Raw genomic sequence first — 56,644 nt, 5'->3', positions numbered from 1 at the left:
TCCAGACGGTTCCATCCGCAAGACGCATGCGAGACACAACGGATAGATAATCTTCCTCATTCAAGAATCCCTGAAGTGGTGAGAATGACCCACACCAATCAGATCCAAATCTGATATCGTCCAAGTATTAATACGCATAGAGGATAAATTCATACTGTCTTGCAACAACTGCTCTCGTTCTTCTCCTTGTACGATACGCTGCACCAGCGTACCTCCATGAGGCAGAATCGATGTCATCTTGTAGCTCCTTGTTTATCTATTATTTATGAAGGCCACATTCCGTTTTATCATTACCAGACCAGCGTCCAGCACGTGGGTCCTCGCCAGGCATAACTTGACGTGTGCAATGCTCACAACCAATACTCGGGTAGTTCTGATCATGAAGCGGGTTATATACAACGTTATTGTCACGAATATATTGCCATACATCTTCCGTCGTCCAATGCGCAATTGGATTAAACTTCATCAAGCCGAATTTTGAGTCATATTCAATCTTTTTCGAATTTGCACGGGTTGGCGCTTGATCTCTACGGATACCTGTAATCCATGCATCGTACTGTGAAAGAATACGCGTCAGTGGCTCGACTTTGCGGATATTGCAACATCCGTTGGGGTCAGACTTCCACATTTTTTCACCATGTTGAGCTGCCTGCTCTTCAGGCGTAATCTTAGGTGATACACGTACAAATTCCAGGTTATAATTCTCCTGCATCTTATCACGTGTTTCGTATGTTTCCTTAAAGTGAAAATCCGTATCCAGATAAAAAATATCTGTGGATGGGCTGATCTTTTGCAGCATATCTACAAGTACAACATCTTCTGCACCAAAACTACATGCAAAAGTGATATTTGGAAATGTCTCAATCGCATACCGAATAATATCCTCTGGACTCGCATGTTCCAGTTCCTCTGCCTTGGTCCGTGCCAATTCTTCTTTCTCCAACAAGTTCATCTGTGAATTCCCCCCATTCTGCATTTCAATACATTCTAAAGCCGACTAATCTAATATGAATTATGTTTAGTATAAAACTTTCATTGGGGATGTCAATGCCTGCCATATGGTAAAATAAATCAGTTTTTGCCCACATTTAAACGCCACTCGCAAACATTATTTTGGTACAGTTTACGCATTTCTCTGTTCTTCAGATAAAAACAATCATGTTGTTCAAAGCCAACGGGCAGATCAAAATAGATCACCTAACCTTGGAAACCTTTGCTGCTGTTGGGTTTGCATCATTCTTCTCTTCAAGAGCAGAATCAAAATAGCACCAGTTTATTGATAATGAAGAAAGAGAAGAACAGATTTTAAGGAGACCATGATTTCAACATATAGCAATTGATATGTAAGGGACTTTTATCGTTTCCATAAGAAATACTGATGAGGTTTACCCTAACCGAATGCATTCAGAAAATTCGGCTTGAGCCCTAACAGAGGACCATATAAGGAGCTGATATAGAAAGTGGAGGTGAAAGACAGATAAGAGTACATCAAATGATGTAAACGGATTTAAAGAGGTTATGTAAGATGTAATAACGCACATATTAAATGATTGTATTAAGGAACATTAAGAGAATTCTAAAAAGGTAATGAAGGTACTATCTACAAGTATGTGGAGAGATATCAGAGCTATTACACAAACTGAAGCAGTATAAGGTGAGTTGTCATGAATATATAAAAAAGCCTTTGACCGAGGCCAAAGGCTTTTAATATTAACGTTTGGAGAACTGAGGTGCGCGACGAGCAGCTTTAAGACCGTATTTTTTACGCTCTTTCATACGTGGGTCACGAGTCAGGAATCCTGCTTTTTTCAGGGATGCACGGTATTCCGGATCTGCTTTCAACAGAGCGCGGGAGATACCATGACGGATTGCGCCGGCTTGACCGGAGATTCCGCCACCATGAGCAATAACAAGAACGTCATAGTTGTTAAGCGTTTCTGTCAAGTTCAGTGGTTGTTTTACGATCAGTTTGAGTGTTTCCAAACCGAAGTATTCATTAATATCACGTTTATTGATGACAATGCGTCCTTCACCCGGTACAAGGCGAACACGTGCTACCGAATGTTTACGACGACCTGTCCCATAGTATTGTACTTGTGCCATGAAACTGTCCTCCTTTTAATTAACCGCGAAGTTCGTAAACTTCTGGTTTTTGTGCTGCATGTGGATGCTCAGTGCCTTTGTACGCTTTAAGTCTCAGCTTCATTTTCTCGCCCATGCGAGTTTTAGGAAGCATACCGCGAACAGCCAATTCCAACACACGCTCAGGTTTGTTCTTGATCATTTCTTCAGCCGTAGTTACTTTCAAACCACCTGGGTGCATCGAGTGACGGTAGTATTTTTTACCTTGCAGTTTCTTACCAGTCAATACGATTTTCTCAGCATTGATGATAACAACGAAATCGCCAGTGTCCACGTGTGTAGTGAATTGTGGCTTATGTTTGCCGCGAATCAAAGCAGCTGCTTCGCTCGCCAAACGTCCGAGGGTTTTGCCTTCAGCATCAATGATGTGCCATTGGCGCTCAACTTCGTTAGGCTTCGCCATGTACGTAGTACGCATGAAAAGTTCCTCCTTAAAATGTTCAAAATCATTATTTTCATTTATCTTCGTTCGTTAGGTTATAACTTTAGGTGTTGATGGATTGTTAAATTTCGATGTGAACATCTTAATTGGGGCTGTGGGAAAGCCATTAAGAAAACACAACTTTTATATTACAGGATAATCAATTAAATCGCAAGTGTTATTTAAGTGTAATTACTCACTAAATTTAATCAACTTGGTATTCAAGATCCCAGAGCATTAAACCACAGCTAACTGCAGTAGGTCCTGCAGCAGATCGATTACATGCAGCAATCATATTCGGTACATCAGAGGCTTTCCGTTTGCCCTCTCCGATTACCAGCAGTGTCCCTACAATGATACGAACCATATGCTGCAAAAAGCCGTTACCACTCACATAAATGTGAATGACACCCTGATCACGCGGATGGTCTCTGCACATTGATCGGTCCACTTCCATCCATGCTTCGTATACCGAACGAACATGATTCTCTTTCTGAGACTTGCGTGAAGCAAAGGAGGTGAAATCATACGTGCCTATGAAGTGACGTAAGCCCTCCTGCATTGCCATAATGTCCAGCTTCGCATGATGATGATACTGCAATCTTCTATTGAATACATCCGGAAATTGATTCGCATTGATAGTATAACGATATGTTTTCTTTTTCGCTGCGTAGCGAGAATGAAAATTAGTCGGCATCTCAGTTGCATCAATAACGACAATATCGGATGGTAATCTAGAGTTGAGTGCACCACACCAACGTTCAATCGGGATCTGGGACTCCGTAGGAAAATTGAAGATCTGTCTGCGGGCGTGAACACCTGCATCCGTTCTACCTGATCCTGTAATTTTAATAGTCTCACCGGTCAGTGCACGAATTGCATCTTCAAGATAGTCCTGAATGGTATTCCCTCCCGGCTGTACTTGAAAGCCGTAATAGGCAGTGCCATCATAAGTTAACGTCATACATAAGTTCCGCATTATTACCACACCTTTGTTCCATACTATACATATCCCTATCCCGAACAGCAAAAGAAGCTCCTTACGGAGCTTCTATTACAGCACGAAATCCGAAATGAAGAGAAAAAAAGGGTTAATCCAGAATCGTTGATTCTGCCCCTTTCCTCATCTCATCTGTTTTACGCGCGGTCTACCAGTTCCAAGTAAACCATTGGCGCAGCGTCACCACGACGAGGTCCCAGTTTCAGGATACGAGTGTATCCACCTGGACGCTCAGCGTAACGAGTAGACAATTCGCTAAACAGTTTTTGGATTGCATCTTGCTCACCATCGATAGTTTCGCGACGAACATAAGCTGCCACTTGGCGACGGGCATGAAGATCTCCCTTTTTCGCTTTAGTGATAATTTTTTCAGCAATAGAACGAACCTCTTTTGCTTTCGCTTCAGTTGTCTGAATACGTTCGTATAAGAACAGGTCGGTTACCAAGTCACGGAACAAAGCTTTACGTGCGCTGGAATTACGGCCCAACTTTTGATATGCCATTGTTTTCCCTCCTTCACTTCAAGTACTCGGCTGTCTATTCTTCTGTACGGAGTCCCAAACCAAGTTCCTCAAGCTTCTCTTGAACTTCTTCCAAAGACTTACGTCCGAGGTTACGGACTTTCATCATGTCTTCTTCCGTTTTCGTAGTCAGCTCTTGCACAGTATTAATACCGGCACGTTTGAGGCAGTTGTAGGAACGAACAGAGAGATCCAGCTCTTCGATCGTCATTTCGAGTACTTTTTCTTTTTTGTCTTCTTCTTTTTCGACCATGATCTCTGCATCTTTCGCTTCGTCTGTAAGACCCACGAAGAGCATCAAATGCTCAGTCAAAATTTTAGCGCCAAGGCTTACAGCCTCTTCAGGACGAATACTTCCATCAGTCCAAACTTCCAACGTGAGCTTGTCATAGTTGGTCACTTGACCGACACGCGTATTTTCCACAGCGTAGTTAACGCGACTGATCGGGGTGAAGATGGAATCGACTGGGATGACGCCGATCGGCTGGTCATCGCGTTTATTCCGATCTGCCTGGACGTAGCCGCGACCGCGATTGGCAAAAATACGCATGTGAAGTCTCGAACCTGGTCCGAGCGTAGCAATGTGTAAATCCGGGTTAAGGATTTCCACATCGGAGTCAGCACGGATATCTCCAGCCGTAATTGCTCCTTCGCCTTCAGCATCAATCTCGAGCACTTTCTCCTCATCCGAATGAATCTTAAGCGACAAAGCTTTCAGGTTAAGAATAACCTCAGTAACATCTTCCATTACGCCAGGAACTGTAGCAAATTCATGCAGAACGCCATCGATTTGAACCGAAGACACTGCCGCACCCGGCAGTGACGAGAGCAAGATTCGGCGAAGCGAGTTTCCAAGCGTCGTACCGTATCCGCGCTCAAGCGGTTCTACTACGAATTTCCCATAGGTGCCATCATCGTTGACGTCTACCGTCTCAATTTTCGGCTTTTCGATTTCAATCACTGCAATACCCCTCCTTCAAAACGTCGGTCCTCTATGAAACATTTACCTTCTCTTGCGAAAACATGTAGTAGTATGCCTAAACAACCATTATTAGCAGATTGTGCCGGAAATATACCACACGCAGGGGCAAATCTCATTAGACACGACGACGTTTTGGAGGACGGCATCCGTTATGCGGGACTGGAGTTACGTCTTTGATCAGGTTAACTTCAAGACCAGCAGCTTGCAAAGAGCGGATCGCTGCTTCACGGCCTGCGCCTGGTCCTTTAACCATAACCTCAACGGCTTTCATCCCATGTTCCATTGCAGCTTTGGCAGCAGTCTCAGCAGCCATTTGTGCAGCAAACGGAGTCGATTTACGGGAACCTCTGAATCCGAGGCCGCCTGAGCTTGCCCACGAAATTGCATTTCCGTGAGGATCCGTAATAGTAACGATAGTGTTATTGAAAGTGGAACGGATATGCGCCACGCCAGATTCAATATTCTTACGGTCACGACGTTTAGTACGTACGACTTTTTTCGGTTTAGCCATTTTCTCTTATCCCCCCTTATTATTTCTTCTTGTTCGCTACTGTACGACGAGGACCTTTACGAGTACGAGCATTCGTTTTCGTACGTTGTCCACGAACAGGCAGACCACGACGATGACGAACTCCACGGTAACAACCGATCTCCGTCAAACGTTTAATATTCAAAGAGATTTCTCGACGCAGGTCACCTTCTACTTTGACCTCTTTATCGATACTTTCACGCAATTTGCTGACTTCATCTTCCGTCAAATCACGAACACGAGTGTCCGGATTGATGCCTGTTGTGCTCAGAATTTTCTGGGAAGTCGTTTTACCGATTCCGAAAATATAAGTCAAGGCGATCTCAACGCGCTTATCACGTGGCAAATCCACACCAGCTATACGTGCCATTTTACGCTACACCCCCTTCTTTAACCTTGTTTTTGTTTGTGTTTCGGATTTTCACAGATAACCATAACATTCCCTTTGCGGCGAATGACTTTGCACTTTTCGCAAATCGGCTTGACCGAAGGTCTTACCTTCATGTGAATTACCTCCTCAAAGTTTTGCTAAGCAAAACCCTCTTCGTAAGCATTGACCTTGTTCTACTATTGTAAAACCGGCTTCGAAGCTTTCGCAAGTTTTGCCGGGCAAAACCCGCTTCATAAGCTTCACAGTTCATTGCAACTGTCTACTACTATTTACGGTAAGTTATACGCCCTTTTGTTAAATCATAAGGCGACAACTGAACAACTACTTTGTCTCCAGTCAGGATACGGATAAAGTGCATCCGTAGTTTTCCGGAAACGTGAGCGAGAATTTGATGACCGTTCTCAAGCTCAACCTTGAATGTTGCATTCGGTAGCGGTTCGAGAACCGTACCTTCCACTTCAATGACATCTTCCTTGGCCATTAGTCAGTCTCCTTTCTCTTCAGCTTGAATGTTGGTGGATTCCAGAAATGAATGAACCGCATAGCGGAGCTTTCCATTTGTCACCCGACCACACTCGTTTAAACTGTTCACAACCTCGCTGCTAATCATGGGCTGGAGTTCAAGATGAAGAAGACTCTTCTTCTTGGGTTGATCAAACTTCCGTTTGTCTCCATCCGCAATATATACGAACCTACTGTCCGCTATAGCAACAATTACTGCGGCTTGGTCCGCATTGCGGCCTTTACGGATCTTCACAAGTTGACCGAGCTGCGGATTAGACTGATTGTTCATGCCTTATCACCTACGCATTCAGTTTCGTGAAAATTTCCATACCATCTGGTGTAACTGCTACGGTGTGTTCAAAGTGGGCACATAACGTTCCATCAACTGTAACGACAGTCCAGTTATCCTCCAACGTTTTCACATACCGTCTACCTACGTTAACCATCGGCTCTATGGCCAGCACCATGCCCGCTTTAAGCCGTGGTCCCCGATCGGGAAGACCATAGTTCGGAATCTGTGGTTCTTCATGCAGATCCGCGCCTATGCCGTGACCGACATATTCACGAACTACGGAGAACCCTTCATCTTCAATATATTTCTGAATCGCATGAGATATTGTAAACAAGCGAACGTCCGGTTTTACCAGCGCCAGACCTGCGTATAACGAAGCCTCGGTAACGTCCAGAAGACGACGGGCTTCTTCGGAAATACGGCCGACCGGATAAGTCCAGGCGGAATCTCCATGATACCCCTGGTACTGCGCGCCAATGTCAAACGTAACGATATCGCCCTCGTTCAACTTGCGTTTGCCGGGAAATCCATGTACCAACTCTTCATTTACTGAAGCGCACACACTGGCAGGGAAACCGTTATAACCTTTGAAAGACGGCACAGCTCCTTGACTGCGGATGTATTGATCGGCCATATGGTCAAGTTCTCCAGTCGTAATACCGGGAGCGATATGCTCTGCCAAGAGACGATGCGTTTCCGCAACAATTCTCCCTGCTTCCCTCATCAAGCCCAGTTCCGTTTCGGACTTACCAATGATCATCAATTAACCTCTCAGTAAGGACACGATTTCTTGAGAAACTTGATCGATATCCTGTTCTCCGTTCATTTGACGAAGAAGACCTTTAGTCTCATAGAACGTGAGGAGTGGTGCTGTTTTGTTGATATACTCGTCCAGTCGAGTACCTACACTCTCTTCATTATCATCAGAGCGTTGATACAACTCACCGGCGCATTTATCACAAATACCTTCCTGCTTAGGCGGATTGAATACCACATGATAAGTGGAACCACAGTTCTTACAAATTCGACGACCCGTCAAACGAGCCAGCAATTTGTTGCGATCCACTTTCAGGTTGATTACATGATCGAGACCTGAGTTCAATCGATCCAGAATGCCATCAAGCGCTTCTGCTTGCGAAAGAGTTCTTGGAAATCCGTCCAAGAGGAAACCTTCTCTGCAGTCAGGCTGCTGCAAACGTTCTTCAACGATGCCAATGGTTACATCATCTGGTACAAGCAACCCTTGATCCATATATTCCTTGGCTTTCATGCCAATGGGAGTTCCCTGTTTGATCGCGAGACGAAATGCATCGCCTGTTGAAATATGGGGAATACCGAACTCTTTCACGATGACGTCTGCTTGCGTTCCTTTTCCTGCCCCCGGAGGGCCCATGAATAGGATGTTCACGTTATGTCACTCCCTCCAAGACTACCCTACATCAACAAACAGCACAATAGGTGCCGGCAAGTAAATCTTAGCTTGACCGGTACCTATTGCCTATTTATTGATAAAACCTTTGTAGTGGCGTTTGATCAATTGGCTTTCGATTTGCTTCATCGTATCCAGCGCAACACCGATAACGATCAGGAGGGATGTTCCTCCAATTTGCGCAGATTGAGGCAAACCAGAAAGTGCCCCTAAGAATACAGGCAGAACGGAAATGACTGCCAAGAAGATGGCTCCGGCCATTGTCAAACGAGTCATGACACGGGTCAGATATTTCTCGGTTGCTTTACCCGGGCGAATGCCTGGGATGTAACCGCCGTTCTTTTTCATATTATCAGCCATCTGCTGTGGATTCATCTGTACGAAAGTATAGAAGAATGTGAAACCGAAGATCATCACGACATACAGTAACATACCCAGAGGTTTGTGTGTAGTCAGATTCTGTCCGATCCACTGTGCCCAAAGGCGATCTGCCCAGAAGTTGGCGATGATCGTTGGGAACATCAACAGCGATGATGCAAAGATGACAGGGATAACACCTGCTGCATTAATTTTCAGCGGGATATGTGTATTCTGTCCACCGTACATTTTGTTACCTACGACACGTTTAGCGTACTGTACCGGAATTTTCCGAATCGCCTGCTGAATGTAAATGACCCCTATGATGATCAGCACAATAACAATTGCGATGATTACACCTTTAAGAATATTCATAAACAGTTGGTCAGGTTGAATGAAGTCGGATTCGATTGTTTGTTTGATAATGTTAGGCACCGTAGATAGGATACCCGCAAAGATCAAGATCGAAATTCCGTTTCCTATGCCCTTCTCGGTGATCTGCTCACCAAGCCACATCAGGAATGAAGTACCGGCCGTAAGTACAATCGCGATCAAGATATAATCTGCAAATGTAGCGTTAGGAATCATGTCTGTATTGTACAAGCGGTTGAATCCGATCGACGTACCAAACGCTTGAATCAATGCCAGACCAATCGTTAAATAACGGGTCAATTGTGCAGATTTCTTCTTACCTTGTTCACCTTGCTTTGCCCACTCCGCTAATTTAGGAATAACGTCCATGGAAAGCAACTGTACTATGATAGACGCAGTGATGTAAGGCACGATCCCGAGCGCAAATATCGAGAACTGGAAGAGCGCTCCACCCGAGAACGTATTTAGAAGTCCAAAAACTTCTTTACCCGCAGAATTTGTCGCTTCGAACACGTCTTTGTTAACTCCCGGTACGGGAACAAAGGATCCGATGCGGTAAATGATCAGTACAAAAAGGGTAAATAATACCCTTTTGCGCAGATCTTCAACCCGCCAGATATTCTTTAGGGTCTTGAACATTAAATCACCTCAGTTGTACCGCCGGCAGCTTCAATTTTCTCAATAGCAGATTGAGAAAACTTGTTAGCTTTAACAGTCAGCTTCACAGTGACATCACCGTTACCCAGGATTTTGATTCCGGATTTAGCGTTTTTAACTACGCCGTTCGTCATCAAGAATTCTGGAGTTACTTCAGTACCCGCAGCAAAACTGTTCAGGTCTTCAGTATTCACAACTGCATATTCTTTGCGAGTTGGGTTTACAAAACCACGTTTTGGCAAGCGACGATACAATGGATTTTGTCCACCTTCGAAGCCTGGACGTACTCCACCGCCAGAACGAGCGTTTTGTCCTTTGTGACCGCGACCTGATGTTTTACCTGTACCACTACTTGGACCGCGACCAAGACGTTTACGTTCTTTGCGGGATCCAGGAGATGGTGAAAGCTCATGTAACTTCATCGTTCGTTGCACCTCCTTAAAGATTTGTGGGATTAACCCGTTTTTAAGCTTCTACTTCTTTAACAGCAACCAAGTGGCTTACTTTGTTAATCATACCACGGATGGCAGGATTATCGTTTTGTACCACTTTGCTATTGATTTTGCGCAAACCCAATGTTTTCACAGTTGTTCTTTGCGTCTCCGGACGTCCGATCAAGCTGCGGACGAGGGTAATTTCTAATTTCGCCATGAGAATTCCCTCCTTAACCCAGAAGCTCTTCGACGGATTTTCCGCGCAGTTTAGCCACGTCTTCAGCACGCTTCAAACGGGACAAACCTTCCAAAGTCGCATTGACCATGTTCATGGAATTCGAAGAACCCAGAGATTTTGTCAAAATGTCACCTACACCAGCAAGTTCGAGAACCGCACGTACAGGACCACCAGCGATAACACCAGTACCTTCAGATGCTGGTTTCAACAGAACGCGTCCTGCGCCGAACTTACCTGTTACCAAGTGAGGAATCGATGTTCCTACGAGTGGAACGTGTACAAGGTTTTTCTTAGCGTCTTCAATACCTTTGCGAATTGCATCAGGTACTTCGCCCGCTTTACCGATACCAGCTCCAACCCAGCCGTTGCCGTCGCCGACTACAACCAGTGCGCTAAAGCTGAAACGGCGTCCGCCTTTTACTACTTTAGCTACGCGATTAATATTTACAACTCTTTCAGTCAGTTCCAAAGTATTCGGATCTACACGCAAGTCGTTAACCTCCTTTTGAAAAATATCTTAAAACTCAAGTCCTGCTTCACGAGCCGCTTCAGCCAAAGCTGCGATACGACCATGGTACAGATAACCGCTACGGTCAAATACGATGTTGGAAACACCTTTGTCTTTCGCACGTTTAGCAACGAGTTCGCCGACTTTACGAGCTGATTCAACAGATGCACCATTTTTGATGTCAGTGCTCAATTCTTTGTCTACGGTAGACGCGGAAGCGATTGTTACACCAGCAACATCATCGATAATTTGAGCATACATATGTTTACCAGAACGGAATACGTTCAAACGAGGACGTGCTGCCGTTCCTTGGATTTTTTTACGAACACGAAGGTGTCTTTTCAGACGAGCCTTATTTTTATCTGGTTTCGTAATCATCTCAAAGATTCACTCCTTTCAGGTTACCTCGCTGGCTTCAAAGCAGAAGCCACGGGGTATATTAGAAACACACGAAGCAAGCAAGCCGAAAGCCGCGCAAAGGCGGTAAGAGAAATCTTATTTCTTCTTACCGGCTTTACCTTCCTTACGGATGATACGCTCGCCTTCATATTTGATACCTTTACCTTTGTACGGCTCAGGTTCACGAACGGAACGGATTTTAGCAGCGTAAGCACCTACACGCTCTTTGTCGATTCCGCGAACGATGATTTTCGTATTCGAAGGTACTTCGAATTCGATTCCCGCTTCCGGTGTAATTTCAACCGGGTGAGAGTAGCCAACGTTCAGAACGATTTTATCTCCGGATTTGCTTGCACGATATCCGACCCCAACCAATTCCAGAGATTTTGCGAATCCTTCAGTAACGCCGCTCACCATATTGTTTACAACGCTACGCGTTGTGCCGTGCAAAGAACGGTGAGTTTTGTTATCGGAAGGACGCACAACTGTGATTTCGTTATTTTCAACTGTAACCTTCATGTCTTTATGAAGCTCACGAGTCAAAGTTCCTTTTGGTCCTTTTACCGTAATAACGGTGTTGTCCAGGGTGATGTCTACACCACTTGGTACTGTGATTGGTTTGCGACCAATACGAGACATATGTTGCACCTCCTATCTTGTGACGTTATATTACCAAACGTAGCAAACGACTTCTCCGCCGGATTTCGATTGACGAGCTTCTTTGTCCGTCATGATACCTTTAGATGTCGAGATGATCGCGATTCCCAGGCCACCAAGTACACGAGGTACTTCGTTGCTTTTCGTGTAAACACGAAGACCAGGTTTACTGATTCTTTTCAGACCAGTGATAACGCGCTCGTTATTTTGACCGTATTTCAGGAAAACACGGATAATCCCTTGTTTGTTATCATCGATAACTTCAGCGTCACGGATGAAACCTTCACGCTTCAGGATATCGGCGATTTGTTTTTTCATTGTCGAAGCAGGCATTTCTACCGTTTCGTGACGAACAGTGTTCGCGTTACGAATACGAGTAAGCATATCTGCAATTGGATCAGACATAGTCATTGTGAGTTAACCTCCTTCCCGTTCAGGACTTTTTACCAGCTTGCTTTTTTCACGCCAGGGATCTGGCCTTTATAAGCTAATTCACGGAAGCAAATTCTGCAAATTTTGAACTTTTGCAGGACCGAATGTGGACGTCCGCAACGCTCACAGCGTGTATATGCACGTACTTTGAACTTAGGTGTACGTTGTTGTTTAACTTTCATCGAAGTTTTTGCCACTTAGCCTGACACCTCCTAAATAATTTCGGAGAAAAGGGAGTCTTTCCAGACACCCGGAAACGTTATGCCAACATTACTTAACGAAAGGCATTCCCATTTGCGTGAGCAATTCGCGGGACTCTTCGTCTGTTTTCGCCGTTGTTACGATGACAATATCCATACCGCGGACTTTATCAACTTTATCATATTCGATCTCTGGGAAGATCAATTGCTCTTTCAGACCCAGTGTATAGTTACCACGTCCATCGAAAGCATTACTCGATACACCACGGAAGTCGCGGACACGAGGAAGCGTTACGTTGAGCAGCTTATCTAGGAAGAAGTACATACGCTCACCGCGTAATGTAACTTTCGCACCGATAGGCATATTCTCACGCAGTTTGAAACCTGCGATAGATTTTTTAGCACGAGTGATTACAGGTTTTTGACCTGCGATCAGTTGCAAATCGTTTACTGCGGAATCCAACACTTTAGAGTTTTGGACAGCGTCGCCCACACCCATGTTGATAACGATTTTCTCGATTTTCGGCACTTGCATTACCGTTGTATAGTTGAACTTCTGCATCAAAGCAGGAGCGATTTCTTGCAGGTAACGTTCTTTCATTCTTGATGCCATGAATCATAGCCCTCCTTTCTCATTCGGTTCAATTAGTCGATAATTTCTCCGGAACGTTTAGCAACGCGCACTTTCTTACCGTTATCCAAAACTTTGTAACCTACACGGGTTACTTTTCCGCTCTTCGGATCGATGTGCATTACGTTGGAAACGTGAATCGGAGCTTCCTTCTCGATAATGCCTCCTTGCGGATTTTGCTGGTTAGGCTTCTGGTGTTTTTTCACCATGTTAACACCTTCCACAAGGACGCGGTTCTCACGAGGATAAGCAGCGATGACACGGCCTTTTTTACCTTTGTCTTTACCGCTGATCACCATAACCGTATCTTCCTTCTTAACGTGAAGTTTGTTGTTATGGGATTCCAGAACTTTTTTCACTCTTGGCATTTCGTACACCTCCTGTTTCTAACATCACGAGATTAAGCTTTAGATAACTTCTGGAGCCAAGGAAACGATTTTCATGAAGTCTTTGTCGCGAAGTTCACGAGCAACAGGTCCGAAAATACGTGTTCCACGTGGGCTTTTGTCGTCTTTTACAACAACTGCTGCATTTTCATCAAAACCGATGTAGGAACCGTCTTTACGACGTATAGAACGTTTCGTACGAACGACAACCGCTCTGACTACATCACCTTTTTTGACAACGCCGCCTGGTGTTGCTTGTTTTACAGAACAAACGATCAAATCACCAATTTGAGCTGTACGACGTCCCGTACCGCCGAGTACGCGGATACACATCAGTTCCTTCGCACCGGAGTTGTCAGCCACAGTCAAACGTGTAAATGGTTGGATCATTTAGTATTCCTCCTTTCAGCTATGCTGCTGATGCATTAGATGATAACCGCTTTTTCTACGATTTCAGTAAGTCTCCAGCGTTTATCTTTCGAAAGCGGACGAGTCTCCATGATTTTCACCGTGTCACCGATTTTCGCAGTGTTTTCTTCGTCATGTGCTTTGAATTTTTTAGTAACCTTAATGCGTTTATGGTACAAGTTGTGTTTTTTGTAAGTTTCTACAGCAACAACAATCGTTTTATCCATTTTATCGCTGACCACTTTACCGGTTTGCACTTTACGTGCGTTACGTTCTTCGCTCATTGTTGGCCTCCTTCCTGATTACGGACGGATTGTATATCCTATCCCTAATTAACCGATTCCCAATTCTCTTTCACGGATAATGGTTTTAGCACGAGCTATTTCTTTCCGCACATCACGGATGCGAGTCGGGTTATCCAGCTGACCGGTAGCTAATTGAAAGCGGAGGTTAAAGAGTTCTTCTTTAAATCCGGCAATCTTTTGCTCGATTTCAGCAGAGGTTAGGTTGCGAAATTCACTAGCTTTCATTTGCTTCACCACCCACTTCTTCACGTTTCACGAACTTCGTTTTGATTGGCAGTTTGTGAGCGGCAAGGCGCATTGCTTCGCGTGCAACATCCTCCGGTACACCAGCAAGTTCAAACATGATCTTACCAGGTTTCACTACTGCAACCCATTTTTCCACGTTACCTTTACCGCTACCCATCCGAACCTCGAGAGGCTTTTGAGTAACTGGTTTGTCAGGGAAAATTTTGATCCAAACTTTACCGCCACGTTTGATATAACGTGTCATTGCAATACGAGCCGCTTCAATCTGACGGTTCGTAATCCAAGCCGGTTCCGTAGCTTGAAGACCATATTCGCCGAAGTTCAGAGTTGTTCCGCCTTTAGCTTGGCCTTTCATATGTCCACGTTGTTGCTTACGGTGTTTTACGCGTTTTGGTACCAACATGATTAGTTGCCTCCTTCCTTAGCTGCTTGTTTCTTAGCCGTAGGAAGAACCTCTCCACGATAGATCCATACTTTTACGCCGATAAGTCCGTAAGTAGTATGAGCCTCTGCTGTACCATAATCGATGTCAGCACGCAGTGTGTGCAGTGGAACAGTTCCTTCGCTGTAGCCTTCAGAACGTGCAATCTCAGCGCCGCCAAGACGTCCGCCTACTTGAGTTTTAATACCTTTTGCACCAGAGCGCATAGTTCTTTGAATTGCTTGTTTCAAAGCACGACGGAAAGAAACACGACGTTCCAATTGTTGTGCAATGCTTTCAGCTACAAGGATAGCGTCCAGATCTTGGTTCTTAATCTCAGAGATATTGATGTGTACTTTTTTACCGCCAGCAATTTTCGTAATTTGGTTACGAAGATTTTCAACTTCCGAACCACCCTTACCAATAACCATACCTGGTTTAGCAGTGTGAATCGTTACGTTTACGCGGTTAGCCGCTCTCTCAATTTCCACACGAGATAAAGCGGAGTCTTTCAATTTATTTTTCAGGAATTCACGAATTCTCACGTCTTCCATCAAAAGATCACCGAAGTCTTTGCCTGCATACCATTTAGATTCCCAGTCACGGATAATTCCGACACGGAGTCCGATTGGATTTACCTTTTGGCCCACACATTTCCCCTCCTTCTATTTCTCAGATACCACCAAAGTAATGTGGCTTGTACGTTTGTTAATACGACTTGCACGTCCCATTGCACGAGGGCGGAAACGTTTCATTGTCGGTCCTTGGTTCACGTAAGCTTGCGAGATAACCAAGTTATTAACATCCAAAGAATAGTTATGTTCCGCATTCGCAATAGCGGAGTTAAGCAACTTCTCAACGATTGGAGAAGCAGATTTCGGAGTGTGACGGAGAATGGCAACCGCCTCACCTACTTGCTTGCCGCGAATTAAGTCAACAACGAGTTGAACTTTACGAGGAGCAATCCGGATAAACTTAGCATGTGCTTTTGCTTCCATTGTGTAACCTCCTCTCAAACATTAAAGATGTTCATTTATCTTCTTGTTTTCTTATCATCATCAGTATGGCCTTTGTACGTACGGGTTGGAGCGAACTCACCCAGTTTGTGTCCGACCATGTCCTCAGTTACATACACTGGCACGTGTTTACGACCATCGTAAACGCCAAATGTGTGTCCGATGAATTGTGGGAAAATTGTAGAACGACGGGACCAGGTTTTGATTACATTCTTCTTACCCGAAGCTTCCATCTCTTCTACCTTTTTAAGCATGTAGCCATCAATGAATGGCCCTTTTTTCAAACTGCGACCCATGTGGAGATCCTCCCTTCAAACATAGCTATAATGCATCCGCAGATGCCTCACGAAGTTATGCACAGTGTGTATTACTTCGTGCGGCGGCGAATGATGTATTTATCAGAAGCTTTATTTTTCTTACGCGTTTTGTAACCAAGAGTAGGTTTACCCCATGGTGACATTGGCGATTTACGTCCGATTGGAGCACGACCTTCACCACCACCGTGTGGGTGATCGTTAGGGTTCATTACTACACCACGAACCTCAGGACGTTTACCCAACCAACGGCTACGACCGGCTTTACCGATTTTGATGAGCTCGTGGTCTTGGTTACCAACAGATCCGATTGTCGCGCGGCAAACTTTCAAAATACGACGAACTTCTCCGGAAGAGAGACGAACGGAAACGTATTTTTCTTCTTTACCAAGCAATTGAGCTTCTGTACCAGCAGCACGAACCAATTGTCCGCCTTTACCTGGTTTCAACTCGATGTTGTGGATAACGGTACCTACTGGAATGTTTTCGAGTGGCAGTGCGTTACCGATTTTGATGTCTGATTCAGGTCCAGAGAACACTTGATCTCCAACTTTCAAACCTTTAGGAGCGATGATGTAACGTTTCTCACCATCAGCATAGTGAATCAGAGCGATATTAGATGTACGGTTCGGGTCATACTCAATCGTAGCAACGCGGCCCGGTATTCCATCTTTAGTACGTTTGAAGTCGATGATACGGTATTTACGTTTGTGTCCACCACCATGGTGACGAACTGTAATTTTACCTTGGTTGTTGCGGCCTGCTTGTTTGCTCAACGGGGCCAACAACGATTTCTCCGGCTGATTTGTGGTGATTTCCTCAAATGTAGAAACGGACATGTTCCGTCTTGCCGGGGATGTTGGTTTATACTTTTTGATTGGCACTGGGTTTCCCTCCTTACTTCAAAAATTCAATTATACAGTTTCAAAGAACTCAAGCGTTTTGCTGTCTTTTGTCAGCGTTACAAACGCTTTTTTCCATTCGCTAGTATATCCGGAATAACGTCCGTACCGTTTTGGCTTAGCTGGAACACGAAGCGTGTTCACGTTTTTCACTTTTACATTGAAAATAGCTTCTACGGCTTTCTTGATCTCGGTTTTGTTTGCACGGATGTCGACTTCAAATACATATTTCAAGTCATTCATCATGTCAGCTGTACGTTCCGTAATAATCGGACGTTTTACAATATCACGAGGATCTTTCATTACGCGAGCACCTCCTCTACCTTCTGAACTGCTTCTTTCGTAATGATCAGTTTGTCGTGCGAAAGCACGTCAAGAACATTAATGCCGTCAGCAGCTACGAATTTCACGCCTGGAATATTCCGTGCGGAAAGAGCTACATTATCATCATAGCTAGGAGCTACGATCAAAGCTTTACGTCCCACTTTGAGGTTACTCAAGATGGCTGCAAATTCTTTAGTTTTAGGTGAGCTCAACGTGAGAGCGTCCAAAACGATAATGTCATTGTCAAGCACTTTAGATGAAAGGGCTGATTTAATCGCCAAGCGGCGAACTTTCTTAGGCAGTTTGTACGCATAGCTCCGTGGTGTTGGACCAAATACGATACCGCCGCCTTTCCATTGTGGCGAACGAATTGAACCTTGACGAGCGCGACCTGTACCTTTTTGTTTCCAAGGCTTACGTCCACCGCCACGTACTTCAGAACGTCCTTTTACTTTGTGGGTACCTTGACGAAGGGAAGCGCGTTGCATGAGAACTGCATCGTACAGAACGTGTTGGTTCGGTTCAATTCCGAAAACCGCATCGTTCAATTCAACTTCGCCTACTTGGCTACCATCTACATTGTAAACTGATACTTTTGGCATTTTGTGTTCCTCCTTTCTTCAGTGGTTATTTTTTCACTGTTTCTTTAACTTTAATGAGACTGTTTTTCGGTCCAGGAATGGAACCTTTCACGAGCAACACGTTACGCTCAGCGTCTACTTTAACTACTTCAAGACGTTGAATTGTAACCGTATCATGTCCCATGTGTCCTGGCAGGCGTTTGCCTTTAGGAACTCGGTTAGCTTGGATCGAACCCATTGAACCAGGGCCACGGTGATAACGCGAACCGTGTGACATAGGTCCAGTGCTTTGTCCCCAACGTTTGATAACGCCGGCAAAACCTTTACCTTTAGAAATACCCGTTACGTCAACGAATTCGCCTTCAGCGAAAATGTCAGCTTTCAGTTCTTGGCCAACTTCATATTCTGCGATGTTGATACCGCGAACTTCACGAACGTAGCGCTTAGGGGCAGTGTTCGCTTTTTTAGCGTGACCTGCTTCTGGCTTGTTAGCATTTTTTTCTTTCTTATCGGAGTAACCGATTTGAATCGCTTCGTAGCCATCATTCTCAATGTCTTTCTTTTGCAAAACAACACAAGGGCCTGCTTCGATAACCGTTACTGGAACTACGTTACCTTCAGGAGTAAATACTTGAGTCATTCCGAGTTTTTTTCCTAAGATTGCTTTCATGTTGACACCTCTTTTCCTTTATACATGGTCTTTGTTGTATCTTGTATTACAATTTAATTTCGATATCTACACCGGACGGCAGATCCAAGCGCATCAAGGCATCCACAGTTTGTGGAGTCGGGTTAACGATGTCGATCAAACGCTTATGTGTGCGTTGTTCGAATTGTTCCCGAGAATCCTTGTACTTGTGCACCGCACGAAGAATAGTAATGATTTGTTTTTCAGTAGGAAGCGGAATCGGACCGGATACACCTGCACCCGAACGTTTTGCTGTTTCAACAATTTTCTCCGCGGATTGATCAAGAATTCTGTGGTCGTAAGCTTTCAAACGAATACGAATTTTTTGCTTTGCCATTTTAGTCCCTCCTTCTATCGCCCAATTTTTTATCGGACATACTCCGTGAAAATTTTCTAGCCACTGCCCCATGGCAAAGGGGCCGGGTGTGCCAGTAACCTCTCACATCATCGCAACGTCACAGAACAACATTCATTATTATATAGAAAAGATGGGCGTATTGCAAGCATATTTAAAAAAAACATTTAAACTAATCTTTTCTGATGAAATGACTTCGTTTAGTGCAGTGTTCTCTTCAATATCCAGGCTGCCTTACCAATCCTTCTATTTTTGTAAATGATGTTCATTTCGTATGACGCAGGTTCCGAAACTTTACACATAATAAAAGAGTTCTTTATCCGATGTCGGATAAAGAACTCTTCCGAAGCTTCGTTACAGTACAATGTTACTCGTTCCAGTACACTGTTGCATATGCTTTATTCAGCGTTAAGCCGAATTATTTTTGGATCGATGCTACGGAACCGGCACCTACTGTACGTCCGCCTTCACGAATGGAGAACTTAGTTCCTTCTTCAATCGCGATTGGGGAGATCAGGGAAACAGTAACAGTGATGTTATCACCAGGCATTACCATTTCAGTACCTTCAGGCAAGTTGATGATGCCTGTTACGTCAGTTGTACGGAAGTAGAACTGTGGACGGTATCCAGTGAAGAAAGGCTTGTGACGGCCACCCTCTTCTTTAGTCAAAACGTAGATTTGTGCAGTGAATTCTGTGTGTGGCTTAACAGAACCCGGTTTCGCAAGTACTTGACCACGCTCGATTTGAGTACGGTCAACACCACGCAACAATGCACCGATGTTGTCGCCCGCTTGAGCGGAATCCAACAATTTACGGAACATTTCTACGCCCGTAACTACGGATTTTTTAGTTTCTTCAGTAATACCAACGATTTCGATCTCTTCGCCGACTTTAACAGTACCACGCTCTACACGGCCAGTAGCAACAGTACCACGACCAGTGATGGAGAATACGTCCTCGACAGGCATCAAGAAAGGCTTGTCAGTTTGACGCTCAGGCAATGGGATGTAAGTATCGATCTCTTTGAACATCTCAACGATTTTTTGAGCCCACTCACCATCAGGATTTTGCAGAGCTTCACGAGCGGATCCACGAGTGATTGGAGTATCGTCACCTGGGAACTCATATTCGTTAAGAAGGTCGCGAACTTCCATCTCAACCAATTCCAACAACTCTTCGTCTTCAACCATGTCGCATTTGTTCAAGAATACAACGATGTAAGGTACGCCTACTTGACGGGAGAGCAAGATATGCTCACGAGTTTGTGGCATTGGACCATCAGCTGCGGATACTACCAAGATAGCTCCGTCCATTTGTGCCGCGCCAGTGATCATGTTTTTAACATAGTCGGCGTGACCCGGGCAGTCTACGTGAGCGTAGTGACGAGTGTCAGTTTCGTACTCAACGTGTGATGTGGAGATTGTGATACCGCGCTCGCGCTCTTCTGGAGCTTTATCGATTTGATCGAATGCAATTGCTGCACCACCGTAAGTTTTGGACAATACAGTTGTGATTGCAGCAGTCAGTGTTGTTTTACCGTGATCGACGTGACCGATCGTACCGATGTTAACGTGGGGTTTATTACGTTCGTATTTAGCCTTTGCCATTTGAACGTGGCCTCCTTAAAATTATAATTTTATGTTTTCACTGAATGAAGTGCTCCGAAATGAATTCTTATGCACTTGCATCCAGTGTGAGAAAACTACTCGGTGCCTTTTGTTTTAGCAACGATTTCTTCAGCAATGCTCTTAGGAACTTCTTCATAGTGAGAGAGCTCCATGGAGAATACGCCGCGTCCTTGAGTACCGGAACGAAGAGTCGTAGAGTAACCAAACATTTCAGACAAAGGTACCTTAGCACGGATGATTTGAGCTCCACTACGGGAATCCATACCTTCGATGCGGCCACGACGGGAGTTCAACATACCCATTACGTCACCCATGTACTCTTCTGGAACTGTTACTTCTACTTTCATGATAGGCTCAAGCAGAACTGGTTTACACTTGTCTTTAGCCGCTTTAAGCGCCATAGATCCGGCAATTTTAAATGCCATCTCATTGGAATCGACATCATGGTAAGATCCGTCTACAATTGTAGCCTTAACGTCTACAAGCGGGAAGCCTGCAATAACGCCGTTTTTCATTTGCTCTTCAATCCCTGACAGTGCAGGTTGAATGTATTCTCTTGGAACCGAACCACCGACAACCTTACTTTCGAACTGGCTGCCTGTACCCGGCTCGAGAGGTTCGAATTCAACCCATACGTGACCGTATTGACCACGACCACCGGATTGACGTACGAATTTACCTTCAACGCGCGCTGGAGCACGGAATGTTTCACGGTAAGCTACTTGTGGTTTACCCACAGTAGTTTCAACCTTGAACTCACGACGCATACGGTCGATGATGATATCAAGGTGAAGCTCACCCATACCTGCCAAGATCGTTTGGCCTGTTTCTTCGTCAGTATGAGCACGAAGAGTTGGATCCTCTTCAGTCAACTTACCGAGAGCAACACCCAGTTTATCCTGGTCAGCTTTGGTTTTAGGTTCAACAGCGATTTCGATAACCGGATCAGGGAAGTTCATTGACTCCAAGATAACCGGATATTTCTCATCACATAGTGTATCACCTGTACCCGTATCTTTCAAACCTACGGCAGCTGCAATATCACCGGAGTAAACTACAGTAATTTCTTGACGACTGTTCGCATGCATTTGAAGGATACGACCGATACGCTCACGCTTGTTTTTAGTGGCATTCAATACATATGATCCGGATTGAAGAACACCGGAGTATACGCGGAAGAATGTCAATTTACCAACGTAAGGGTCTGTCATAATTTTGAATGCCAATGCGGAGAATGGCTCTTCATCGGATGACTTACGAATTGCTTCAGTTCCATCTTCAAGATGTCCCGTGATCGATGCAACATCTGTTGGAGCTGGCAAGTAGTCGATAACAGCATCCAACATCAGTTGAACACCTTTGTTACGGTATGAGGATCCACAGATAACCGGGAAGATCTTAACATCTACAACACCTTTACGGAGTACGGTTTTGATCTCATCAATTGTGATCTCTTCGCCTTCCAGGTATTTCATTGTCAAATCTTCGTCCAGTTCAGCAACGCGCTCAATCAGCTCGTTGCGAAGTTCTTCAACTTGATCTGCAAATTCTGCAGGAATTTCGACTTCTTCGATATCTTGTCCCAGGTCATCTTTGTACATATGAGCCTTTTGAGCAACGATATCGATGATGCCTTTGAAATCATTTTCAGCGCCGATTGGAAGTTGAATCGCAACAGCGTTCGCTTGAAGGCGATCACGCATGTCAGATACAACGTTCAGGAAGTCAGCACCGATGATATCCATTTTGTTTACATATGCGATACGAGGTACGCCGTACTTGTCAGCCTGTCTCCATACGGTTTCGGACTGAGGCTCAACGCCTTCTTTCGCACTGAATACACCAACTGCTCCGTCCAATACACGAAGGGAACGTTCAACTTCAACAGTGAAGTCAACGTGTCCCGGGGTATCAATAATATTAACGCGGTGGCCCTTCCAAGCAGCGGTAGTAGCAGCGGAAGTAATCGTAATTCCGCGCTCCTGCTCTTGTTCCATCCAGTCCATTGTCGCAGCGCCTTCGTGAACTTCACCGATTTTGTGCGTACGTCCTGTGTAGAACAAGATCCGCTCAGTTGTAGTGGTTTTACCCGCATCAATATGAGCCATGATCCCGATATTACGTGTATTTTTCAAGGAGAACTCTCTAGCCATGAAATGGGTCTCCCTTCAAAATTGAAGTTTTTTTATTGTGAACTGAATCCTACCAACGGTAGTGAGCAAACGCTTTGTTCGCTTCAGCCATTTTGTGCGTATCTTCACGTTTTTTAACGGAAGCGCCTGTGTTGTTGGAAGCGTCGATGATCTCAGCCGCCAAACGCTCTTCCATTGTTTTCTCACCGCGGTTGCGGGAGTAGTTCACGAGCCAACGTAATCCCAGAGCAGTACGTCTCTCTGGTTTCACCTCGATTGGTACTTGGTAGTTGGCACCGCCGACACGGCGAGCTTTAACTTCCAGGACTGGCATGATGTTCTTGATTGCTGCTTCAAATACTTCCATAGGGTCATTACCCGTACGTTCTTGAATCAACTTGAACGCATTATACAGAATGCTTTGAGCAACACCGCGTTTTCCGCCGATCATGATGCGGTTGATTAAACGAGTAACCAACTTGCTGTTATACAATGGATCAGGCAGAACGTCTCTTTTCGTAACTGGACCTTTGCGTGGCATGGATATCCCCCTTTCTTTCTTGTTCAGCAGATCCTGTACCTTCCAGACTTAGACCAGAAGGCTTTCAGGCTAACTGCTTATAATAGTTTAGGCTTTTTTAGCTTTTGGACGTTTAGCACCGTATTTCGAACGAGCTTGCATACGGTTGTTCACGCCTGCAGTATCGAGAGCTCCACGAACGATGTGATAACGAACTCCTGCAAGGTCTTTAACTTTACCTCCGCGGATCAATACCACACTGTGTTCTTGAAGGTTATGTCCGATTCCCGGGATATAAGCAGTAACCTCGAGACGGTTCGTCAAACGAACACGGGCATACTTACGAAGTGCAGAGTTTGGTTTACGTGGAGTCATTGTACCTACACGAGTGCAGACACCACGTTTTTGTGGGGCACTGATGTTAGTAGATTCACGTTTCAAAGCGTTGAATCCTTTTTGCAAAGCTGGAGATTTTGACTTCTCAACTTTTGCTTGACGTCCTTTACGAACCAGTTGGTTAATAGTTGGCATGTGATTGCCACCCCCTTCCTCAAATATTCATGTTTCTTTATAAACCTCTTTCGCTAAGTCCACAGACCCAGGCGGTTCATAAAAAGACAAATGAAAAGTTTTTGCCTTGGAGAATCCTTAAAAGTTCTCGGACAAAAACGTTCCTTACTCTATGATTTTACGACAGCAGCCATAGCTGCTCCTACTCCAATCCCGCAAGCCTTGCCGAGATTTTTCATTGTATCCACTTTCGTGCATTTCACATTGTGTTGTTCACACAAAGCAATGATTTTGGAAGTAAGCTGCGGATCACTATCTTCTGCGACATAGACTTCAGAAGCCATACCTGTCTGCACCATCCGCATGGTCTGTTTGGAACCAATTTTGACATGAGCATCTTGTAAGGCTTTTTCATTAGACATTGTGCATTCCTCCGAATAGAACCAAGTACAATCAGCTGCCCACGCACCTTTGATATATTAGCATCTAGCGCAAGCATTGTCAATGCTAATCCTAAAACATTTTTTTTAAAAGTTTACGTACATCAGGATCCGTCCGTCTGTATCATACAAACGTCCGTCTCCTGAGGCACAAAACTTTCAATCTCCTCTAAATAAGGAGCAATCTATTTAATCAACCGAAACTGGCTCAAGTTCTTCTACTGAAGATTGGCCATCTTCTGGCTCAGCAAATTTGATGCTGCGGTAACGGTGCATACCTGTACCAGCAGGAATCAATTTACCGATGATTACATTTTCCTTCAGACCGAGCAACTGATCGACTTTACCTTTGATCGCTGCATCTGTCAATACACGTGTAGTTTCTTGGAACGAAGCCGCCGAGAGGAAGGAGTCTGTTTCCAGGGATGCTTTCGTAATACCGAGCAGGATTGGTTTTGCAACCGCCGGCTCTTTATCACTAAGAATCGCAATTTTGTTAGCTCTTTCGTACTCATGCATATCCACGAACGATCCTGGCAACAGCGTTGTATCTCCTGCATCTACGATACGGATTTTACGCAGCATTTGACGGATCATAACTTCAACGTGCTTATCGTTAATTTCTACGCCTTGGTTACGATATACGCGTTGTACTTCCTGCAGAATGTAGTTTTGTACACCACGTATGCCTTTAATCCGCAGCATCTCTTTTGGATCGATGGAACCGTCTGTCAACTCGTCACCCGCTTCAACTTCCGCGCCTTCGCTTACGCGCACACGGGAACCGTAGGTAACGGCGTATACTTTGGATTCCGCTTCACCTTGAATTTCGATTTCACGACGATCTTTCGCTTCGCGAATCTCTTTAACCACACCATCGATTTCACTGATCGTTGCTTGACCCTTAGGATTACGAGCTTCAAACAACTCCTGGATACGTGGCAAACCTTGCGTAATATCGTCTCCGGCTACACCACCGGTGTGGAATGTACGCATTGTAAGCTGTGTTCCTGGCTCACCAATGGACTGTGCTGCGATAATACCAACCGCTTCACCAATCTCCACGTGTTTACCAGTCGCCAGGTTGCGACCGTAACACTTCTTGCAGACACCATGACTAGCACGGCAGCTGAGTACGGAGCGGATTTGCAATTTGGTGATGCCTGCTTCGATGATCGCTTCTGCTTTGTCGGAGTCAATCAATTCATTGCGACCTACAATGATTTCTTTCGTTTCCGGATGACGAAGAGTCTCGAAACAGTATCTGCCTTCAATACGGTCATAGAGATCTTCAATAACCTCTTTACCATCTTGGATACGACTTACCGTAAAGCCTTTATCTGTACCACAATCATCATCACGCACGATAACGTCTTGGGCTACATCTACGAGACGACGAGTCAGGTAACCTGAATCGGCTGTACGTAGGGCTGTATCCGCCAAACCTTTACGCGCTCCGTGAGTCGAGATAAAGTACTCGAGTACTGTCAGGCCTTCACGGAAGTTCGATTTGATTGGGAGTTCGATAATTCGACCGGATGGGTTGGCCATCAGACCACGCATACCGCCCAATTGGGTGATTTGCGATTTGTTACCCCGTGCTTTGGAGTCTACCATCATCATGATCGAGTTGTATCGATCCATGGACTTCATCAGAATCTCAGTGATGTCATCTTTGGATTTCGACCAGATATCAATGATACGGTCATAGCGCTCTTCATTCGTAATCAGACCACGACGGTACTGATTCGTAACGATTTGTGCTTTTTCCTCAGACTGTCTAAGAATTTCAAACTTCTCAGGCGGAACGATAACATCAGATACCGCAACCGTAATACCGGCACGAGTAGAGTATGTGAATCCAAGTTGTTTGATTTTATCCAAAATAACGGCTGTTTCCGTTGTGTGATAGATTTCAAAACAACGTGCAATGATGGAGCCGAGGTATTCTTTACCAACACCGCCAGCCAGAGGAGCATTCATAATAGCTTCTCTAAGATCAGCACCTTTTTCATATACAAATGAGTGATCTGCAGTACCTTGGTATAGGTTCGAACGAGTCGCATCATTGATATAAGGGAAGCTTGCCGGGAAAATTTCATTAAAGATAATTTTACCAACAGTTGTCAGCAACATTCCTTCTTGCTGTTCTTCCGTGAAGCTTGTTTTACCAAGCGCCTTAACCGGAATTGCAACACGCGCATGCAGACCAGCACTACCACGTTGGTATGCCGATACAGCTTCGTTAACTGTACGCAAGATCATACCTGTGCCCTTTTCTTCCTTGTTGTCCATAGTGAGGTAGTAGGAACCAAGCACCATATCCTGGGAAGGAGTAACAACCGGTTTACCGTCTTTCGGGTTCAAAATGTTACCTGATGCGAGCATCAGGATACGCGCTTCCGCTTGAGCTTCAGCGGACAATGGAACGTGCACGGCCATTTGGTCACCGTCAAAGTCGGCATTGTATGCCGTACATACGAGCGGGTGAAGACGAATTGCTTTACCTTCAACAAGAATCGGTTCAAATGCTTGAATACCGAGTCTGTGAAGCGTAGGGGCACGGTTCAACAGAACCGGATGCTCCTTGATTACTTCTTCAAGAACATCCCATACTTCAGGACTTACACGCTCAACTTTACGTTTCGCGCTCTTGATGTTGTGGGCAAGCCCTTTATTTACAAGCTCTTTCATAACGAAAGGCTTGAACAATTCAAGTGCCATATCTTTTGGAAGACCACACTGATACATTTTCAGGTAAGGTCCGACAACGATAACGGAACGACCAGAATAGTCAACCCGTTTACCGAGCAAGTTCTGACGGAAACGTCCTTGTTTACCTTTCAGCATGTGGCTGAGAGATTTCAAAGGACGGTTACCAGGACCCGTTACCGGGCGTCCGCGACGACCATTATCGATCAATGCGTCAACAGCTTCCTGCAACATCCGTTTTTCATTTTGCACGATAATATCTGGCGCGCCCAGATCAAGCAGACGTTTCAGACGGTTATTCCGGTTAATTACACGGCGATACAAGTCATTCAGGTCAGACGTTGCAAAACGTCCACCATCCAGCTGTACCATTGGACGAAGTTCCGGCGGGATAACAGGAAGTACATCCATGATCATCCACTCTGGCTTATTGCCGGAGTTGCGGAATGCTTCGATAACTTCCAGACGTTTAATCGCACGATTACGACGTTGTCCTTGTGCAGTGCGGAGCTCTTCCTTCAGGAATTCAAGCTCTTTATCCACATCAAGATCTTGAAGCAGTTTTTTAACCGCTTCTGCGCCCATGCCAGCCTGGAAACCATATCCGTATTTTTCACGGTAGCTGCGATATTCTTTCTCGGACAACAGCTGTTTTTTCTCCAGTGGAGTTTCTCCTGGATCAGTTACAACATATGATGCAAAATAAATAATCTCTTCGAGTGATCTTGGAGACATATCCAGCGCAAGACCCATACGGCTCGGAATACCTTTGAAGTACCAGATATGCGATACCGGAGCAGCGAGCTCAATATGGCCCATCCGTTCGCGGCGTACTTTCGCACGTGTTACTTCAACGCCACAACGATCACAGACAACGCCTTTATAACGGACGCGTTTGTATTTACCGCAATGACATTCCCAGTCTTTTGTAGGGCCAAAAATCTTTTCGCAGAACAGCCCTTCCTTTTCCGGTTTCAACGTACGATAGTTGATCGTTTCCGGTTTTTTCACTTCTCCGCGGGACCAAGAACGAATTTTCTCTGGGGAAGCAAGCCCGATCTTCATGTATTCGAAATTGTTGACGTCCAACAAGGAGCAACCCTCCTTAACCAATTCCTGTATTCTAGGTTACGCCCTCTCCGGCCGAAGCCGGAGCAAGACGCGAGCCTGATGAAAAACGCCGGTCATCATGCGCTCGAAGCGGTTTATTCCGCTCCGACCTCTGTACCCTCAAGGTTGAGGCTGAGCTTATCGCTCGCAGCGTCATCTTCATCGTCCATTTCTCTCATTTCAATCTCTTGCTCATCTTCACTCAAAATCTTAACGTCCATACCCAAGCTTTGCAGCTCTTTGATCAATACTTTGAATGACTCAGGAACGCCTGGTTCCGGAACATTTTCGCCTTTGACGATGGATTCATACGTTTTAACCCGACCAACAACATCATCGGATTTAACAGTCAAGATTTCTTGCAGTGTATAAGCAGCACCGTATGCCTCAAGCGCCCATACTTCCATCTCCCCGAAACGCTGTCCACCGAATTGGGCTTTACCACCCAATGGTTGTTGCGTAACAAGTGAGTAAGGACCTGTGGAACGGGCATGGATTTTATCATCAACCATGTGTGCCAGTTTGATCATGTGCATGACACCTACGGTAACTTCACGTTCAAACTCTTCACCTGTACGACCATCATACAGGACGGTCTTACCATTACGTTGCATTCCTGCTTCTTCCATCGTATCGAAGACATCATACTCCTTCGCTCCGTCGAATACAGGCGTTGCTACGTGAATACCCAGTTGCATCGCCGCCATACCCAAGTGAACCTCGAGTACTTGACCGATATTCATCCGGGAAGGTACGCCCAGTGGGTTAAGAACGATCTGAACCGGTGTACCGTCTGGCAGGAAAGGCATATCTTCTTCCGGCAAGATGCGGGCCACGACCCCTTTGTTACCGTGACGTCCGGCCATTTTATCACCCTCGGAAATTTTCCGTTTTTGAGCGATATATACACGAACGAGTTGGTTAACACCTGGAGGCAGCTCATCACCGTTTTCACGAGTAAATACTTTCACGTCTACTACGATACCGTCAGTACCATGTGGTACACGCAAGGAAGTATCACGTACTTCACGTGCTTTCTCACCGAAGATCGCATGCAGGAGACGTTCTTCTGCAGTCAACTCTGTTACACCCTTAGGTGTTACTTTACCAACCAGAATGTCGCCAGCGCTAATCTCAGCACCGATGCGGATAATACCGCGCTCATCCAAGTTACGCAACGCTTCTTCCCCAACGTTAGGGATGTCACGCGTGATCTCTTCAGGTCCGAGCTTGGTATCACGTGCTTCCGACTCATACTCCTCGATATGGATGGATGTGTATACATCTTCCTTAACGAGTTTTTCACTGAGCAAGATCGCATCCTCGTAGTTGTAACCTTCCCAAGTCATGAAGGCAACAACGACGTTACGTCCCAGAGCCAATTCACCCATTTCCGTTGAAGGACCATCAGCGAGGATATCGCCAGCTTTGACAGAGGCACCTCTTTTGACAATCGGACGCTGGTTAATGCATGTTCCTTGGTTCGAACGCATAAATTTGTGTAATTTATATTTAACGATATCGCCTTTAACTTCCTGACCGTCCACTTCTTCAACACGACGGACCCAAATCTCATTCGCAGAAGAACGTTCGATAATTCCGTCATAATCGGAGACAATACATACACCAGAATCTTTTGCAGCTTTGTGCTCCATACCTGTTCCTACAAGTGGTGCTTTAGGAATCAAGAGCGGAACCGCCTGCCGCTGCATGTTTGATCCCATGAGTGCACGGTTGGAGTCATCGTTCTCAAGGAACGGGATCAGCGCTGTAGCGACGGATACAACCTGTTTAGGAGATACGTCCATGTAGTCAACTCGCTCACTCGGCATCGTAAGGATGTTATCCGACTGTTTGTTGTAACGTACAATGATCGCTTCTTCTTCAAATGTACCGTCTTCGTTCAACTTCGCATTCGCTTGTGCGATGACATAGTTGTCCTCTTCGTCCGCTGTCAGGTAATCAATTTGCTCAGTTACAATACCTGTCTTCGGATCAACCCAACGATATGGGGCTTCAATGAAGCCATATTCATTTACACGGGCGAATGTAGACAAGGAGTTGATCAAACCGATGTTTGGTCCCTCTGGAGTCTCGATTGGACACATCCGGCCATAGTGGGATGGATGGACGTCACGCACTTCCATACCTGCACGCTCACGCGTCAAACCACCGGGTCCGAGTGCGGACAAACGACGTTTATGCGTCAACTCACCGAGTGGGTTCGTTTGATCCATAAACTGTGACAATTGGGAGCTACCAAAGAACTCTTTAATCGATGCAATAACAGGACGGATGTTGATCAATGCCTGTGGTGTAATTACATTAGCATCCTGAATGGACATTCTCTCACGAACCACACGCTCCATACGGGACAAACCGATACGGAACTGGTTCTGCAGAAGTTCACCCACCGAACGCAAACGACGGTTACCCAGATGGTCAATATCATCCGTGCTACCAATTCCTTGCAGAAGGTTAAGGAAATAACTGATGGACGAAATGATATCCGCCGGCGTCACGTTTTTAACGGACTTGTCAATGATTCCATTGGCAATCAGTTTGACTACTTTACCATCTTCTGTTGGTGAAAATACATCGATCGTTTGCATAGGAACATCATTAGCATCCAAAACACCGTTACCCACGTGATACGTGCGGAAACCAACGCTTTTCTCAAGATACGGCATGATTTCATCCAACAAGCGACGATCCACCATTTGACCTGCTTCAGCAATGATTTCACCTGTTTCAGCGTCAACAAGTGATTCAGCCAAACGCTGATTGAACAAACGGTTTTTGATGTGAAGCTTTTTGTTCATTTTGTAACGACCTACATTAGCCAGGTCATAACGTTTTGGATCAAAGAAACGCGCTACGAGCAAGCTTTTCGCGTTATCAAGCGTTGGCGGCTCGCCCGGACGAAGACGCTCATAGATTTCAATGAGTGCTTTCTCCGTGGAGTCCGTGTTGTCTTTGTCCAGTGTATTGCGGATATATTCGTCATTACCGAGCAGATCCAGAATCTCAGCATCTGTGCCAAAACCAAGTGAACGCAGGAGAACCGTAACCGGTATTTTACGTGTACGGTCGATCCGGACGTAAACAACATCCTTCGCGTCCATCTCCAGTTCCAGCCAAGCGCCGCGGTTAGGAATAACTGTAGCGGTATACGTTTTTTTGGCGTTTTTATCTACTTTGGTACTGAAGTAAACGCTAGGAGAGCGAACCAACTGGCTGACAATAACCCGTTCCGCACCATTAATAATAAATGTGCCCGTGTTGGTCATCAGCGGGAAATCTCCCATGAATACTTCCTGCTCTTTGACTTCGCCGGTTTCCTTATTAATGAGCCGGACTTTAACCCGAAGCGGTGCTGCATACGTAACGTCACGCTCTTTCGCGTCGTCTACTGTATACTTCGGTTCACCGAGACTGTAATCAATAAATTCCAAAATCAAGTTACCTGTAAAATCCTGGATCGGCGAGATATCCTGGAACATTTCGCGCAACCCTTCCTCCAAAAACCAATCATAGGATTTTTGTTGGATTTCAATCAGGTTCGGAACTTCGAGTATCTCGTTAATTCGTGCATAACTGCGCCGAGTGCGTCGACCATATTGAACAAGATGTCCTGCCAACTTAAACTCACCCCTCAATGTCTACTCACTTTAAAAATTTCGTTGCGAACCTCTGTTTGTAACCTTATAATGGTACACATACAGAGCAAAGCAATGCATCCACAAATAAAGAAAAGCCCTTACTCGAAATGTCGTTCGAAAAAAGAGCAACTTTGATCGGCGGATGTCTTTCCAAATCATTCTTATCCCCAGTTTGCCCAAAATGTACATATTATACGCCAAACGTAGGCATAATAAGCCCGTTCGGCGTAAAAAAAGGTTGACATTTTTAGTTAGCTAAAGCCAAGTAGGGCATCTTAATACTGACATTTTACAATAATACCACGGCCTGAATTTCAAGTCAATAGTCCTATTGCAAAAAAAATGATCCCCTGCTTACTTTACAAACTGGGATTTAGCCTTTAGTAGATGCTCTTCCGCTTTCACCGCTTTAAAAATCCGATAGCCTTTATCCTTCGTCACTTCTTCCACTCGTCCAAACAAAGATTCCAATTTCGCTTTCGCAGATGGGGCACCTTGCTTCTTCTGAATGACAATCCATAACGAACCGCCTACCTTCAAATGACGATGAGCCTGTTCGAAAATAGCATGAACCGTTTCTTTCCCAGCCCGTATAGGCGGATTGGTAAGTACAACGTCAAAATCTTGCTTTTTTACTTCAGCCAGTAGATTACTTTGTAATACCGTGACATTGTTGATTCCGTTCGCTTTTGCATTTTCCCTGGAAAGTTCAACGGCTCTCTCGTTGATATCGATCATCGTGACATGTCCATCCGGTACAAGTTTGGCCGCTGTAAGGCCCATCGGGCCATACCCACAACCCACATCGAGAACATGAGCTCCTGATGGTAACTCTATCGCATCAATCAATACTCTGCTGCCATAATCGATTCCGTTTTTGGAAAATACACCGGCGTCCGTCACGAGTCGCAGACTGAATCCGCGAAGAACTGCTTCAGTTGCTTTGCGATCATGTGCTACTTGCGGTTTGTCCGAATAATAATGATTGGACACATCCTCACTCACTTTCCATTTACAATTACAGCAACAAACCCCTTGATATAAGTCAAGGGGTTTGTTGTTTTGTTCATTTAGCTTGTAAAAGCTAAATTATTTAACTTCAACTGAAGCGCCTGCTTCTTCAAGCTTAGCTTTAACCGCTTCTGCTTCTTCTTTAGCAACTTTTTCTTTCAAAGCTTTTGGAGCGTTGTCAACCAGTTCTTTTGCTTCTTTCAGGCCAAGACCTGTGATTTCGCGAACTGCTTTGATAACGTTGATTTTGGAAGCACCAGCGCTAGTCAAGATTACGTCGAACTCGGATTGCTCAGCTTCAGCAGAAGCTACTGCACCTGCAGCAGCTACTGGAGCTGCAGCAGTTACGCCGAATTCTTCTTCGATTGCTTTAACAAGATCGTTCAATTCCAGTACAGTCATGCCTTTGATTGCTTCCAAGATTTGCTCTTTACTCATGAGTGAACCTCCATATATAATATTATTTTTTTTAATTCATTTGCCACCTAAGCAGCATTTAGATCAAGTTGCTTACGCGCCTTGTTCTTCTTTTTCTGCAACTGCTTTAACCGCAAGCGCGAAGTTGCGCACTGGCGCTTGAAGCACGCTGAGGAGCATGGAGAGGAGTCCATCGCGGGATGGCAGTTCTGCCAACGCCTTAACTTCTTCTACTCCGATTACGCGACCTTCTACGACTGCACCTTTCAATTCCAGTGCATCGTTCTTTTTCGCGAAGTCGTTCAGAATTTTAGCTGGAGCCACAACGTCATCTACGCTGAATGCAATTGCAGTAGGACCTGTAAGAACACTATCGAGTTCTGTCAGTTCTGCTGCTGCAGCTGCACGGCGAAGCAACGAGTTTTTCAGCACTTGGAATTCGATCCCTGCTTCACGAAGTTGCTTACGCAACTCAGTTACTTGGGCAACGTTCAATCCGCGATAGTCAACTACAACAGTTGTAACGCTCTCGCGCAATTTTGCTGTTACTGCATCAACGGACTCTTGTTTTGCTTGAATCACTTTTGCGTTTGCCAATCTGTACACCTCCTGATCAAATTTATCCCATTAAGAAAAGCCTCCGTAGAATCACGAAGGCTTGATATATACTCATCATCGATTTGCATCGTTCTAAGTTCTATAATCACACCTCGGCAGGAAATTAAGCCAATTGGCACCTACTGTCTACGGCAAGCATATTCAAATGTCAACGGTCAGTCACTCGGACTCACAACTTTTATATCTTATCAAAACAGGACAAGCCTGTCAAGATTTATTATCTAAAAGCTGCTGCGTTCACGCGTGCGCCAGGGCCCATCGTGGAAGAAAGACTAACATTCTTCAGATAAACACCTTTTGCTGCCGCTGGTTTAGCACGATTCAGAGCTTCCATGAGAGCTTTAAAATTCTCATTCAGTTGCTCAGAAGAGAAAGATGCTTTACCAATCGGTGCATGAATTTGACCTGCACGATCCAGACGATATTCGATTTTACCGGCTTTAATTTCTTGAACAGCCTTAGTTACATCGAAAGTTACCGTTCCGGCTTTAGGGTTAGGCATCAGACCTTTACCGCCGAGCAGTCGGCCCAATTTACCTACTTCACTCATCATATCTGGTGTCGCTACGCAGACGTCGAATTCGAACCAGCCTTGTTGGATTTTGTTGATCATGTCTGCATCACCAACATAGTCCGCGCCAGCCGCTTCCGCTTCTTTCGCTTTGTCACCTTTTGCAAATACCAATACGCGTTGTGTTTTACCTGTGCCGTGTGGCAAGACAACAACACCACGTACAGCCTGGTCTTGCTTACGAGGGTCTACACCCAAACGAACTGCCGCTTCGATTGTTTCATCGAATTTTGCAGTAGCTGCCTTTTTCACAAGCTCTACAGCTTCTGAAGGCTCGTAAGTTGCTTCGCTGTCAATCAGTTTAGCAGCTTCCAGGTATTTTTTACCGTGTTTAGCCATGTTTTATTCCTCCTTTGTGGTTTTAGCGGATATACCTCCCACATCAACCGGTCGCGAATCGACCGGTTTTACGAAGCCATGTTTCAGATGAAAATTAGTCTTCGATGGTGATACCCATGCTGCGGGCAGTACCTTCGACCATACGCATAGCGGACTCAACGTCTGCTGCATTCAGGTCAGGCATTTTTTGTTCTGCGATTTGACGAACCGCATCACGTTTAACAGTAGCAACTTTTTTCTTATTCGGTTCGCCGGATCCTTTTTCAACTTTAGCTGCCACTTTCAACAGAACTGCTGCTGGTGGAGTTTTAGTGATGAAAGTAAAGGAACGGTCTTCGAATACAGAAATCTCAACTGGAATAATCAATCCCGCTTGATCAGCTGTACGAGCGTTGAATTCTTTACAGAATGCCATGATGTTGACACCTGCTTGACCCAAAGCCGGACCTACTGGTGGTGCTGGATTCGCTTTACCTGCTGGAATCTGCAGTTTTACCATTTTAATTACCTTTTTTGCCATGATTGACACCTCCTTGCAAAATAGTGGTTAACGGGCCTTCCAGCCCTCCCACAAGAAACTTGAAGAAACTATATCTTCTCCACTTGTGTATATTCCAACTCAAGCGGTGTTTCCCGTCCAAACATGTTCACGTGCACTTTCAACTTGCTTTTGTCTACCAAAATTTCTTCCACGGAGCCTACAAAATTCGCAAAAGGACCGACTTTAATACGTACGGACTCCTTAAGATCGAACTCAATTTTCGGCTTAGGTTCAACCATACCCATGTGCTTCAGAATTTGTTCCACTTCTTCAGGCAACAAAGCAGTAGGTTTGGACCCAGAACCTGTCGAACCGACAAATCCTGTAACCCCTGGTGTGTTGCGAACAACATACCAAGAATCATCCGTCTGTACCATTTCCACCAAGACATAACCGGGGTAAACTTTACGCATAACGGTTTTTTTCTTACCGTCCTTGTTTACCACTTCTTCTTCCATTGGAACAAGAACGCGGAATATCTTGTCTTCCATGCCCATAGACTCTACGCGTTTTTCCAAATTGGCTTTGACCTTGTTCTCATACCCTGAATAGGTATGAACGACGTACCATCTTTTTTCCATATCAAGCCACCGGAACCCTTCTTAAATAATCGCTTCGATCACAAAGGAGATGCCAATGTCAATGACCCAAAAAAACAGCGTCATAACCACAACAGTACCAAGTACGATCAATGTGTAGTTGGTCAGCTCTTTACGATTAGGCCAGCGAACTTTTTTAAGTTCAGCCCAGCTTTCTGAGAAAAAGGAAATCAGAGATTTGAAACTTCGTTTCACGCCGACACCTCCAAAAACTATCTGGTTTCGCGATGAGAAGTCTGCTCGTTACAAAACTTGCAAAATTTCTTCATCTCCATGCGGTCGGGGTGATTACGCTTGTTTTTTGTCGTAGTGTAATTTCTTTGTTTGCAGTTAGTACAAGCCAAAGTAATAATTACCCGCATGATGTACACCTCCCGAAGACTTCCACATTCAAGCAGAGTCTCTAAATTGATCCTGAAAAAAAGCCATAAATTTAGGCCTACCTAAAACACTTTATCACAAGGGTATAACCATGTCAATGAAAGAATAGCCTTTCATTCATTGGGTATTACTTCCGTACAACGTACATTCGTTTCACATCTCTGTTTTTCTCTTCTCCTGCATGGACCGAGCGATTACTAGTATAAACATTCTTTGATTTTATAAACTTGAGACACTAAAAAAAGACTCAAACTCCGAGCCTTTTCCGTCAACGACAACATGTGTTTAATTATCTCGAACTTCCAGGTACTTTTCAAGCTTGCGCTTGACGCGCTGTAGTGCATTATCAATGGACTTCACATGCCTGTCCAAATCTACTGCAATCTCTTGATAAGATCTCCCGTCCAGATACAACATCAATACTTTACGTTCCAGATCGCTCAGAATCTCGGACATTTTATCTTCCAGGCCCACAAACTCTTCCTGATTGATGATAAGTTCTTCCGGATCACTGACCTGGGTTCCACAAATCACATCGAGTAACGTACGATCAGACTCTTCGTCATAAATAGGCTTGTCCAGAGATACATAAGAATTAAGCGGAATATGTTTCTGACGTGTTGCTGTCTTAATCGCCGTGATGATCTGTCTTGTAATACACAGTTCGGCAAAAGCCTTGAACGAAGCCAGCTTGTCCCCTTTGAAATCTCGAATGGATTTGTAGAGGCCAATCATTCCTTCTTGAATAATATCTTCCCGGTCTGCCCCAATCAGAAAATAAGATCTTGCCTTGGCGCGTACAAAGTTACGATATTTGTTAATTAAAAACTCTAACGCTTCGCTTTCGCCTTCACGGAAAGCTTCGACAATGTCTTCGTCACTTTGGTAATCATACTTGGATAACATGATATCTTTGAGGTCGACACTCACAGACAATCCCTCCGGCTGCAACGCAAGGTACCCCGTTACTCTACTCTATGAAATATAGGATCAGTATATATGATGGCACCTCACACCGTCAACCACGCTCTGCCTAAAAAAGAACATCAATAACATAAATGTCAAGACTTTCAATATTCTAAATATTGTAAAAAGCAGGTTACTATTCCCGCCGCCATCGCTCAAACTCTTTCAATACATCGGGACTCAACTTGCCTCCGAGTGTATTACGTGTTGTCTTCGCTTGATCTTCTTCCAGTCGTTTCTTTAATTCTTTTTCGTTCTGCTCGACTTCAATCAGCAATTCCCTTGCAGATATGCGTAGCGCTCCCTGTCCGAATATGACATGTTGCTCTACCATATCGCTCGTAGCCACATAGATTTGGCGTCTTCGCATGCTTAGTTCCCGAACGAGTCTCTCAATGCATTCGTCTGCCGTCTCTTTTTCCTTTGTAAAATAAATCTGTACTTTGCTCTGTGTAAAGGATTTACCGAGTCCAGGCACGAGGTAGGCGTCAAACACAACAATGACCCGCCGGCCGGAGAACGCCTGATAGTCAGCAAGCCGAAAGAGAAGCCTGTTACGCGCCTCTTCGAGCCCACTTTCCGCCAGTCTGGTTAACTCCGGCCAGTCACCAATCATGTTGTACCCGTCTACAAGAAGCACATCACGGGAATCAGCCATACCTTCTATTCCTGCACTTGACGCGAGCGGAGCACTTCATACATGACAACACCCGCTGCCACGGAAGCATTCAGGGAATTAATCTGACCTTGCATCGGTAATTTGATCAGTACATCGCATTTTTCACGAATGAGTCGTCCCATTCCCTTGTTTTCATTGCCGATTACCAATGCTACAGGGCCTGTAAAGACTCCGTTACCAAAGACACCTTCATGAGCAGTGACATCTGTCCCTACAACCCACACACCTTCTTCTTTAAGGCGATCGATAGTCTGGCCGAGATTACTTACACGAGCCACTGGTACGTATTCCACCGCACCTGCTGACGTTTTGGATACCGTCACTGTTACCGCTGCTGAGCGACGTTTGGGTACAATGACACCATGCGCACCCGTGCAGTCTGCTGTCCGCAAAATCGACCCCAGGTTATGAGGATCTTCAATCTCATCCAGCAGGATCAGGAAAGGATGCTCATTCTTCGCTTTCGCTGCGGCAAGAATATCTTCTACCTCCACATAAGCGTAAGGTGCCGCTTGTGCGACTACCCCTTGATGCTGAACGCCTGGTACCGTTTGGTCCAACTTACGCTTGTCCACGTGTTGAATGACAATACCGAGTTTTTTAGCTTCCGAGATAATAGGTTGAGTCAGATGTTTCTGTGCTGTATCGGCAATCCATATTTTATTAATGGTCCGGCCTGAACGCAGCGCCTCCGTTACGGAGTGTTTACCGGCGATCCATTCTTCTTCCATCGTTGTTCGATCCTCTCTGTAATGCGTTGTTTTGTTGAAATTTCTATTTTTTTGTCGGTGCTGGCGATTGTTGTTCCGCTTGCTCAATGCCAAGCCCAATCAGTTCAATCATGCGATCATGTGAACCACTGCTGTAGAGGTAACCAATGAGACATTCAAAAGCCGTAGCATGTCTGTACTCCAGAACATCTGCATTTTTGGGGATACTGCCCGACTTGGCATTCCGCCCTTGCCGGACGACATCCCGTTCTTCTTCTGTCAGTGCAGCCTCAATCGTTGCAAGTATGCGGCTCTGTGCCTTCGCTGATACCAATCCGGTTGCACTACGGTGCAAATGATTGGGACGCATGTTGGCCTTCGACAACAGATATTGACGAACAGCCACCTCATATACCGCATCACCAATATAGGCCAGCGCAATAGGAGGAATCAACCTCGCAGGTCTGGAAGGGGGATATGGGAACCATCCTCCCTCTGTGGCCTGCTCCTGCTGTTTTGGTGTATTTGAATGTCCTTCGCTCATTTGCGCCGCCATCTCATGCCCTGCGCCGTATCCTCAAGCAGGATGCCACGTGCAGACAATTCATCGCGGATTTCATCCGCTCTTGCCCAGTTTTTGGACTTGCGCGCTTCTACACGTTCTTCAATCAGACGCTCTACTTCTTCATCCAAAAGTTCTGGCTCTGCGTCAGTATAGATGCGCAGCACCGCATTCAGTTCATTGAATAATTCGAGTAGTGCACGAATGTCAGCAGCATTGACTACTTCTTGCTGCAACAATTGGTTGGCTTCCCCTGCCCATTCAAACATAGCTGTAATTGCATCAGGTGTATTGAAATCGTCCTGCATCTTCTCGTGATACTGCTGACGAATTTGGTCGAGTCTTGCCACAAACTCTGCTGAAATACCCTGATCTACAGTCACCGAATTCAGACGATGGTTCAGGTTACCTACCGCATTCGCAATCCGGTCCACACTGTTCTGTGCCTGCTCCATCGTATCATCCGTAAAGTTCAATGGATTACGATAGTGGGTAGACAACATGAAATAACGAATCGCTTCGCGTTTATATTGATTCCGCAAGTCTTTAACAAGAACACCATTGCCGAGCGATTTCGACATTTTCTCGTTATCGATTCGAATAAAACCATTATGCATCCAGTAGTTGGCAAGCGGTTTGCCTGTTAACACCTCGGATTGGGCGCATTCGCATTCATGGTGTGGGAACTGCAGATCCTGTCCGCCCCCGTGTATGTCCAGTGTATCCCCAAGATACTCCCGAGCCATGGCGGAGCACTCAATATGCCATCCTGGTCGACCATCACCCCAAGGACTGGACCAGTAGATCTCACCTGGTTTAGCTGCCTTCCAGAGCACGAAATCTTCGGGATGCTCTTTACGCTCGTCCACGCCTACACGGATTCCGAATTGCAACTCCTGCAGGTTTTGTTTCGAGAGTTTGCCGTATTCGCTGAATTTGCCTGTGCGATAATAGACGTCACCGCCATTTTCATATGCAAATCCCTTTTCAACCAACTCACGGATAAAATCAATAATGAGCGGCATGTTCTCTGTAACTCGTGGATTGCTACTTGCCTTCGGAATACCCAGTCCTTCAAGGTCTTCATAATAGGCCGCAATAAACTTCTCCGCGACATGAGGGACGTCTGTTCCAAGTTGTTCTGCTTTGCGGATCAGCTTGTCGTCGACATCCGTGAAGTTCACCACATAGTTCACTTCATGTCCTGTCTGTTCCAGGTACCCGCGAACCGTGTCGAAAAAGATAACCGGGCGTGCATTCCCGATATGAATGTAGTCATATACCGTAGGTCCGCACACATACATTTTCACCTTCCCTGGCTCTTGGGGAACAAAATCCTCTTTTGTACGACTCATCGTATTATAAATTTGAAGCGTCATGGTCACTTATCCTTTCATCCTATACTGCCTATATTTATTGTATCACGTATCACGCACAGTCTCATTTTCACGAGCATTCTGCAGTGTACGTATCTCTTGCTGCAATCGTTCGAGTTCTTGTTGCATGCTGCGCAAAGAGTCGACGACCGGATCGGGCAACTGCTGACTGAGGCGATCTACCCGTCGACCATCCTGTTTGACAATTCTGCCCGGTATACCCACCACGGTACTGTTGGAAGGGACTTCCTTAAGCACAACGGAGTTAGCACCAATGTTACATTGATCCCCCACGCTAAATGAACCCAGCACTTTCGCTCCAGATGAGATAACCACATTATTACCAATGGTCGGATGTCTCTTTCCTTTTTCTTTCCCTGTTCCGCCAAGGGTAACCCCCTGATAGATAACGACATCATCGCCAATCTCACATGTTTCTCCAATAACGACGCCCATTCCATGGTCAATAAACAACCGATTTCCGATCGTAGCTCCAGGGTGTATCTCAATTCCTGTCATAAAACGACTAACCTGCGAAATGAAACGGGCAACCGAGAACCATCTCCGCTTGTATAAAAAATGAGCAATCCGGTGTGCCCATATTGCATGCAGCCCTGAGTAGGTTAATACCACCTCAAACCATCCCCGGGCCGCCGGGTCGTTTTCAAACACCGCCTGGATATCTGATCTGATCTTCTTGAACATGCTCGTTCCCCTCTTGTTCAGGTTCCCGTCCTCCGGCTTACCGGACGGCGCGTTCCTTGGTAGTGTACTGCACACTCGCCTAAACAAAAAACGCCCCTGCAGCATTTAGCTGCAGAGGCGTTTATCGCGGTCCCACTCTGCTCGGTTCATCCTCAAAAAGAATGAGCCCTTAAGCGGTTTGGTAACGGAAACCAATCGTCACAACCTATCCTAACGTTTTCCGATGTCATGCTGACAAAGGCGGGGCTGGATTCGGCTGTGCAGCTCACGGGCGCATTTCGACTGATGGACAGTGGATGGCTCACAGCCACCGCAACCAAAGAAATCTTCCTTTGCTGCGGGACCATCCTCTCTGAATCTGTCCGGGTCAGTCTACTCCTCCCGATCTTTGCTGTTCTATTAGATAAATCATATCAATTATTCGTTGTGTTGTTATTATAGCGAAAAGGCCTCAGACTGACAACAGCCTCCTGTGTAATCCATACATCATAAGACTGTGCTCAGATTCCAAATTAACGGAAGATCCTCAATTAAGCTTATTTTACTTGCGCAAGCAAACGTTCGATCACCGTATCACGGCCCAGCAGGACGATCGTTTGATTCAAATCCCGTCCATGCGTCTGTCCAGTCAAGGCTACACGGATTGGCATAAAGAGCTGTTTGCCCTTAAAGCCGGTTTCTTTCTGTACTTCCTTGATCAATGCAGCCATTTTGCTTGGCGTGAACTCTTCGCTCGCCTGCACTTTATCAGCAAAAGCCTTCAGCACAGTTGGCACCTGTTCCTCAGCAAGTACTGCTTCTCCTTCGCTTTCCAGCTCCAGATTGGAACGGAAGAACACTTCGGACAATTCCACAATATCGGAGGCAGAATTCATCTGCTCCTGGTACAGGTGCACCAGCTTATATGCCCATTCTTTTTGTTCAGCAGACAGCTCGGAAGAAATACGTCCAGCCTTTTGCAGATGCGGAATGGCCATTTCGGCAATACGTTCAGGGTCAGCATGTTTGATATAGTGGTTGTTCAAGTGCGCCAGCTTGTGGGTATCAAATACTGCTGGGCTCTTGGACAGACGTTTCGTATCAAAAATGGAGATCAGTTGCTCTTGCGAGAAGATCTCTTCTTCCCCTTCTGGCGACCAGCCGAGTAAGGAAATGAAGTTAAACATCGCTTCAGGCAAATAGCCGAGCTGATCATACTGTTCAATAAACTGAATAACGGACTCATCCCGTTTACTCAGCTTCTTGTGATTTTCATTCACGATCAGCGTCATATGACCAAATTGCGGCGGCTCCCAGCCGAGCGCTTCATAGATCATCAGTTGACGCGGCGTGTTCGAGATGTGATCTTCCCCACGCAGGACGTGGGAGATCTTCATCAAGTGATCATCCACAGCAACGGCATAGTTGTACGTGGGAATGCCGTCCTTTTTCACAATGACGAAGTCGCCAGATTCCTTGCTATTGAACGAAATTGTACCTTTAACCATGTCATCAAACGTATATGTGCGCTCTTCCGGTACACGGAAACGAATACTCGCTACGCGACCTTCCGCTTCAAACGCACTAATTTGCTCTGGAGTCAGGTCACGGTGTTTGCCGGAATAACGCGGCGTTTCTCCACGTGCTGACTGTTCCTCACGCTCTTGCTCCAATTCTTCTTCCGTGCAGAAGCAACGGTAAGCCAGACCTTTATCCAGCAATTCCTGCGTATATTTACGATAGAGATCCAGACGTTCCGTTTGACGGTATGGTCCGTATTCTCCACCCACATCAATACTTTCATCCCACTCGATTCCAAGCCATTTCAGGTATTTCAGCTGGCTTTCTTCACCACCGGCAATATTCCGTTTCACGTCCGTATCTTCAATACGAATAATGAATTTACCGTTATTATGTTTGGCATATAGATAGTTAAACAACGCCGTACGGGCATTCCCGATATGCAGGTGTCCCGTTGGGCTCGGCGCGTAACGCACACGAATTTCCGTGCTCATATGATCCCCTCCGTCACTAATTGATTGATGATATTATTATACACGTACAAGGCAAACAACGGATTGAGCAGCAATGCCCTCTCCCCGTCCCGGGAATCCCAGTTGCTCTGTTGTTGTTGCTTTCACGTTCACTTGCGTTACATCCGCTTCCAGTGCCTTGGCAATAACCTCGGCCATCTGTGGGATGTAAGGAGCCATTTTTGGCTTTTGGGCAATAATCGTTGAGTCGATATTTCCCAGCTGATACCCGCGATCCTTCACAAGCTGCCACACATGCTCCAGCAATTTCAGACTGTCGGCATCCTTGAATTCCGGATCGGTATCCGGGAAATGCTTGCCGATATCCCCTAGTGCCAGCGCACCCAAAATGGCATCACTAATTGCGTGCAATAGCACGTCTGCGTCCGAGTGACCCAGCAGTCCTTTTTCATAAGGAATCGTTACTCCGCCAATAATGCACGGGCGTCCCTCCACCAGCTGATGTACATCAAATCCCTGTCCTACACGTATCATCGCTTCTTCTCTCCCCCCAGCAAAAACGCGGCGTATTCCAAATCTTCCGGCGTCGTTAATTTGATATTGGTATAATTGCCTTCCACAACCTTGACCGACATTCCCTGACGTTCAGCCAGCATGGCGTCATCTGTCCCCAGAAATCCGTCCTGCTCGGCTGATTCGTAGGCGGAAAGCAGGGAAGAAAGACGAAAAGCCTGCGGGGTTTGAATGCTCCACAGACTGCTGCGGTCTGGCGTCGCCGTAACGACCCCTTCCGCATTCACTTGTTTGATCGTATCCTTCACGGGAACGGCCAGTACAGCTCCTCCACCACCGGATATGGCGGCCGCCATGCATCCCTTGATCTGCTCATGGTTCACAAAAGGACGAACCCCGTCGTGAACGAGAACCCAATCCGTCCCAAGTGCCTTCAGGCCTTTATGGACAGAATGTTGTCTCTCTTTCCCTCCGGGGATAACACGGACACGTGAATCCAGTTGGTATTCTTTTACCCAATCCTGGCAGCGTTCAACATCTGCAGCTCCTGTGACCAGCACCATCTCGTGGATCTCGTCCAGTGCAGCAAATACCTCAAGCGTATGTATGAAAACGGGCTTGTCCTGCAGCAACAGAAACTGCTTGCTCTCGGTCGTCCCCATCCGGGTTCCGCGACCTGCTGCCACAATGACAACGCCCCACCCTTTATCCATGCCGCAATCCCTGCCTTGTCTGTCAGTTTATCGTTCAGAGATGTAAAATATCTATCTGCGATATAAAATCTCGTTCAACGATACACTACCCATCATACCGCTTTATTGGGCTTTTTCCAACAGTTTCGGCTTCGCAAAGATCATTCTTCCCGCTGAAGTCTGCAGCACACTGGTCACCAGCACTTCCATCATCATGCCGATATACTCGCGTCCGCCTTCCACAACGATCATTGTGCCATCATCCAGATAGGCTACACCTTGGCCATGCTCCTTGCCATCCTTGATGATCTGCACCATGATCTCCTCACCTGGCAGAACGACTGGCTTGACCGCATTGGCGAGATCATTAATGTTCAGCACAGATACACCCTGGAGTTCACACACTTTGTTCAAGTTGAAGTCATTAGTGACCACTTTGCCCTGAAGCACTTTAGCCAGTTTAACCAATTTGCTGTCTACCTCAGAGATTTCCTCGAAATCCCCCTCGTAGATTAGAACTTTTACATCGAGTTCCTTCTGGATTTTATTCAAAATGTCCAGTCCACGCCGTCCTCTGTTCCGCTTGAGCAGATCCGATGAATCGGCAATATGCTGCAGCTCCTCCAGAACGAATTCCGGAATTACGATCGTGCCTTCAATAAACCCGGTTTTGCATATATCAGCGATACGACCGTCGATAATGACGCTGGTATCCAGAATCTTATGTTCTTCCATCCGTCTATCCTCGTCCACCTCCGGATGACCCCATCGTCCAGACATCCAGAAGGCCCCCAGATCGTCTTTCTTCGCCATGGCAAGGGTGTAGCCGGAATAGGCACTAATCACCGTCAGCGCCACTTGCAGCACTTCTCCTGCCGTCCCCATCCATCCCACAACAGGGTAGAGCAACAAGGCCACGAGCAATCCTGCAACGGTACCTGCGGCACCTGCAGCCAATTCGTTCATAGGTACTTTTGCCAATGAATCAATTCCACTATGCAGCCTGTCTGCCATCAATGTCCCACCAATGTTACATACAGCCATAAACATTACAGCTCCCAGCAGCGTCGATATACCGGCTCCCAGTAATCCTGCGGACTGAATCCACTCCGCCATCCATGGGACCGATTTTCCTGCCAGATGATATGCCGTGTAGCCGAACCATGCACCGCACAATCCTGTAAAAGTTAAAATGCCTTTTTTCCACATTAGTCCCTGCACCTCCTTCAATGTATCTTGATCTTTATATCCAGTATGATCCAATTCCTGAATTGCTAATCCCATCCGCAAGAACTTTTTGGAAATGTTGCAATCGTCAGTTGAAAGTAGGTAAATTATTGGCATATAATGAATTCAATTCATATCCCGAGGTGAGTGGCAAAATGAGTACGCTAAGTTTACAGGCTTTCCAGGATCAAGTTTCTGAACTGTTGCTGCGTCATCGCAGCCTGATTGATGTACTGTCCAAAACGGGACAAGCCGGAGCGTCTGTTAACCGTGCCGTGTCCAAAGCCATTACCGAATGCGGCTGCATTGAGCTGCACGCCACCAAGCAGAAATATGCCCCTGAGAGCGATATCGCTCAAACCAAGGGCCTGCTGGAAACGCATGTGGAAGGTGAGTTGTGCGAGAACTGCCGAGAGGTAATCAGCTCTGAACTGGGGCGGAACCTGTTCTACATGTCGGCTCTCTGCAATCTGCTGGACATCAACATGGAAGAGGTCGTGAATCACGAATCACAGAAGTGTTCGACGTTAGGGATGTTTAATCTGTCGTAAGAAGATATGTATGTCGTTCGTAAGGGTTTCTTTTACCGTAAATAGATCTGAATAAACAAAAAGCACGCATTCTCCAGTTCAGGAGAGTACGTGCTTTCTTTGTATAGTGTCTATCCCCAATGCCCAATGCTACTTAACGATCAGAAGGACGGGAAGATTTTTCATCCTTGCGCTTTTTGGCTCGACTACGCGAAGCCGCTGTTCGCACATTATGCTTCATTCCATACAAGGCGTATAACACCAGCGGAATAAAGATCAGTTTGGATAACTGCTCCGGGAAAATAACAGCTACAGCTATCGCAAATAACACAACCCATGGTGCAATCCAGATTGCCTTACGCGGCAAACCAACCTTTTTGAAATTGGGATACTTAAGCGAACTTACCATCAGGTACGATAACAGTAACGTAGCAATCATCATGCTGATCGGGCCGATATCCTTGTTGAACAAGGATAGTGTAGCCAGCACTCCGCCGGCTGCGGGAATCGGTAGACCTGTGAAGTACCCCGGAATTCCGGGACGAACATTAAACCGAGCCAGACGAATGGCTCCACAGATCGGAAAAGCAGCTGTTGCAATCCAGGCGAGCATCGGCATCGAATCTTGAAACGACACCATAAATATGATCAGGGCTGGTGCTGCGCCAAAAGAAACCATGTCAGACAAGGAATCCAGTTCCTTGCCGAATTCGCTTTGGGCATTGAGTGCACGTGCCACTCGGCCATCCAGACCGTCCAGCAGCATCGCTACAATGACCATGATAGCAGCCAAACTGTAATTTCCATCAATCGCAAGCAAAATTGCCATCATTCCAAGAAACAGATTACCCAGGGTAAAGAGATTCGGAATGAATCTGGTTAGCATTGTTGTTTCACCTCATCCATTTCAAGCCTTTATATAGGCAAACCCTTACATCTGTCTGTCGATAAACATCTGCTCCTGCAAACGTTTGAGGCCTTCCTTAATGGTCCGGGCACGAACTTCACCAATACCGTCCACTTCGTCCAGTTCTTCAATTGTAGCCATAATGACATGAGGCAATTGTTCGAATTGATCCACCAGGTTATGGATAATGACATTCGGCAGGCGGGGGATCTTATTTAATACCCGGAATCCGCGAGGTGCAACCGAATCCTCTGAAGTAGCCGCTGATGAAGGGTAGCCGAGCAGACGAACAATATGATGTGCATCCAGCAATTCATCGTCCGACAATCTTTTCAGTCCCACAATAATTTCACGGATTTTGTCATCACTGTCGTCACGGGCATAGTCTTTGTACAGCAACCAAGCTTCTTCTTCCGTTGTACCCACGAGCTCTTCCATTTGCATGGAGATGAGTCGTCCCTCATTCCCGAGTTCATGAATGTATCGTTTGATCTCCGTTTTAATCCGCATAACCATTTCGGTACGCTGAATCACATTGACCACTTCAGGAATCGTCACCAGTTCCTCAAATTCAGAGGCACTTAGATTCGTAAGGGACTGTGTTAATACAGCTTTGTATTTCTCCAGGGTTTGAATCGCTTGATTTGCTTTGGTCAAAATAACCCCGATTTCCTTGAGGGAATAACGAAGCGTTCCCTGATACAGGGTAATAATATTCCGGCGCTGTGATATGGAAACCACCAATTTCCCCGTTTGCTTCGCTACACGCTCTGCGGTACGGTGACGAATCCCCGTCTCTGATGAAGAGATAGATGAATCCGGGATTAACTGAGTATTGGCGTAAAGAATACGCTTCAAATCTTCGCTAAGAATAATGGCACCATCCATCTTGGCGAGTTCATACAGATAGTTCGGGGAGAAATCACAGTTAATCGAGAATCCCCCATCCACTACTTCCATTACTTCAGGGCTGTATCCTACAACAAGCAGTGCGCCCGTCTTGGCGCGCAGCACATTTTCCAGACCTTCGCGGAAAGGTGTACCTGGTGCGATCAGCCTTAACAATTCATTCATATTATCCAGTTGGCTCATATCTTTCATCTTGTTATGCCCCCTAATCTAAAGCAACCGCTAGTGCATCTGCCACGGTATTCACACCGATCAGTTGTATCCCGCGAGGATGTTTCCAGCCCTTTAAGCTTTTTTCTGGTAAAATGACTCGCTTGAAGCCCAGCTTTGCGGCTTCCTTCACTCGTTGTTCGGCCCGTGATACGGCTCGAACTTCACCTGTCAGACCGATCTCGCCAAAGATGACGTCGTCCGGCTTGGTCGGTACATCTCTCAAACTGGATGCAATGCTGACAGCAACCGCCAAGTCTACGGCGGGTTCATCCAGCCTTACTCCTCCAGCTACATTCAGATATGCATCCTGAGTCTGTAAGAACATCCCCATCCGTTTCTCCAACACTGCAATAATCAGATTCAATCGATGCAGATCCACCCCTGTTGCCATACGGCGGGGAGAAGGGAAATGGGTCGTCGAGATCAACGCCTGCAATTCCACAAGCAGAGGGCGTGTACCCTCCATACTGGCAACTACCGTTGAACCTGCTACCCCTAGTGGACGTTCCGACAAAAAGAGTTCAGACGGATTGCCCACTTCACGAAGTCCATCCTCGCCCATTTCAAAAATACCAATCTCATTGGTGGAACCAAAACGGTTCTTCACCGCACGCAGTAAGCGATACGTATGATGCCGTTCTCCTTCAAAATAAAGCACGCAATCCACCATATGCTCTAACATACGTGGACCGGCAATGGCACCTTCTTTGGTAACATGCCCCACAAGAACCGTTGCAATGCCTCTGCCTTTGGCAATCCGCATGAACCTTGACGTACATTCCCTTACCTGTGCTACACTACCTGGTGCACTGGTAACTTCGGGAAGATATACCGTCTGGATGGAGTCGATGACAAGAAAATGCGGCTGGATCTGATCCACCGCTTCCTCTACACGTTCCATATTGGTTTCACACAGCACATACAACTCGGCAGAGAGCGCCCCGAGACGATCCGCCCGCAATTTGGTTTGCTTGACTGATTCCTCTCCTGATACATATAACACACGCAAACCCGAATGCGTCAGCGCATGGGACGTCTGCAACATCAACGTTGATTTACCGATACCCGGATCTCCGCCCACCAGAACGAGTGAACCCGGAACAATTCCGCCACCCAATACCCGGTTCAACTCTCCGATTCCAGTCTGTACACGCGGTTCCTGACCGCTATCTATATCTATGATAGGAAGCGGTTTATCTTTACTGTCAAACAGGGGAGAATTTCTCCCTTGTGTTTTGACCACCGTCTCTGTTTCTTCCACCATTGAATTCCATGACTGACAACCCGGACACTTACCGTACCACTTGGGGGCTTCATAGCCGCATTCCGTACATTGAAACTTGGTTTTAACTTTGGCCACTTCAGCACTCCTATAATTTAGTTTTATAACAGCATTTTGCATTATTCGACGAATTTTGCCCAAACTCCCTGACGTGCAGGGTTACTAAAAGTTTACCATTGTTTGAGATTTTTCGTAAAGGATTATCGCAAACTTTACACATGTTCCTGACATAATCATGTCCGTCTTCTGTCCAAAATGCAAAAAATCCTCCCCGGCCGAAGCCGGGAAGGATTAAAGATCAATACAAGCTGAAGTTTAGCTCCAAAGCTTGCTATATATTATTTGGTTTCGATTTCCTCGTTAGAAGGAACAACCACGTCTTTTTTCGTTACAGACAGTGCACCGTTCTCTTCGTCAATGAGTAAGGAATCCCCTTTAGTTACGTTACCTGTCAACAACTCTTCAGACAATTTGTCCTCGATATGCTTCTGGATCGCCCGACGAAGCGGACGCGCACCATAAGCTGGATCGAAGCCTGACTTCGCAAGGAAGGCCTTGGCATTATCAGTGAGTTCGAAATCGACCTCATGTTCGAGCAGTCGTTTACGAAGTTCTTCACTCATCAGCGTAACAATTTCAGCGATGTGTTTTTCTTCGAGTGAGTGGAACACGATAATTTCATCAATCCGGTTAAGGAACTCTGGACGGAAGCTTTTCTTCAGCTCATCCATCACTTTCCCCTTCATGTTGTCATAATCTGCTCCTGCATCTACAACTGCAGTGAAGCCCAGTGTAGAGTTACGTTTGATCGCTTCGGCACCCACATTGGATGTCAGAATGATCAGCGTATTGCGGAAGTCAACGACGCGACCTTTGGAATCCGTCAGACGACCATCCTCAAGCACTTGTAACAAGATATTGAATACTTCTGGATGTGCTTTCTCGATTTCATCAAGCAGGACTACGGAATAGGGTTTGCGACGAACTTTCTCTGTCAGCTGGCCACCTTCTTCGTACCCAACATATCCTGGAGGCGCTCCGACAAGTCGGGAAGTCGAGTGCTTCTCACCATACTCGGACATATCAATCCGGATTACTGCATTTTCATCGCCGAACATCGCTTCAGCCAGAGCACGAGCAAGTTCTGTTTTACCTACCCCTGTAGGGCCGAGGAAAATGAATGAACCCATCGGACGTTTTGGATCTTTAAGTCCTGCACGAGCACGACGAACGGCACGGCTGACAGACTTCACTGCCTCATCCTGACCGATGACACGTTCATGTAGAATAGACTCCAGATTCATCAGACGCTGTGTCTCTTCTTCTTTCAGTTGGTTCACAGGGATTCCTGTCCAGCTGGCTACCACTTGTGCGATATCCTCAGGAGTAACCTCGGAATCGGTGCGACCTTGTTTCTCTTTCCACTGGTTCTTCGTTACATCCAGCTCTTCACGGATTTTTTGTTCCGTATCACGCAGAGCTGCTGCTTTTTCGAACTCCTGACTTTGAACTGCAGCGTCTTTTTCCTTACGGATATCTTCCAGACGACTTTCCAGTTGTTTCAGGTTTGGTGGGATCGTGTAAGAGTTCAATCTTACTTTGGAACCCGCTTCATCAATCAGGTCAATCGCTTTATCTGGCAGGAAACGGTCTGTAATGTAACGGTCAGACAGTTTAACCGCCTGCACAATTGCTTCGTCCGTAATTTTCACGCGGTGATGCGCCTCATAACGGTCACGCAAGCCATGCAAGATTTGAATCGCTTCTTCCGGAGAAGGCTGATCAACAGTAATCGGTTGGAAACGACGCTCAAGCGCTGCATCCTTCTCGATGTATTTACGATACTCATCCAGCGTTGTTGCACCAATGCACTGCAATTCTCCACGGGCCAGAGCCGGTTTCAAAATGTTAGAAGCATCGATGGCACCTTCAGCTCCGCCTGCGCCAATCAAAGTGTGCAATTCGTCGATGAACAGGACAATGTTACCTGCTTGACGAATCTCATCCATGATTTTTTTCAGACGATCTTCGAATTCACCACGATATTTGGTTCCAGCGACTACTGAACCCATATCCAGGGTCATTACACGTTTGTCGCGCAATGTTTCTGGAATCTCATTTGCAATGATTTTTTGCGCAAGGCCTTCAGCAATCGCTGTTTTACCTACACCTGGTTCACCGATTAATACCGGGTTGTTCTTAGTACGACGGCTGAGTACCTGAATGACACGCTCAATTTCTTTGCTACGTCCAATAACCGGGTCCAGATTGTTCTCTCTCGCATAAGCCGTGAGGTCACGTGCCAGACTGTCCAGCGTTGGTGTGCTTACATTGGCAGGTGTTCCATTATGGCTGGATACAGCTTCACTGCTGCCAAGCAATTGCAGCACTTGTTGACGTGCTTTGTTCAGGCTGATCCCCAGGTTATTGAGCACACGTGCTGCAACACCCTCGCCTTCACGAATCAATCCGAGCAGAATATGCTCTGTGCCTACATAGGTATGACCCAATTTACGAGCTTCATCCATAGACAGTTCAATTACTTTTTTCGCACGTGGCGTATATGCAATGTTGGTAGGTTGCTCTTGGCCACGGCCAATCAGCGTTTCTACTTCATCCTGAATTTTTTCCAATCCGAGTCCCAGGCCGATCAGTGCTTTGGCTGCGATGCCTTCGCCTTCACGAATGAGGCCGAGCAAAATATGCTCAGTACCGATGTTATTATGACCGAGACGGACAGCTTCTTCCTGCGCGAGTGCGAGCACCTTTTGGGCCCGTTCCGTAAATCTTCCAAACATCATATCTCCTGCACCTCCATGGTTTTGGATAAAACGAGGGACTCAAATCATTCCCGTCGTATTCTTCATATCATTTTTGTTTGCAGCCGTGCTGCGAATAAAGTCATTCGGCATTCGTACATGCCTTATTATATAAAAGCCGCAATGCGGCATGAAACCATAATTCAATACAATATCAGGCTAAGCTAGGACTGCTTCGCTGTATTGATCGTATCACGAATCAATTGAGCACGGTAGATGTCACGCTCATCTGTGCGCATATCTTCCCCGAATGTTTTCTGCAAAAATCCCGGCTGCGTCATCACATTCAACTCATTCATGACCGTGATGGACAATCCATCCAGCAACCCGAGATCCACGCCAAGGCGTACATCCGATAAGCGCTGAGCAGCTTCCTTAGAATCAACGATGGCTGCATGAGACAATATGCCGTAAGAACGCATGACACGATCCGTGATTCGAAGTCTGGAATCGGTCATTAACCGTTCTCTGGCTGTACGCTCATGACCAATCATCTGTAACACAACACCATGCAGGTTCTCAATGACTTCCTGTTCGGTCTGTCCCAGTGTAATCTGGTTCGAGATCTGGAACAGGTTACCCATCGCCTCACTGCCTTCGCCGTATATTCCCCTTACAGTCAATCCCACTTGGGAAACTGCGGTTAAAATGCGGCCAATCTGCTGCGTCATCACCAAGGCAGGCAAGTGCATCATGACCGATGCTCTGACACCTGTACCTACATTGGTAGGACAGCTGGTTAAGTATCCTCTACGATCATCAAAAGCATAATCCACGTGCGCTTCAAAAGCATCATCTATTGCGGAAGCTTTCTCCCAGGCTTCTTTCACCTGGAACCCCGGATAGAGGCACTGGATACGGAGATGATCCTCTTCATTAATCATAATACTGACAGACTCATCCTCACTGAGAATTACCGCACCATTCTTGGATTCGTTCGCAAGACTTGGACTGATGAGATGTTTCTCCACCAGCACCCGTTTGTCGAGTTCGTCAATATCGATCAGATCCAGCGTATGAAAATCCCCAAAGGCATGAACGTCATCGTATTGAAGTACTTCGCTCAGCTTATTCAGCACCTCTTCCGATTGCTCATTGGAAGCCAGCATCGGAAACGGAACATGCTGAAGGTTGCGTGCGATCCGGACACGGCTGCTAATGACGATTTCGGAATCAGCCGCATCACTGCGCATCCAGTCGCTGAGCGCCTTCTCTGTAAAGCGCAGATTAGGCATTACGCATCCCTCCTACTCATGACAAACTTTACTCCTGAGCTATCCCTTTTTCAAGTCCTCTGATCTGGTCCCGGATCTGAGCCGCCTCTTCAAACTCCTCTTGGGCGATGCTCTCCTGAAGCTCACGCTTCAGATCGGCGATTTGCCGTTTCACCTTGATGCGACCACCAGCTCTTGCAGGCACTTTACCTACATGGGACGTACTGCCATGAACTCGCTTGAACAAAGGGTCCAGACGGCTGTCAAAATATTTATAACATGAACTACAGCCGAACCGGCCTATCTTGCTAAATTGTGAGTAAGTCATACCACACTCTTCACACTGAAGTGCTTTTGCAGGTGGTGTTCCTGCCGATCCACTTTTTCCGGCTGGATCAAAATCGAGCAACCCGGACAACAGATTGTGAATGGAAAATCCACCTGATGTTCCAGGGATCATTTCCCCTTTTTCACGGGCACATGACTCACAAATATGGAATTCCGTCTTCTCTCCATTCACGATCTTCGTAAAATGAAGTGTCGCCGGACGTTTATTGCATTCTTGGCACAGCATATTGATGTACCTCCTTTGACCCCGATAGTTTTCATTTACCGAGCAAAGATATTAACATCGCCTTCAACATTCTGGCACGAATTTGATCCCGGTAAGGAAGTTTGACCAATATAACCTCTCTAGATACAGCAGCTCGCATCAACCCGGCTTCCCGCTTGCTCAAGAAACGTGCTTCTTCCAGTTGATAGATCAGACCTTCGGCAGCAGTCTGCCCGATCTCATCACCAATACTATGGTGCAAATGATTATGCAGAGCTGATTGGGCCGGTAATTCAATGCGCTGTATGCGAACATAACCACCACCGCCGCGTTTACTCTCTACCAGGTAGCCCTTCTCGAGGGTAAAACGTGTGCTGATGACATAATTGATCTGGGAAGGTACACATGAAAATTGATCTGCCAGATCATTACGCTGAATTTCAACCATTCCTTCGGGACTTTCATGCAAAATACTCTTCAGATATCGTTCGATAATATCAGAGATATTACGCATCCAATCATCCTCCACTGTCTGAAACGTTAAGTCAATAAGGACCCACACGCCCCCACAGAGTACACCTTCTCTACCCATTTAACCAATCAGGAAAACAGCGAATCTTGCTTCCACAGACGTCAACAGGAGAGTGAAGGAAGCACGAAGGTCCTTTAATATTTCCTTGATCCTCCGATGAAATAAACCCCCTATATTGGCGATCATGCATCAGATTGTAGAAAGAAAGCTACTTAAGTATTAAACCTTTAGTTGACTTTGACTTTCTTTGACTTTATAACCATTATAGCATATTTTGTGGGTTTGCCAAGTGGGGTCACTATTCATTTTTTACGATTTTACACGAAATATTCCCCAGACACAAAAAAACCTCTCCAAAATTGCTGGAGAAGTCCTTTTGTCTTTCAATAACGCCGTATTTCTATATAAGCTAATTAAGTTGAATGGAACAGCGGGATAGTCATCAGAAGAAATCAAGCAAGTAGGTTTCCCGTACAGGAATCGCTTGTTCCAAAGCCTTGATTGTTGCTTCTGGTCCTTGAATTCTTCCGATTCGTGCCATTTCTAAAGGTCTGCGATATCCCATCAATACTGCCGTAAGGGATTGAATATCCACCTTAATGGTCTGATCATCAGTGATTGGCTCGGATGTTTTCCATATGGACGCGGTTCCGTTCATTGCCACGTTTAATTGCCATACCCCTTCATTCCACGGAGCGTGGGTATCTTCTACCTGAAGAACAATCTGTACCGGTGAATCCTGGCTTGCAAATGGATACTGAGATATAAACTGCTCCACACTAACGATGCGTGCCATAAAGTAAGGTACGATCTCCTGCTGAATCCGTGGATTATCCAATTGGAAAGCGAGCGTATCACTGGCTGGTGCCTGCAACGTAACTTCCTGGATCATGGAATCATGATTGGCAATGAAAGTCCAGAGTCCTTGCCTAGCCTCTTCATTCAGATAGATGATTTCTTTAATGGTAAACTTATTTTCCTTTACCTCATACAAAAGATAACCTTGTGCTACATCAGCTTCATCATAATATACAGCCTTCTGGCTGGTCCCATTCACAAGAACTGAATTCTCCCACCTTGCATCATCCCGGACCAGGGTTCCGTTATAGCGCTCAGCGTAAGCACTGTATACTTCCTTTAGTATTCTGAGACCCGGATCGCCACGCCGAATCGTTCCAGGTGTCGCTTTTTTCGAAGGCAAATGCGCTGTAGGCACTTTATATCGTTTAAATTCAACATAGGTCTCCCATCCATACTTCCGATAGAAACCAAAAGAGAATGGATGCAAGAACGATATACTTTGTTTGTTACGATTCATTTCTTCCAACGCATGCTTCAGCAGACCCGCTACCCAGCCTTTGCGTCTATACTCTGGCCAGGTGGCTACACCCGCAATACCGCCCATTTCGAACGACCTACCATGAATATAGGTTTGAAAAGGGATAATGTGAAGTTTGGCTCCTAGCTGCCCTTCCTCATATACACCCCATATATCCTGTGACGAAAATTGACTACGCCGCTTTTCTTTTTGTTCATCACTCATTACCACTTGAAAAGCATATTCGGAAAGTGCCATCGCTGGTTCAAAATCATTTACCGTCAATTTCTGAATTTCCATCTCATCCTGCACCCCGTTCTCTAGAATGTTGAGATCATTTTCAAAATGAAAGTCTGATACGCAATCTATGTATCCACTATGAGTGTGTCAGAGGATTCCTGCAAAGTCAAATAAGAGATGCTTTCGCATCCCCTAAAATAAACAAATAAAAACCACCACCGAATTACATCGGCAGTGGTTCTTCGCTTGGCGGCGTCCTACTCTCCCAGGACCCTGCGGTCCAAGTACCATCGGCGCTAGAGGGCTTAACGGTCGTGTTCGGGATGGGTACGTGTGGAACCCCTCCGCCATCGCCACCAAACATGATTTTTCGAAGCTAAGCTTCTCGAAATCTCTGCAAGAAAATATCAGTCCATGAATGAACTAAATCTCCATGCCCAGAGTGTTGTTCTCTGAAAACTAGATTCGAAACGAAACATGCGAATTATC

General features: G+C 45.9%; 69 protein-coding genes, 1 rRNA gene, 1 pseudogene and 1 other annotated feature (1 of these 72 cut by a window edge). Of the genes and pseudogenes, 1 reads left to right on the top strand and 70 read right to left on the bottom strand.

Annotated elements, in window-relative coordinates; translation table 11 throughout:
• The 61 genes and pseudogenes from sat to OM416_RS30340 all read right to left on the bottom strand — a co-directional run.
• Positions 1-237: pseudogene (gene sat / locus OM416_RS30640) on the bottom strand (sulfate adenylyltransferase); it reaches 641 nt to the left of the window's first position.
• A 22-nt stretch (positions 238-259) separates the two neighbouring features.
• Positions 260-952 (bottom strand): phosphoadenylyl-sulfate reductase, encoded by a 693-nt coding sequence (locus tag OM416_RS30635; RefSeq protein ID WP_264935942.1) that lies wholly within the window; start codon positions 950-952, stop codon positions 260-262.
• Between the two features lie 758 nt (positions 953-1,710).
• Positions 1,711-2,103 carry a 30S ribosomal protein S9 gene (gene rpsI / locus OM416_RS30630; RefSeq protein WP_017692105.1) on the bottom strand — a complete coding sequence of 131 codons (393 nt, stop codon included), beginning with the start codon at positions 2,101-2,103 and terminating at the stop codon, positions 1,711-1,713.
• 19 nt (positions 2,104-2,122) lie between these two features.
• Positions 2,123-2,560 (bottom strand): 50S ribosomal protein L13, encoded by a 438-nt coding sequence (gene rplM / locus OM416_RS30625; protein ID WP_264935939.1) that lies wholly within the window; start codon positions 2,558-2,560, stop codon positions 2,123-2,125.
• A gap of 208 nt (positions 2,561-2,768) precedes the next feature.
• Positions 2,769-3,542 (bottom strand): tRNA pseudouridine(38-40) synthase TruA, encoded by a 774-nt coding sequence (gene truA, locus OM416_RS30620; protein ID WP_264935936.1) that lies wholly within the window; start codon positions 3,540-3,542, stop codon positions 2,769-2,771.
• A 158-nt stretch (positions 3,543-3,700) separates the two neighbouring features.
• Positions 3,701-4,066 (bottom strand): 50S ribosomal protein L17, encoded by a 366-nt coding sequence (rplQ, locus tag OM416_RS30615; protein WP_105406981.1) that lies wholly within the window; start codon positions 4,064-4,066, stop codon positions 3,701-3,703.
• Positions 4,067-4,100: 34 nt separating this feature from the next.
• Positions 4,101-5,045: a DNA-directed RNA polymerase subunit alpha gene (locus OM416_RS30610; protein WP_017692101.1), complete on the bottom strand. Its 945-nt coding sequence runs from the start codon at positions 5,043-5,045 to the stop codon at positions 4,101-4,103.
• 136 nt (positions 5,046-5,181) lie between these two features.
• On the bottom strand, positions 5,182-5,577 hold the full coding sequence (rpsK, locus tag OM416_RS30605) for a 30S ribosomal protein S11 (protein ID WP_017692100.1): 396 nt from the start codon (positions 5,575-5,577) through the stop codon (positions 5,182-5,184).
• Positions 5,578-5,596: 19 nt separating this feature from the next.
• A complete protein-coding gene (rpsM, locus tag OM416_RS30600; protein WP_062329455.1) occupies positions 5,597-5,965 on the bottom strand; it encodes a 30S ribosomal protein S13 in 369 nt (122 codons plus the stop codon).
• A 20-nt stretch (positions 5,966-5,985) separates the two neighbouring features.
• Entirely contained in the window at positions 5,986-6,099 is a 114-nt protein-coding gene (rpmJ, locus tag OM416_RS30595) for a 50S ribosomal protein L36 (protein WP_003333770.1), read from the bottom strand.
• A 152-nt stretch (positions 6,100-6,251) separates the two neighbouring features.
• Positions 6,252-6,467, bottom strand: a complete 216-nt coding sequence (infA, locus tag OM416_RS30590; RefSeq protein ID WP_017692098.1) for a translation initiation factor IF-1 — start codon at positions 6,465-6,467, stop codon at positions 6,252-6,254.
• Between the two features lie 3 nt (positions 6,468-6,470).
• Positions 6,471-6,779, bottom strand: coding sequence for a KOW domain-containing RNA-binding protein (locus tag OM416_RS30585; protein WP_105406980.1), 309 nt, complete (start codon positions 6,777-6,779; stop codon positions 6,471-6,473).
• Between the two features lie 10 nt (positions 6,780-6,789).
• Positions 6,790-7,542, bottom strand: coding sequence for a type I methionyl aminopeptidase (map, locus tag OM416_RS30580; protein ID WP_062836189.1), 753 nt, complete (start codon positions 7,540-7,542; stop codon positions 6,790-6,792).
• Between the two features lie 3 nt (positions 7,543-7,545).
• Positions 7,546-8,190 carry an adenylate kinase gene (locus OM416_RS30575; protein ID WP_036607188.1) on the bottom strand — a complete coding sequence of 215 codons (645 nt, stop codon included), beginning with the start codon at positions 8,188-8,190 and terminating at the stop codon, positions 7,546-7,548.
• 90 nt (positions 8,191-8,280) lie between these two features.
• Complete coding sequence (secY, locus tag OM416_RS30570; RefSeq protein WP_169483048.1) at positions 8,281-9,579, bottom strand: preprotein translocase subunit SecY; 1,299 nt, start codon at positions 9,577-9,579, stop codon at positions 8,281-8,283.
• Positions 9,579-10,019, bottom strand: coding sequence for a 50S ribosomal protein L15 (rplO, locus tag OM416_RS30565; RefSeq protein ID WP_062836188.1), 441 nt, complete (start codon positions 10,017-10,019; stop codon positions 9,579-9,581). The genes secY and rplO overlap by 1 nt, the downstream gene beginning before the upstream one ends.
• Positions 10,020-10,062: 43 nt before the next feature.
• On the bottom strand, positions 10,063-10,248 hold the full coding sequence (gene rpmD / locus OM416_RS30560; protein WP_017692092.1) for a 50S ribosomal protein L30: 186 nt from the start codon (positions 10,246-10,248) through the stop codon (positions 10,063-10,065).
• 13 nt (positions 10,249-10,261) lie between these two features.
• Positions 10,262-10,759 carry a 30S ribosomal protein S5 gene (rpsE, locus tag OM416_RS30555; protein ID WP_017692091.1) on the bottom strand — a complete coding sequence of 166 codons (498 nt, stop codon included), beginning with the start codon at positions 10,757-10,759 and terminating at the stop codon, positions 10,262-10,264.
• A 27-nt stretch (positions 10,760-10,786) separates the two neighbouring features.
• Positions 10,787-11,155 carry a 50S ribosomal protein L18 gene (gene rplR / locus OM416_RS30550; protein ID WP_017692090.1) on the bottom strand — a complete coding sequence of 123 codons (369 nt, stop codon included), beginning with the start codon at positions 11,153-11,155 and terminating at the stop codon, positions 10,787-10,789.
• 117 nt (positions 11,156-11,272) lie between these two features.
• Positions 11,273-11,815, bottom strand: coding sequence for a 50S ribosomal protein L6 (gene rplF / locus OM416_RS30545; RefSeq protein ID WP_017692089.1), 543 nt, complete (start codon positions 11,813-11,815; stop codon positions 11,273-11,275).
• 30 nt (positions 11,816-11,845) lie between these two features.
• Positions 11,846-12,244, bottom strand: a complete 399-nt coding sequence (rpsH, locus tag OM416_RS30540; protein WP_017692088.1) for a 30S ribosomal protein S8 — start codon at positions 12,242-12,244, stop codon at positions 11,846-11,848.
• Positions 12,245-12,276: 32 nt separating this feature from the next.
• Positions 12,277-12,462 (bottom strand): type Z 30S ribosomal protein S14, encoded by a 186-nt coding sequence (locus OM416_RS30535; protein ID WP_013312154.1) that lies wholly within the window; start codon positions 12,460-12,462, stop codon positions 12,277-12,279.
• Between the two features lie 73 nt (positions 12,463-12,535).
• Positions 12,536-13,078 carry a 50S ribosomal protein L5 gene (gene rplE / locus OM416_RS30530; protein ID WP_017692087.1) on the bottom strand — a complete coding sequence of 181 codons (543 nt, stop codon included), beginning with the start codon at positions 13,076-13,078 and terminating at the stop codon, positions 12,536-12,538.
• A 32-nt stretch (positions 13,079-13,110) separates the two neighbouring features.
• Positions 13,111-13,464: a 50S ribosomal protein L24 gene (gene rplX, locus OM416_RS30525; protein WP_017692086.1), complete on the bottom strand. Its 354-nt coding sequence runs from the start codon at positions 13,462-13,464 to the stop codon at positions 13,111-13,113.
• A gap of 39 nt (positions 13,465-13,503) precedes the next feature.
• Positions 13,504-13,872 carry a 50S ribosomal protein L14 gene (gene rplN, locus OM416_RS30520; RefSeq protein WP_169483047.1) on the bottom strand — a complete coding sequence of 123 codons (369 nt, stop codon included), beginning with the start codon at positions 13,870-13,872 and terminating at the stop codon, positions 13,504-13,506.
• A 35-nt stretch (positions 13,873-13,907) separates the two neighbouring features.
• Positions 13,908-14,174, bottom strand: coding sequence for a 30S ribosomal protein S17 (rpsQ, locus tag OM416_RS30515; protein WP_017692084.1), 267 nt, complete (start codon positions 14,172-14,174; stop codon positions 13,908-13,910).
• A gap of 48 nt (positions 14,175-14,222) precedes the next feature.
• Positions 14,223-14,420: a 50S ribosomal protein L29 gene (rpmC, locus tag OM416_RS30510; RefSeq protein WP_017692083.1), complete on the bottom strand. Its 198-nt coding sequence runs from the start codon at positions 14,418-14,420 to the stop codon at positions 14,223-14,225.
• Positions 14,410-14,844, bottom strand: coding sequence for a 50S ribosomal protein L16 (gene rplP, locus OM416_RS30505; protein WP_169483046.1), 435 nt, complete (start codon positions 14,842-14,844; stop codon positions 14,410-14,412). Before rplP ends, rpmC begins: the two co-directional genes overlap by 11 nt.
• 2 nt (positions 14,845-14,846) lie before the next feature.
• The gene (rpsC, locus tag OM416_RS30500) at positions 14,847-15,512 is read right to left on the bottom strand and encodes a 30S ribosomal protein S3 (protein ID WP_264935706.1); all 666 of its coding nucleotides are present in this window, start codon (positions 15,510-15,512) and stop codon (positions 14,847-14,849) included.
• A 15-nt stretch (positions 15,513-15,527) separates the two neighbouring features.
• The gene (rplV, locus tag OM416_RS30495; RefSeq protein ID WP_024633583.1) at positions 15,528-15,860 is read right to left on the bottom strand and encodes a 50S ribosomal protein L22; all 333 of its coding nucleotides are present in this window, start codon (positions 15,858-15,860) and stop codon (positions 15,528-15,530) included.
• 35 nt (positions 15,861-15,895) lie between these two features.
• Positions 15,896-16,174 (bottom strand): 30S ribosomal protein S19, encoded by a 279-nt coding sequence (rpsS, locus tag OM416_RS30490; RefSeq protein ID WP_062836183.1) that lies wholly within the window; start codon positions 16,172-16,174, stop codon positions 15,896-15,898.
• Between the two features lie 71 nt (positions 16,175-16,245).
• On the bottom strand, positions 16,246-17,076 hold the full coding sequence (gene rplB, locus OM416_RS30485; RefSeq protein ID WP_017692078.1) for a 50S ribosomal protein L2: 831 nt from the start codon (positions 17,074-17,076) through the stop codon (positions 16,246-16,248).
• A gap of 30 nt (positions 17,077-17,106) precedes the next feature.
• A complete protein-coding gene (gene rplW, locus OM416_RS30480; protein WP_017692077.1) occupies positions 17,107-17,397 on the bottom strand; it encodes a 50S ribosomal protein L23 in 291 nt (96 codons plus the stop codon).
• Positions 17,397-18,020, bottom strand: a complete 624-nt coding sequence (gene rplD / locus OM416_RS30475; protein WP_169483045.1) for a 50S ribosomal protein L4 — start codon at positions 18,018-18,020, stop codon at positions 17,397-17,399. The genes rplW and rplD overlap by 1 nt, the downstream gene beginning before the upstream one ends.
• A gap of 25 nt (positions 18,021-18,045) precedes the next feature.
• Positions 18,046-18,669: a 50S ribosomal protein L3 gene (gene rplC / locus OM416_RS30470; protein WP_024633587.1), complete on the bottom strand. Its 624-nt coding sequence runs from the start codon at positions 18,667-18,669 to the stop codon at positions 18,046-18,048.
• A gap of 46 nt (positions 18,670-18,715) precedes the next feature.
• Positions 18,716-19,024 carry a 30S ribosomal protein S10 gene (gene rpsJ, locus OM416_RS30465; protein ID WP_017692074.1) on the bottom strand — a complete coding sequence of 103 codons (309 nt, stop codon included), beginning with the start codon at positions 19,022-19,024 and terminating at the stop codon, positions 18,716-18,718.
• 436 nt (positions 19,025-19,460) lie between these two features.
• The gene (gene tuf / locus OM416_RS30460; protein WP_024633588.1) at positions 19,461-20,651 is read right to left on the bottom strand and encodes an elongation factor Tu; all 1,191 of its coding nucleotides are present in this window, start codon (positions 20,649-20,651) and stop codon (positions 19,461-19,463) included.
• 95 nt (positions 20,652-20,746) lie between these two features.
• A complete protein-coding gene (fusA, locus tag OM416_RS30455) occupies positions 20,747-22,825 on the bottom strand; it encodes an elongation factor G (protein WP_169483043.1) in 2,079 nt (692 codons plus the stop codon).
• Between the two features lie 49 nt (positions 22,826-22,874).
• Positions 22,875-23,345, bottom strand: coding sequence for a 30S ribosomal protein S7 (gene rpsG / locus OM416_RS30450; protein WP_017692071.1), 471 nt, complete (start codon positions 23,343-23,345; stop codon positions 22,875-22,877).
• 87 nt (positions 23,346-23,432) lie between these two features.
• On the bottom strand, positions 23,433-23,855 hold the full coding sequence (gene rpsL, locus OM416_RS30445) for a 30S ribosomal protein S12 (RefSeq protein ID WP_017692070.1): 423 nt from the start codon (positions 23,853-23,855) through the stop codon (positions 23,433-23,435).
• A 149-nt stretch (positions 23,856-24,004) separates the two neighbouring features.
• A complete protein-coding gene (locus tag OM416_RS30440; protein WP_169483042.1) occupies positions 24,005-24,256 on the bottom strand; it encodes a ribosomal L7Ae/L30e/S12e/Gadd45 family protein in 252 nt (83 codons plus the stop codon).
• Between the two features lie 207 nt (positions 24,257-24,463).
• Positions 24,464-28,078: a DNA-directed RNA polymerase subunit beta' gene (gene rpoC, locus OM416_RS30435; protein WP_264935664.1), complete on the bottom strand. Its 3,615-nt coding sequence runs from the start codon at positions 28,076-28,078 to the stop codon at positions 24,464-24,466.
• A 113-nt stretch (positions 28,079-28,191) separates the two neighbouring features.
• Complete coding sequence (gene rpoB / locus OM416_RS30430) at positions 28,192-31,737, bottom strand: DNA-directed RNA polymerase subunit beta (protein WP_264935662.1); 3,546 nt, start codon at positions 31,735-31,737, stop codon at positions 28,192-28,194.
• Positions 31,738-32,112: 375 nt separating this feature from the next.
• Positions 32,113-32,751, bottom strand: coding sequence for a class I SAM-dependent methyltransferase (locus OM416_RS30425; RefSeq protein WP_264935661.1), 639 nt, complete (start codon positions 32,749-32,751; stop codon positions 32,113-32,115).
• Positions 32,752-32,847: 96 nt separating this feature from the next.
• The gene (rplL, locus tag OM416_RS30420) at positions 32,848-33,207 is read right to left on the bottom strand and encodes a 50S ribosomal protein L7/L12 (protein WP_017692065.1); all 360 of its coding nucleotides are present in this window, start codon (positions 33,205-33,207) and stop codon (positions 32,848-32,850) included.
• 72 nt (positions 33,208-33,279) lie between these two features.
• Complete coding sequence (gene rplJ / locus OM416_RS30415; protein WP_017692064.1) at positions 33,280-33,783, bottom strand: 50S ribosomal protein L10; 504 nt, start codon at positions 33,781-33,783, stop codon at positions 33,280-33,282.
• 23 nt (positions 33,784-33,806) lie between these two features.
• Positions 33,807-33,954: a sequence feature (ribosomal protein L10 leader region), on the bottom strand.
• Positions 33,955-34,021: 67 nt separating this feature from the next.
• Complete coding sequence (gene rplA / locus OM416_RS30410; protein WP_017692063.1) at positions 34,022-34,714, bottom strand: 50S ribosomal protein L1; 693 nt, start codon at positions 34,712-34,714, stop codon at positions 34,022-34,024.
• A gap of 94 nt (positions 34,715-34,808) precedes the next feature.
• Positions 34,809-35,234, bottom strand: coding sequence for a 50S ribosomal protein L11 (gene rplK / locus OM416_RS30405; protein ID WP_056697655.1), 426 nt, complete (start codon positions 35,232-35,234; stop codon positions 34,809-34,811).
• A 68-nt stretch (positions 35,235-35,302) separates the two neighbouring features.
• Positions 35,303-35,836 (bottom strand): transcription termination/antitermination protein NusG, encoded by a 534-nt coding sequence (gene nusG, locus OM416_RS30400; protein ID WP_017692061.1) that lies wholly within the window; start codon positions 35,834-35,836, stop codon positions 35,303-35,305.
• Positions 35,837-35,857: 21 nt separating this feature from the next.
• Positions 35,858-36,049, bottom strand: a complete 192-nt coding sequence (gene secE / locus OM416_RS30395; RefSeq protein WP_017692060.1) for a preprotein translocase subunit SecE — start codon at positions 36,047-36,049, stop codon at positions 35,858-35,860.
• Positions 36,050-36,066: 17 nt separating this feature from the next.
• A complete protein-coding gene (gene rpmG, locus OM416_RS30390; RefSeq protein ID WP_072735843.1) occupies positions 36,067-36,216 on the bottom strand; it encodes a 50S ribosomal protein L33 in 150 nt (49 codons plus the stop codon).
• Positions 36,217-36,520: 304 nt separating this feature from the next.
• Positions 36,521-37,165, bottom strand: a complete 645-nt coding sequence (gene sigH / locus OM416_RS30385; protein ID WP_017692059.1) for an RNA polymerase sporulation sigma factor SigH — start codon at positions 37,163-37,165, stop codon at positions 36,521-36,523.
• Positions 37,166-37,337: 172 nt separating this feature from the next.
• Positions 37,338-37,859: an NYN domain-containing protein gene (locus OM416_RS30380; protein ID WP_169483038.1), complete on the bottom strand. Its 522-nt coding sequence runs from the start codon at positions 37,857-37,859 to the stop codon at positions 37,338-37,340.
• A gap of 5 nt (positions 37,860-37,864) precedes the next feature.
• Positions 37,865-38,611, bottom strand: a complete 747-nt coding sequence (rlmB, locus tag OM416_RS30375) for a 23S rRNA (guanosine(2251)-2'-O)-methyltransferase RlmB (RefSeq protein ID WP_264935660.1) — start codon at positions 38,609-38,611, stop codon at positions 37,865-37,867.
• Positions 38,612-38,654: 43 nt separating this feature from the next.
• Positions 38,655-39,134 (bottom strand): Mini-ribonuclease 3, encoded by a 480-nt coding sequence (locus OM416_RS30370; protein WP_264935659.1) that lies wholly within the window; start codon positions 39,132-39,134, stop codon positions 38,655-38,657.
• Positions 39,131-40,531, bottom strand: a complete 1,401-nt coding sequence (cysS, locus tag OM416_RS30365; RefSeq protein WP_264935658.1) for a cysteine--tRNA ligase — start codon at positions 40,529-40,531, stop codon at positions 39,131-39,133. The genes OM416_RS30370 and cysS overlap by 4 nt, the downstream gene beginning before the upstream one ends.
• Before the next feature lie 42 nt (positions 40,532-40,573).
• On the bottom strand, positions 40,574-41,233 hold the full coding sequence (gene cysE / locus OM416_RS30360; protein WP_264935657.1) for a serine O-acetyltransferase: 660 nt from the start codon (positions 41,231-41,233) through the stop codon (positions 40,574-40,576).
• A 536-nt stretch (positions 41,234-41,769) separates the two neighbouring features.
• Complete coding sequence (gltX, locus tag OM416_RS30355; RefSeq protein ID WP_264935656.1) at positions 41,770-43,227, bottom strand: glutamate--tRNA ligase; 1,458 nt, start codon at positions 43,225-43,227, stop codon at positions 41,770-41,772.
• A gap of 36 nt (positions 43,228-43,263) precedes the next feature.
• Complete coding sequence (gene ispF, locus OM416_RS30350) at positions 43,264-43,740, bottom strand: 2-C-methyl-D-erythritol 2,4-cyclodiphosphate synthase (RefSeq protein WP_264935655.1); 477 nt, start codon at positions 43,738-43,740, stop codon at positions 43,264-43,266.
• On the bottom strand, positions 43,737-44,432 hold the full coding sequence (gene ispD, locus OM416_RS30345) for a 2-C-methyl-D-erythritol 4-phosphate cytidylyltransferase (RefSeq protein WP_264935654.1): 696 nt from the start codon (positions 44,430-44,432) through the stop codon (positions 43,737-43,739). The genes ispF and ispD overlap by 4 nt, the downstream gene beginning before the upstream one ends.
• 102 nt (positions 44,433-44,534) lie before the next feature.
• Positions 44,535-45,620, bottom strand: coding sequence for a PIN/TRAM domain-containing protein (locus tag OM416_RS30340; protein ID WP_047841132.1), 1,086 nt, complete (start codon positions 45,618-45,620; stop codon positions 44,535-44,537).
• Positions 45,621-45,793: 173 nt separating this feature from the next.
• Here OM416_RS30340 and OM416_RS30335 point away from each other — a divergent pair, with 173 nt between their 5' ends.
• On the top strand, positions 45,794-46,189 hold the full coding sequence (locus OM416_RS30335; RefSeq protein ID WP_017692049.1) for a hypothetical protein: 396 nt from the start codon (positions 45,794-45,796) through the stop codon (positions 46,187-46,189).
• A 133-nt stretch (positions 46,190-46,322) separates the two neighbouring features.
• On the opposite strand, the gene pssA is transcribed toward OM416_RS30335, so the two are convergent.
• From pssA to rrf, 9 genes are all read right to left on the bottom strand, one after another.
• Positions 46,323-47,054, bottom strand: a complete 732-nt coding sequence (pssA, locus tag OM416_RS30330; RefSeq protein ID WP_062836169.1) for a CDP-diacylglycerol--serine O-phosphatidyltransferase — start codon at positions 47,052-47,054, stop codon at positions 46,323-46,325.
• A 45-nt stretch (positions 47,055-47,099) separates the two neighbouring features.
• Positions 47,100-48,176 (bottom strand): DNA integrity scanning diadenylate cyclase DisA, encoded by a 1,077-nt coding sequence (disA, locus tag OM416_RS30325; RefSeq protein WP_047841130.1) that lies wholly within the window; start codon positions 48,174-48,176, stop codon positions 47,100-47,102.
• A gap of 13 nt (positions 48,177-48,189) precedes the next feature.
• Positions 48,190-49,557 carry a DNA repair protein RadA gene (gene radA / locus OM416_RS30320; protein WP_036671578.1) on the bottom strand — a complete coding sequence of 456 codons (1,368 nt, stop codon included), beginning with the start codon at positions 49,555-49,557 and terminating at the stop codon, positions 48,190-48,192.
• 260 nt (positions 49,558-49,817) lie between these two features.
• Positions 49,818-52,280, bottom strand: a complete 2,463-nt coding sequence (gene clpC / locus OM416_RS30315) for an ATP-dependent protease ATP-binding subunit ClpC (RefSeq protein WP_169483030.1) — start codon at positions 52,278-52,280, stop codon at positions 49,818-49,820.
• A gap of 182 nt (positions 52,281-52,462) precedes the next feature.
• Positions 52,463-53,533 carry a protein arginine kinase gene (locus OM416_RS30310; protein WP_264935653.1) on the bottom strand — a complete coding sequence of 357 codons (1,071 nt, stop codon included), beginning with the start codon at positions 53,531-53,533 and terminating at the stop codon, positions 52,463-52,465.
• Positions 53,534-53,561: 28 nt separating this feature from the next.
• On the bottom strand, positions 53,562-54,086 hold the full coding sequence (locus OM416_RS30305; RefSeq protein WP_264935652.1) for a UvrB/UvrC motif-containing protein: 525 nt from the start codon (positions 54,084-54,086) through the stop codon (positions 53,562-53,564).
• Between the two features lie 31 nt (positions 54,087-54,117).
• The gene (locus OM416_RS30300; RefSeq protein WP_062836165.1) at positions 54,118-54,579 is read right to left on the bottom strand and encodes a CtsR family transcriptional regulator; all 462 of its coding nucleotides are present in this window, start codon (positions 54,577-54,579) and stop codon (positions 54,118-54,120) included.
• A 460-nt stretch (positions 54,580-55,039) separates the two neighbouring features.
• The gene (gene eis / locus OM416_RS30295; protein WP_264935651.1) at positions 55,040-56,215 is read right to left on the bottom strand and encodes an enhanced intracellular survival protein Eis; all 1,176 of its coding nucleotides are present in this window, start codon (positions 56,213-56,215) and stop codon (positions 55,040-55,042) included.
• Between the two features lie 184 nt (positions 56,216-56,399).
• Positions 56,400-56,516, bottom strand: a 5S ribosomal RNA gene (gene rrf, locus OM416_RS30290).
• Between the last annotated feature and the right edge of the window lie 128 nt (positions 56,517-56,644).

Source organism: Paenibacillus sp. LS1 (assembly GCF_026013365.1).
Lineage (GTDB): Bacteria > Bacillota > Bacilli > Paenibacillales > Paenibacillaceae > Paenibacillus.
Note: the sequence above shows the minus strand (reverse complement) of the source record. Positions and strands in the feature narration are given on the sequence as shown.

Excerpts from the sequence above, each read along its gene's own strand:
- OM416_RS30635 (WP_264935942.1), bottom strand. The coding sequence starts at position 952 with ATGAACTTGTTGGAGAAAGAAGAATTGGCACGGACCAAGGCAGAGGAA.
- rpsI (WP_017692105.1), bottom strand. The coding sequence starts at position 2,103 with ATGGCACAAGTACAATACTATGGGACAGGTCGTCGTAAACATTCGGTA.
- rplM (WP_264935939.1), bottom strand. The coding sequence starts at position 2,560 with ATGCGTACTACGTACATGGCGAAGCCTAACGAAGTTGAGCGCCAATGG.
- truA (WP_264935936.1), bottom strand. The coding sequence starts at position 3,542 with ATGCGGAACTTATGTATGACGTTAACTTATGATGGCACTGCCTATTAC.
- rplQ (WP_105406981.1), bottom strand. The coding sequence starts at position 4,066 with ATGGCATATCAAAAGTTGGGCCGTAATTCCAGCGCACGTAAAGCTTTG.
- rpsK (WP_017692100.1), bottom strand. The coding sequence starts at position 5,577 with ATGGCTAAACCGAAAAAAGTCGTACGTACTAAACGTCGTGACCGTAAG.
- rpsM (WP_062329455.1), bottom strand. The coding sequence starts at position 5,965 with ATGGCACGTATAGCTGGTGTGGATTTGCCACGTGATAAGCGCGTTGAG.
- rpmJ (WP_003333770.1), bottom strand. The coding sequence starts at position 6,099 with ATGAAGGTAAGACCTTCGGTCAAGCCGATTTGCGAAAAGTGCAAAGTC.
- infA (WP_017692098.1), bottom strand. The coding sequence starts at position 6,467 with ATGGCCAAGGAAGATGTCATTGAAGTGGAAGGTACGGTTCTCGAACCG.
- OM416_RS30585 (WP_105406980.1), bottom strand. The coding sequence starts at position 6,779 with ATGAACAATCAGTCTAATCCGCAGCTCGGTCAACTTGTGAAGATCCGT.
- map (WP_062836189.1), bottom strand. The coding sequence starts at position 7,542 with ATGATCATTGGTAAGTCCGAAACGGAACTGGGCTTGATGAGGGAAGCA.
- secY (WP_169483048.1), bottom strand. The coding sequence starts at position 9,579 with ATGTTCAAGACCCTAAAGAATATCTGGCGGGTTGAAGATCTGCGCAAA.
- rplO (WP_062836188.1), bottom strand. The coding sequence starts at position 10,019 with ATGAAGTTACATGAGCTTTCACCATCTCCTGGATCCCGCAAAGAACGT.
- rpmD (WP_017692092.1), bottom strand. The coding sequence starts at position 10,248 with ATGGCGAAATTAGAAATTACCCTCGTCCGCAGCTTGATCGGACGTCCG.
- rplR (WP_017692090.1), bottom strand. The coding sequence starts at position 11,155 with ATGATTACGAAACCAGATAAAAATAAGGCTCGTCTGAAAAGACACCTT.
- rplF (WP_017692089.1), bottom strand. The coding sequence starts at position 11,815 with ATGTCTCGTATTGGTCGCAAACCAATCACAGTACCAAGTGGTGTAGAC.
- rpsH (WP_017692088.1), bottom strand. The coding sequence starts at position 12,244 with ATGACTATGTCTGATCCAATTGCAGATATGCTTACTCGTATTCGTAAC.
- rplE (WP_017692087.1), bottom strand. The coding sequence starts at position 13,078 with ATGGCATCAAGAATGAAAGAACGTTACCTGCAAGAAATCGCTCCTGCT.
- rplX (WP_017692086.1), bottom strand. The coding sequence starts at position 13,464 with ATGCCAAGAGTGAAAAAAGTTCTGGAATCCCATAACAACAAACTTCAC.
- rplN (WP_169483047.1), bottom strand. The coding sequence starts at position 13,872 with ATGATCCAACCATTTACACGTTTGACTGTGGCTGACAACTCCGGTGCG.
- rpsQ (WP_017692084.1), bottom strand. The coding sequence starts at position 14,174 with ATGAGCGAAGAACGTAACGCACGTAAAGTGCAAACCGGTAAAGTGGTC.
- rpmC (WP_017692083.1), bottom strand. The coding sequence starts at position 14,420 with ATGAAAGCTAGTGAATTTCGCAACCTAACCTCTGCTGAAATCGAGCAA.
- rplP (WP_169483046.1), bottom strand. The coding sequence starts at position 14,844 with ATGTTGGTACCAAAACGCGTAAAACACCGTAAGCAACAACGTGGACAT.
- rplV (WP_024633583.1), bottom strand. The coding sequence starts at position 15,860 with ATGGAAGCAAAAGCACATGCTAAGTTTATCCGGATTGCTCCTCGTAAA.
- rpsS (WP_062836183.1), bottom strand. The coding sequence starts at position 16,174 with ATGGGTCGCAGTTTGAAAAAAGGGCCATTCATTGATGGCTACATGCTT.
- rplW (WP_017692077.1), bottom strand. The coding sequence starts at position 17,397 with ATGAAAGATCCTCGTGATATTGTAAAACGTCCGATTATTACGGAACGT.
- rplD (WP_169483045.1), bottom strand. The coding sequence starts at position 18,020 with ATGCCAAAAGTATCAGTTTACAATGTAGATGGTAGCCAAGTAGGCGAA.
- rplC (WP_024633587.1), bottom strand. The coding sequence starts at position 18,669 with ATGAAAGCAATCTTAGGAAAAAAACTCGGAATGACTCAAGTATTTACT.
- rpsJ (WP_017692074.1), bottom strand. The coding sequence starts at position 19,024 with ATGGCAAAGCAAAAAATTCGTATTCGTTTGAAAGCTTACGACCACAGA.
- tuf (WP_024633588.1), bottom strand. The coding sequence starts at position 20,651 with ATGGCAAAGGCTAAATACGAACGTAATAAACCCCACGTTAACATCGGT.
- fusA (WP_169483043.1), bottom strand. The coding sequence starts at position 22,825 with ATGGCTAGAGAGTTCTCCTTGAAAAATACACGTAATATCGGGATCATG.
- rpsG (WP_017692071.1), bottom strand. The coding sequence starts at position 23,345 with ATGCCACGCAAAGGTCCAGTTACGAAAAGAGACGTTCTGCCTGATCCA.
- rpsL (WP_017692070.1), bottom strand. The coding sequence starts at position 23,855 with ATGCCAACTATTAACCAACTGGTTCGTAAAGGACGTCAAGCAAAAGTT.
- OM416_RS30440 (WP_169483042.1), bottom strand. The coding sequence starts at position 24,256 with ATGTCTAATGAAAAAGCCTTACAAGATGCTCATGTCAAAATTGGTTCC.
- rplL (WP_017692065.1), bottom strand. The coding sequence starts at position 33,207 with ATGAGTAAAGAGCAAATCTTGGAAGCAATCAAAGGCATGACTGTACTG.
- rplA (WP_017692063.1), bottom strand. The coding sequence starts at position 34,714 with ATGGCTAAACACGGTAAAAAATACCTGGAAGCTGCTAAACTGATTGAC.
- rplK (WP_056697655.1), bottom strand. The coding sequence starts at position 35,234 with ATGGCAAAAAAGGTAATTAAAATGGTAAAACTGCAGATTCCAGCAGGT.
- nusG (WP_017692061.1), bottom strand. The coding sequence starts at position 35,836 with ATGGAAAAAAGATGGTACGTCGTTCATACCTATTCAGGGTATGAGAAC.
- rpmG (WP_072735843.1), bottom strand. The coding sequence starts at position 36,216 with ATGCGGGTAATTATTACTTTGGCTTGTACTAACTGCAAACAAAGAAAT.
- OM416_RS30380 (WP_169483038.1), bottom strand. The coding sequence starts at position 37,859 with ATGGCTGATTCCCGTGATGTGCTTCTTGTAGACGGGTACAACATGATT.
- rlmB (WP_264935660.1), bottom strand. The coding sequence starts at position 38,611 with ATGGAAGAAGAATGGATCGCCGGTAAACACTCCGTAACGGAGGCGCTG.
- OM416_RS30370 (WP_264935659.1), bottom strand. The coding sequence starts at position 39,134 with ATGAGCGAAGGACATTCAAATACACCAAAACAGCAGGAGCAGGCCACA.
- cysS (WP_264935658.1), bottom strand. The coding sequence starts at position 40,531 with ATGACGCTTCAAATTTATAATACGATGAGTCGTACAAAAGAGGATTTT.
- cysE (WP_264935657.1), bottom strand. The coding sequence starts at position 41,233 with ATGTTCAAGAAGATCAGATCAGATATCCAGGCGGTGTTTGAAAACGAC.
- gltX (WP_264935656.1), bottom strand. The coding sequence starts at position 43,227 with ATGAGCACGGAAATTCGTGTGCGTTACGCGCCGAGCCCAACGGGACAC.
- ispF (WP_264935655.1), bottom strand. The coding sequence starts at position 43,740 with ATGATACGTGTAGGACAGGGATTTGATGTACATCAGCTGGTGGAGGGA.
- ispD (WP_264935654.1), bottom strand. The coding sequence starts at position 44,432 with ATGGATAAAGGGTGGGGCGTTGTCATTGTGGCAGCAGGTCGCGGAACC.
- OM416_RS30340 (WP_047841132.1), bottom strand. The coding sequence starts at position 45,620 with ATGTGGAAAAAAGGCATTTTAACTTTTACAGGATTGTGCGGTGCATGG.
- OM416_RS30335 (WP_017692049.1), top strand. The coding sequence starts at position 45,794 with ATGAGTACGCTAAGTTTACAGGCTTTCCAGGATCAAGTTTCTGAACTG.
- pssA (WP_062836169.1), bottom strand. The coding sequence starts at position 47,054 with ATGCTAACCAGATTCATTCCGAATCTCTTTACCCTGGGTAATCTGTTT.
- disA (WP_047841130.1), bottom strand. The coding sequence starts at position 48,176 with ATGAAAGATATGAGCCAACTGGATAATATGAATGAATTGTTAAGGCTG.
- clpC (WP_169483030.1), bottom strand. The coding sequence starts at position 52,280 with ATGATGTTTGGAAGATTTACGGAACGGGCCCAAAAGGTGCTCGCACTC.
- OM416_RS30310 (WP_264935653.1), bottom strand. The coding sequence starts at position 53,533 with ATGCCTAATCTGCGCTTTACAGAGAAGGCGCTCAGCGACTGGATGCGC.
- OM416_RS30305 (WP_264935652.1), bottom strand. The coding sequence starts at position 54,086 with ATGCTGTGCCAAGAATGCAATAAACGTCCGGCGACACTTCATTTTACG.
- OM416_RS30300 (WP_062836165.1), bottom strand. The coding sequence starts at position 54,579 with ATGCGTAATATCTCTGATATTATCGAACGATATCTGAAGAGTATTTTG.
- eis (WP_264935651.1), bottom strand. The coding sequence starts at position 56,215 with ATGGAAATTCAGAAATTGACGGTAAATGATTTTGAACCAGCGATGGCA.